At 42.9% G+C, this 57671-nt stretch carries 48 protein-coding genes and 1 tRNA gene (1 of these 49 running past the window's edge); 26 read left to right on the forward strand and 23 right to left on the reverse strand.

The features are described 5' to 3' along the window. The coding region (locus AC6RV6_RS18945) for an HNH endonuclease family protein (protein WP_500242441.1) at window positions 1-1458 on the forward strand (1458 nt) is incomplete at its 5' end. An 85-nt stretch (window positions 1459-1543) separates the two neighbouring features. On the opposite strand, the gene AC6RV6_RS18950 is transcribed toward AC6RV6_RS18945, so the two are convergent. From AC6RV6_RS18950 to AC6RV6_RS18960, 3 genes are all read right to left on the reverse strand, one after another. After that, window positions 1544-3121: an Hsp70 family protein gene (locus AC6RV6_RS18950; RefSeq protein ID WP_500242442.1), complete on the reverse strand. Its 1578-nt coding sequence runs from the start codon at window positions 3119-3121 to the stop codon at window positions 1544-1546. A 19-nt stretch (window positions 3122-3140) separates the two neighbouring features. Next, entirely contained in the window at window positions 3141-4094 is a 954-nt protein-coding gene (locus tag AC6RV6_RS18955) for a helix-turn-helix domain-containing protein (RefSeq protein ID WP_500242443.1), read from the reverse strand. A 72-nt stretch (window positions 4095-4166) separates the two neighbouring features. Continuing rightward, window positions 4167-4385: a DUF2997 domain-containing protein gene (locus tag AC6RV6_RS18960; protein WP_500242444.1), complete on the reverse strand. Its 219-nt coding sequence runs from the start codon at window positions 4383-4385 to the stop codon at window positions 4167-4169. A 142-nt stretch (window positions 4386-4527) separates the two neighbouring features. On the opposite strand from AC6RV6_RS18960, the gene AC6RV6_RS18965 reads away from it, so the two are divergent. The 4 genes from AC6RV6_RS18965 to rpsD all read left to right on the forward strand — a co-directional run bounded on the left by AC6RV6_RS18965 (window position 4528) and on the right by rpsD (window position 9941). Continuing rightward, on the forward strand, window positions 4528-5661 hold the full coding sequence (locus tag AC6RV6_RS18965; RefSeq protein WP_500242445.1) for a pre-peptidase C-terminal domain-containing protein: 1134 nt from the start codon (window positions 4528-4530) through the stop codon (window positions 5659-5661). 576 nt (window positions 5662-6237) lie between these two features. Then, complete coding sequence (locus AC6RV6_RS18970) at window positions 6238-8394, forward strand: protein kinase domain-containing protein (protein ID WP_500242446.1); 2157 nt, start codon at window positions 6238-6240, stop codon at window positions 8392-8394. Window positions 8395-8413: 19 nt separating this feature from the next. Continuing rightward, a complete protein-coding gene (locus AC6RV6_RS18975) occupies window positions 8414-9169 on the forward strand; it encodes an RNA methyltransferase (protein WP_500242447.1) in 756 nt (251 codons plus the stop codon). Window positions 9170-9332: 163 nt separating this feature from the next. After that, complete coding sequence (rpsD, locus tag AC6RV6_RS18980; protein WP_500242448.1) at window positions 9333-9941, forward strand: 30S ribosomal protein S4; 609 nt, start codon at window positions 9333-9335, stop codon at window positions 9939-9941. Between the two features lie 56 nt (window positions 9942-9997). On the opposite strand, the gene AC6RV6_RS18985 is transcribed toward rpsD, so the two are convergent. Then, window positions 9998-10825, reverse strand: coding sequence for a DUF3598 family protein (locus AC6RV6_RS18985; RefSeq protein ID WP_500242449.1), 828 nt, complete (start codon window positions 10823-10825; stop codon window positions 9998-10000). 42 nt (window positions 10826-10867) lie between these two features. Here AC6RV6_RS18985 and AC6RV6_RS18990 point away from each other — a divergent pair, with 42 nt between their 5' ends. Next, entirely contained in the window at window positions 10868-11158 is a 291-nt protein-coding gene (locus tag AC6RV6_RS18990) for an antibiotic biosynthesis monooxygenase family protein (protein ID WP_500242450.1), read from the forward strand. 187 nt (window positions 11159-11345) lie between these two features. Here AC6RV6_RS18990 and ctpC read toward each other — a convergent pair whose 3' ends face one another. The 4 genes from ctpC to AC6RV6_RS19010 all read right to left on the reverse strand — a co-directional run bounded on the left by ctpC (window position 11346) and on the right by AC6RV6_RS19010 (window position 17686). Then, the gene (gene ctpC, locus AC6RV6_RS18995; RefSeq protein WP_500242451.1) at window positions 11346-12638 is read right to left on the reverse strand and encodes a carboxyl-terminal processing protease CtpC; all 1293 of its coding nucleotides are present in this window, start codon (window positions 12636-12638) and stop codon (window positions 11346-11348) included. A gap of 180 nt (window positions 12639-12818) precedes the next feature. Further along, window positions 12819-13676 carry a cyclic nucleotide-binding domain-containing protein gene (locus AC6RV6_RS19000; RefSeq protein ID WP_500242452.1) on the reverse strand — a complete coding sequence of 286 codons (858 nt, stop codon included), beginning with the start codon at window positions 13674-13676 and terminating at the stop codon, window positions 12819-12821. Between the two features lie 380 nt (window positions 13677-14056). Then, on the reverse strand, window positions 14057-16531 hold the full coding sequence (gene recG / locus AC6RV6_RS19005; protein WP_500242453.1) for an ATP-dependent DNA helicase RecG: 2475 nt from the start codon (window positions 16529-16531) through the stop codon (window positions 14057-14059). A gap of 45 nt (window positions 16532-16576) precedes the next feature. After that, the gene (locus tag AC6RV6_RS19010) at window positions 16577-17686 is read right to left on the reverse strand and encodes a tetratricopeptide repeat protein (RefSeq protein WP_500242454.1); all 1110 of its coding nucleotides are present in this window, start codon (window positions 17684-17686) and stop codon (window positions 16577-16579) included. 218 nt (window positions 17687-17904) lie between these two features. Between AC6RV6_RS19010 and AC6RV6_RS19015 the strand changes: the two genes are divergently transcribed. From AC6RV6_RS19015 to AC6RV6_RS19035, 5 genes are all read left to right on the forward strand, one after another. Continuing rightward, window positions 17905-18723, forward strand: a complete 819-nt coding sequence (locus tag AC6RV6_RS19015) for a TrmH family RNA methyltransferase (RefSeq protein ID WP_500242455.1) — start codon at window positions 17905-17907, stop codon at window positions 18721-18723. Between the two features lie 118 nt (window positions 18724-18841). After that, window positions 18842-20053, forward strand: a complete 1212-nt coding sequence (locus tag AC6RV6_RS19020; protein WP_500242456.1) for an AlbA family DNA-binding domain-containing protein — start codon at window positions 18842-18844, stop codon at window positions 20051-20053. Window positions 20054-20091: 38 nt separating this feature from the next. After that, on the forward strand, window positions 20092-20898 hold the full coding sequence (locus AC6RV6_RS19025) for an Rpn family recombination-promoting nuclease/putative transposase (protein WP_500242457.1): 807 nt from the start codon (window positions 20092-20094) through the stop codon (window positions 20896-20898). Window positions 20899-21162: 264 nt separating this feature from the next. Then, on the forward strand, window positions 21163-22371 hold the full coding sequence (locus tag AC6RV6_RS19030) for an HhoA/HhoB/HtrA family serine endopeptidase (RefSeq protein ID WP_500242458.1): 1209 nt from the start codon (window positions 21163-21165) through the stop codon (window positions 22369-22371). Between the two features lie 18 nt (window positions 22372-22389). Beyond that, window positions 22390-23184 (forward strand): creatininase family protein, encoded by a 795-nt coding sequence (locus tag AC6RV6_RS19035; protein ID WP_500242459.1) that lies wholly within the window; start codon window positions 22390-22392, stop codon window positions 23182-23184. 33 nt (window positions 23185-23217) lie between these two features. On the opposite strand, the gene AC6RV6_RS19040 is transcribed toward AC6RV6_RS19035, so the two are convergent. The 9 genes from AC6RV6_RS19040 to AC6RV6_RS19080 all read right to left on the reverse strand — a co-directional run bounded on the left by AC6RV6_RS19040 (window position 23218) and on the right by AC6RV6_RS19080 (window position 33279). Next, window positions 23218-25056 carry a sensor histidine kinase gene (locus tag AC6RV6_RS19040; RefSeq protein ID WP_500242460.1) on the reverse strand — a complete coding sequence of 613 codons (1839 nt, stop codon included), beginning with the start codon at window positions 25054-25056 and terminating at the stop codon, window positions 23218-23220. Window positions 25057-25713: 657 nt separating this feature from the next. Further along, complete coding sequence (locus AC6RV6_RS19045) at window positions 25714-26610, reverse strand: phosphate/phosphite/phosphonate ABC transporter substrate-binding protein (protein WP_500242461.1); 897 nt, start codon at window positions 26608-26610, stop codon at window positions 25714-25716. A 50-nt stretch (window positions 26611-26660) separates the two neighbouring features. Beyond that, window positions 26661-27554, reverse strand: coding sequence for a phosphate/phosphite/phosphonate ABC transporter substrate-binding protein (locus AC6RV6_RS19050; RefSeq protein WP_500242462.1), 894 nt, complete (start codon window positions 27552-27554; stop codon window positions 26661-26663). 84 nt (window positions 27555-27638) lie between these two features. Beyond that, window positions 27639-28901 (reverse strand): glutamate-5-semialdehyde dehydrogenase, encoded by a 1263-nt coding sequence (locus AC6RV6_RS19055; RefSeq protein WP_500242463.1) that lies wholly within the window; start codon window positions 28899-28901, stop codon window positions 27639-27641. An 18-nt stretch (window positions 28902-28919) separates the two neighbouring features. Further along, entirely contained in the window at window positions 28920-29318 is a 399-nt protein-coding gene (locus tag AC6RV6_RS19060; RefSeq protein ID WP_500242464.1) for a hypothetical protein, read from the reverse strand. A 334-nt stretch (window positions 29319-29652) separates the two neighbouring features. Beyond that, window positions 29653-29726, reverse strand: a tRNA-Pro gene (locus AC6RV6_RS19065). 55 nt (window positions 29727-29781) lie between these two features. Next, on the reverse strand, window positions 29782-30150 hold the full coding sequence (locus AC6RV6_RS19070; protein ID WP_500242465.1) for a DUF1818 family protein: 369 nt from the start codon (window positions 30148-30150) through the stop codon (window positions 29782-29784). An 11-nt stretch (window positions 30151-30161) separates the two neighbouring features. After that, entirely contained in the window at window positions 30162-31673 is a 1512-nt protein-coding gene (locus tag AC6RV6_RS19075; RefSeq protein WP_500242466.1) for a serine/threonine protein kinase, read from the reverse strand. Window positions 31674-31695: 22 nt separating this feature from the next. After that, the gene (locus AC6RV6_RS19080) at window positions 31696-33279 is read right to left on the reverse strand and encodes a serine/threonine protein kinase (protein ID WP_500242467.1); all 1584 of its coding nucleotides are present in this window, start codon (window positions 33277-33279) and stop codon (window positions 31696-31698) included. A 213-nt stretch (window positions 33280-33492) separates the two neighbouring features. Between AC6RV6_RS19080 and AC6RV6_RS19085 the strand changes: the two genes are divergently transcribed. Next, window positions 33493-34470 (forward strand): PRC-barrel domain-containing protein, encoded by a 978-nt coding sequence (locus AC6RV6_RS19085; RefSeq protein ID WP_500242468.1) that lies wholly within the window; start codon window positions 33493-33495, stop codon window positions 34468-34470. Window positions 34471-34541: 71 nt separating this feature from the next. On the opposite strand, the gene dcm is transcribed toward AC6RV6_RS19085, so the two are convergent. Next, window positions 34542-35861, reverse strand: a complete 1320-nt coding sequence (dcm, locus tag AC6RV6_RS19090) for a DNA (cytosine-5-)-methyltransferase (protein WP_500242469.1) — start codon at window positions 35859-35861, stop codon at window positions 34542-34544. 101 nt (window positions 35862-35962) lie between these two features. On the opposite strand from dcm, the gene AC6RV6_RS19095 reads away from it, so the two are divergent. Continuing rightward, window positions 35963-36436, forward strand: coding sequence for a globin domain-containing protein (locus tag AC6RV6_RS19095; protein ID WP_500242470.1), 474 nt, complete (start codon window positions 35963-35965; stop codon window positions 36434-36436). Window positions 36437-36523: 87 nt separating this feature from the next. Here the strand turns inward: AC6RV6_RS19095 and hypD are convergent, their stop codons facing one another. Genes hypD through hypF form a run of 3 tightly spaced genes read right to left on the reverse strand, consistent with a single transcriptional unit; the run spans window position 36524 to window position 40333 of the window. Then, window positions 36524-37648: a hydrogenase formation protein HypD gene (hypD, locus tag AC6RV6_RS19100; RefSeq protein WP_500242471.1), complete on the reverse strand. Its 1125-nt coding sequence runs from the start codon at window positions 37646-37648 to the stop codon at window positions 36524-36526. 5 nt (window positions 37649-37653) lie between these two features. Further along, window positions 37654-37902, reverse strand: a complete 249-nt coding sequence (locus AC6RV6_RS19105) for a HypC/HybG/HupF family hydrogenase formation chaperone (RefSeq protein WP_500242502.1) — start codon at window positions 37900-37902, stop codon at window positions 37654-37656. Window positions 37903-37912: 10 nt separating this feature from the next. Beyond that, the gene (gene hypF, locus AC6RV6_RS19110) at window positions 37913-40333 is read right to left on the reverse strand and encodes a carbamoyltransferase HypF (protein WP_500242472.1); all 2421 of its coding nucleotides are present in this window, start codon (window positions 40331-40333) and stop codon (window positions 37913-37915) included. A gap of 123 nt (window positions 40334-40456) precedes the next feature. On the opposite strand from hypF, the gene cobM reads away from it, so the two are divergent. Then, on the forward strand, window positions 40457-41227 hold the full coding sequence (gene cobM / locus AC6RV6_RS19115; RefSeq protein WP_500242473.1) for a precorrin-4 C(11)-methyltransferase: 771 nt from the start codon (window positions 40457-40459) through the stop codon (window positions 41225-41227). Between the two features lie 15 nt (window positions 41228-41242). Here cobM and AC6RV6_RS19120 read toward each other — a convergent pair whose 3' ends face one another. Next, window positions 41243-42397 (reverse strand): hypothetical protein, encoded by a 1155-nt coding sequence (locus AC6RV6_RS19120; RefSeq protein WP_500242474.1) that lies wholly within the window; start codon window positions 42395-42397, stop codon window positions 41243-41245. A 22-nt stretch (window positions 42398-42419) separates the two neighbouring features. Beyond that, a complete protein-coding gene (locus AC6RV6_RS19125) occupies window positions 42420-42710 on the reverse strand; it encodes a hypothetical protein (protein WP_500242475.1) in 291 nt (96 codons plus the stop codon). Between the two features lie 266 nt (window positions 42711-42976). On the opposite strand from AC6RV6_RS19125, the gene AC6RV6_RS19130 reads away from it, so the two are divergent. From AC6RV6_RS19130 to AC6RV6_RS19185, 12 genes are all read left to right on the forward strand, one after another. Then, window positions 42977-44146, forward strand: a complete 1170-nt coding sequence (locus tag AC6RV6_RS19130) for an esterase-like activity of phytase family protein (RefSeq protein ID WP_500242503.1) — start codon at window positions 42977-42979, stop codon at window positions 44144-44146. A 50-nt stretch (window positions 44147-44196) separates the two neighbouring features. Next, on the forward strand, window positions 44197-44802 hold the full coding sequence (locus AC6RV6_RS19135; RefSeq protein ID WP_500242476.1) for a chromophore lyase CpcT/CpeT: 606 nt from the start codon (window positions 44197-44199) through the stop codon (window positions 44800-44802). Between the two features lie 247 nt (window positions 44803-45049). After that, window positions 45050-45265 carry a hypothetical protein gene (locus tag AC6RV6_RS19140; protein WP_500242477.1) on the forward strand — a complete coding sequence of 72 codons (216 nt, stop codon included), beginning with the start codon at window positions 45050-45052 and terminating at the stop codon, window positions 45263-45265. Window positions 45266-45381: 116 nt separating this feature from the next. Further along, window positions 45382-47025, forward strand: coding sequence for an SWIM zinc finger family protein (locus tag AC6RV6_RS19145; protein ID WP_500242478.1), 1644 nt, complete (start codon window positions 45382-45384; stop codon window positions 47023-47025). An 86-nt stretch (window positions 47026-47111) separates the two neighbouring features. Beyond that, window positions 47112-47411: a type II toxin-antitoxin system HigB family toxin gene (locus AC6RV6_RS19150; protein ID WP_500242479.1), complete on the forward strand. Its 300-nt coding sequence runs from the start codon at window positions 47112-47114 to the stop codon at window positions 47409-47411. Beyond that, window positions 47395-47610: a hypothetical protein gene (locus tag AC6RV6_RS19155; protein ID WP_500242480.1), complete on the forward strand. Its 216-nt coding sequence runs from the start codon at window positions 47395-47397 to the stop codon at window positions 47608-47610. Before AC6RV6_RS19150 ends, AC6RV6_RS19155 begins: the two co-directional genes overlap by 17 nt. A gap of 569 nt (window positions 47611-48179) precedes the next feature. Then, the gene (locus tag AC6RV6_RS19160; RefSeq protein ID WP_500242481.1) at window positions 48180-49877 is read left to right on the forward strand and encodes an AIPR family protein; all 1698 of its coding nucleotides are present in this window, start codon (window positions 48180-48182) and stop codon (window positions 49875-49877) included. A 265-nt stretch (window positions 49878-50142) separates the two neighbouring features. Continuing rightward, window positions 50143-54045, forward strand: a complete 3903-nt coding sequence (locus AC6RV6_RS19165) for a trypsin-like serine protease (RefSeq protein WP_500242482.1) — start codon at window positions 50143-50145, stop codon at window positions 54043-54045. 210 nt (window positions 54046-54255) lie between these two features. Next, entirely contained in the window at window positions 54256-55194 is a 939-nt protein-coding gene (locus AC6RV6_RS19170) for a response regulator (RefSeq protein ID WP_500242483.1), read from the forward strand. A 142-nt stretch (window positions 55195-55336) separates the two neighbouring features. Then, window positions 55337-55756 carry a hypothetical protein gene (locus AC6RV6_RS19175; protein WP_500242484.1) on the forward strand — a complete coding sequence of 140 codons (420 nt, stop codon included), beginning with the start codon at window positions 55337-55339 and terminating at the stop codon, window positions 55754-55756. 66 nt (window positions 55757-55822) lie between these two features. Then, window positions 55823-56515: a bifunctional demethylmenaquinone methyltransferase/2-methoxy-6-polyprenyl-1,4-benzoquinol methylase UbiE gene (ubiE, locus tag AC6RV6_RS19180; RefSeq protein ID WP_500242485.1), complete on the forward strand. Its 693-nt coding sequence runs from the start codon at window positions 55823-55825 to the stop codon at window positions 56513-56515. 39 nt (window positions 56516-56554) lie between these two features. Next, a protein-coding gene (locus AC6RV6_RS19185) for a DUF445 domain-containing protein (RefSeq protein ID WP_500242486.1) crosses the window boundary here: on the forward strand, window positions 56555-57671 show its 5' portion. 107 nt of this gene lie beyond the right edge of the window; 1117 of the gene's 1224 nt are visible here — the first part of the coding sequence; the start codon lies at window positions 56555-56557; the stop codon falls past the right edge of the window.

Consider the following 57671-nt stretch of genomic DNA (forward strand, 5'->3'; position numbering starts at 1 on the left):
ACTATTTTTTTCTTCCCTCATATTGTACCTCATATGTTCAAGAAACGCTATATCTTAATGAGACTCGATCGCAAGTCTCAAAATAAAATTTATGAAAACTACTGGGAACAGATCGAACGACTGGCAAAAGATGAAAAAAAGAGTGAAAATAAGGTTTCCGATTATATCAGAGATTATCTAACTTTAGAGAATAAAAAGATTCCCAATAAAAGTAAAGTTTATCAAGAGTTTAAAGCAAAATATCCTACATTAACGGTTGAAAAACTGGAAGATAATCTTAAACCAATTAAAAAGTTAGTGACGTATTATAACAAATTATTAAACCCGGCTAATGAAAGCGATCGCGATATTCAAATCCACTTAGAATATATCAAACGATTAGAAATCAATGTCTCTTACCCTTTTTTGCTAAAAGTTTATGATGATTATTCAAACAATCTGATTTCCAAAGTAACATTTATTGAAGTATTAGAACTCATTCAATCTTTTGCATGGAGACGTTTTATCGTAGGATTACCTACCGGTGGCTTAAATAAAATTTTTATGCGCCTTTACGAAGATGTCGATCCTGAAAATTATTTAAGTTCAATTCAATTTGCATTAGTGAATAAAAAAGGAAATCAAAAATTCCCTCGAGATACAGAAGTTGTCAATGCTCTGAAAGAAAAGGATCTGTATAATATTCAAACTAAAAACAAAACTTACTTTTTGGAAAGACTGGAAAACCACCAAAATAAAGAATTTGTTAAAATAGAGGGAAATAGTAATATTACTATAGAACATATTTTTCCTCAAAATCCAAATGCACAATGGAAAAATGATATTGAACCAGAAGAATATAATTTAATTAAAGAAAGCTACTTAAATACCATCGCTAACCTAACACTTTCGGGAAACAATGGAAAACTGGGGAACAAACCTTTCCTTGCTAAACGAGATATGAATATCGAAGGAAAAGAGCAAGGCTATAAATATAGCCGACTGTGGCTAAATCGTTATTTGGCAGAGATCGATCGATGGGGTAAGGAAGAAATTGAGAAAAGATTTGCAATTATTAAAGAAAGATTCTTGAAAATATGGGTGTTTCCAGAAGTTGAGATTGAAGAAAAGACAGATTTCGACGAAGTTAATATTTTTGAAGCTAGCGATCCCACTCGTAAAAAATTGGAATATGCTATATTTTTTGATCGCAAGTTGAAAATATCTAATATTACTGACTTGTATATAGAAGTTATAAAAAAATTATTTGATTTACAGCCTCAAACATTCTTTTCTCCAGATTTAGAACAAAAACTGCGTATTACTAAAGATCCGAGTCAATGTAGGAGCTCTGCCGCAATCAATGAAACTTATTTTATTAATACAAACTTAAATAGCAAGGCAAAGTTTGATATAATTAAAGCGACTTTAACTCTTTTTGACTATGAAGATGAATTAGTCATTAAATATAAAAAGTAAAATAATTAAATTAAATTATTATGAGAAAGTTGAATTAAACTAAATTTATATTTTTCAGAGAATCGTAAATTAATTGACGGGACAGTTATTTTAATTTTGCGATCGCACTGCGTTCCACCAGTATTTTATCGGTTAACAAATCGATAACCGTTGCTAATAAAACGCGCTGTTCATTCACTTCAAACCAAACTGAAATACGGTCTTGTTTGAGTTGACCCGGTGGCTCTAAATGTGCGATACAAACTTCTTGATGATGAGTTTCTAAAGAACGATAATCTGAATAAGAGGAGAGCTTGCGACTGGAAATCAAACCCGCATCATCGTAAACGATTGTCGATCGCGTTAACTCGGCTAATTCTCCCACATCAAGGCGAATTTCCTTCTGTCCATTTTGAGCGACTTGGAGAGTAATGGGTTCTTCTAACTTGCAAGGATAGGTGCTACCGCGAGCAAATAAAGGATGGTGAAAATGAGTTTTTGTGGAGGATTCCCAGAGACGGATGACATAACTATGATGCAAGTAGTCCTTGACTTCCGATACCTTGTTTAAGGCTAAAGCACCATGACAAACTGCATCAAAAGGTTTACCCAATTTTACCCGCGATCGCCCGAAATAAGAAAAAATTAGATTTTGTACTGCTGGAATCAAACAACTCCCCCCCACAAGTAACACTTGTTCGATTTCGCTTTTTTTGATTCCCTTACTTAACCCGATACTAAGCACTTCATCGAGTGCCTCTCGTAACTGTTCGAGTAATTGATTTCGTTCTAAAATTTCCTCAAAGCGATCGCGATCCAAACTCAGATCGTAAGACATAAAAGTTTCTTCATCCAACCAACTTTCAGAAGCCCGATTTTCTTTCGAGAGTTGAATTTTTAAACGTTCGCCAATTTCTAATAAATTTTGCCAACCCACCTCGCTTACGGAGGCGCGATCGGAACCCATTTGACGCAAATAATCTTCAACAATCCAGATATCAACATCTTCACCCCCTAAATAAGCATCAGATTTAGCTAAAACTCGTGCTTTAAAAATATCTTTATTCCCATCAGTCGCGTCAATACGAACCAAACTCAAATCGAGAGTTCCCCCGCCAAAATCGACCACTAACACCAAAGAACTTGGATTTTCGATCGCATATCCTAACGCGGCTGCAGTCGATTCATCCACAAACCGAACCCGATCTACGCCTATCTTTTGTCCCCAATCGTTAAACCAATCCAGATAGCGTTCAAACGAGCCTACAGGTACGGTAAAAATAAGCTCTGAGGGTTCAATTTCTAATTTTTGCAAATTTTGCCATAAAATTTGCAAAAAGCGCTCTGAAACTGATTGTGCATTATAGTTCGCCCCATCGATCGCTCTGGGAGGACTGGGAAAATCTGCCACTAAATCCCGCTTGAATCCCTTAAAAAAACGCTGGGGTTGCGAGAGTCCCAAACGCTGCGATCGCACTCGTTCCCCAATCAAAATCTCCTCTTTTCCTTTGACAAAAAACAAACTGGGAACAACCGGAATATCAATAATTTCTCCAGCTTCTCCCAGCATTTTAAATAAGCGAGAAATTCGTGCGAATCTCAACGTTTTCGGCGCATTGGTATCGGGTTCGATAATACTAACAACCGTGTTACTCGTACCAAAATCAATCGCAACAGAAACCATTTCAATGAACAATGAACAATTATGTTTTGGGGAGACTGCGGCTAACTTTGGCCGGACAGAGAATGCGATCGCCTTCTCGATAGCCGACAAAACGCACGAAAACCAGATCGCCTTCGACAATATCATCGCTGTCAGCTTGATGAATTTGAGGATCGAAAATCACTTGTTCCCATGCCGTACCAATAGACTCGTACCCCCAAATTTGCAATAAATTTTGTAGGGGGGTAAAGAGGGCGATAAAATTTCTCGCGGGTAAACTGGGCTTTGCCTCTGCCATGATGCAAGCCGTGGGAAAATTCATCATCAAGGTTTGCAATTGCTCGAAGGTTTCTTCCTTGATATCTTCCTTCATGCGATCGAGATTATCTTGTAACTCCGATCGCAAACGCCGACATTGTTTTTCTAATTGTTCGATGCGATCGCTCGCATCTTGCAATTCCGAGGTCAAGCGATCGCTTTGTGCTTGCTTGTCTCGCTGCAAATTCTCGTAACGTTCTTGTAAGAGAGCAATTTGTTGAGATGCCCCCTCTAAAGCCGATTGATGCTCTTGATATCCCTGTTCGACTCGACCCCGTTCTTGTTGCAAATCGCGATATTTTTGGTGCAATCTGGCAATCTCTTGAAAGGCTTCCCCCAAAGAAGGAAAAGAATAACCATAATTTTGCAAGAGTTCCTCGAGAGACCAATTGAGAATGCGAGCGAGTTGACTCAATTCCTGCAACGTTAATCGTTCCAGCTTACCGTGCCGGACTTGTTCCATTTGTTTTGGTGTTAAACCCGCTTTGCGCTGGAGTGCATTCCAACTGGAAATTGCCACCCCTTTAAGGCGATCGCGCAGTAGGGGATCCCAGTCACATTCCCCCAGTAAATCGTCTCGATCGCTCCTCTTCGCCCCCAGCAAGCCGAGCAAATAAACAGTTCCGCCCAACCACAATACCAGACCAAACAAAAAAAGATTGGGTTCTTCTACCATCACCCTCAGCCCGTAAAAAATGAAAAGTTAAACAATGAGCGAACAATTTAAAAGTCGTCCCATTGCAAATTGTTATGATTGGAGCAATTGAGTTTGTCCCTGCACTTCTATGAGAGTTTGGGACGCTTGCTCGTGTTCCGGCAAGAGTTCGCGATGATCGACCTCACCTAAACGATCTTCAATTTCCCGGGTGAGTTCTAGGCATTGTTCTCCAGAAACACCCTCTAGAACTGTTTCTGTAATTTTGCCATCCTTGCCGATACAGTATTCGATCTTTTGATATTCGGCCATTGATGAAAACTTCCTCCCAAAAGTCGCTATAATCCTCAACAGGATTCATATATATTTTTCCGATTGTACCCTAACTCGATTTCCAGCTATCGGCATTCTCAAATTTATTGAAGTCTTTCTCGGTAAGTTTATCAATACGTTTATGAACCTGATTCGATCTGGCGCGATCGCGCTCCTCTCTACCTTAATCCTTCCTCACTCTGTCGCGGCGGTTTCTCCGTTGTCCTCTAAAACGGATGCTGCTTCAGATCCGGTTATCTCCCCGATCGCTCAACAAGAGGCCAATCCTCCAGAAACAGAACAGTTTTCGACATTGGAAGCCGCGATCGTGAGCGAAATGAATCGTGCTAGAACCAATCCTAATTCTTATGCCGATTGGTTGGGACGACAGAGACGATTCTTTAATGGCAATACCCTCAATTTACCCGGTGAAGACCCTTTTGAGACGCAAGAAGGTGTTGCTGCTCTCGATGAAGCCATTCTGTATTTGCGATCGCAGCGCCCTCTGTTCCCCTTCCTCCGGTCTGAAGGAATGTATCGCGGGGTCAGAGATCTCGTTTTGGATCAAGGGCAATCGGGAGAAGAAGGGCATACCGGTAGCGATGGACTCGGATTCGCGGAACGACTCGGCAAATATGGAACATTTGGCGGTGGGGCAGCAGAAAATCTCAGCTATGGCGCAGAAAATGCCAGTACGATTGTTATGATGCTCATCCTCAATGATGGCGATCCCAATCGCAACAGCCGCAATAAGATTTTTAATCTCGATTTTCGCGTCAGTGGTGTTGCTTGCAATAATCATCCCAATCGTAAAATTGCTTGTGCAATTAGTTACGCCGGGACCTACGATGATAGCAATCCCAATCCCCTTCCTCTCCCGCCCATCACACCTCCTCCCGATTTTGGCAATCCCCAACCCCCAGAATCGGAAATTCTCGTTTTTGAAAACGGACAATTGGCAGATGGCGATCTGGTCTATCCCGAAGATGGTAGCTTATACGACGAATATAAGTTTTCGGGCAGAGCCGGACAAAAAATTATCATTAGTTTGGAAAGTACGGATTTCGATCCCTTTTTAGCCTTCCTCAATGAAAAACGAGATGTTCTCGGCCAAAATGACGATGTTAGCGAGGGCAATCAAAACTCGAGTTTGTCGATTACCCTGCCTTATGATGGGATTTATTACATCTTTGTCAACGGATACGACAGTCAAGATCGGGGCAGTTACCGCTTACAAGTTCGTCCTCAAGCTGCGATCGAGGAGGCCGAAAGATAAAAAAATCTTCGCTTGATGTATCTAGCCCCCTATAATTTATTCTGCGAGTCAATCAATTAAGTCGTTCCCTAATTCTCAATCCCTACCTTAAAAATGCAAAAAGAGGATTCCCGCGACACTAAATTAAGTTAGCGACGAGATGAATTTTTGCCAATAAGTCAACTCAGTCAAAGGAAGACACCACAAACCAAGGTTTGTGGTAGAATCAAAGAGCCAAAGCACCTCAGTGTGCCAAGAGAGGCAAGATTGGTGGTTCTCGCCAGTTAGAATGTCCGACCAAAAAGAAGTACCTGATAAGCAGGGGCGGCATAGTCTAAGAATGTAGAAGCCACAACAAAAAACTGGTTTGGTCAAACTGATTTTGTTGTCTGCTGCCGGGCAGTCAGTAGACGTTAAACAAATGCTTGTGGAGGGGAATCTGGACGGGGTTTCAAGACAGAATTGCGTCTCACACGTCGAGAGAGCTTTTGATGACTTGGGACTAGACAAACCCAATGAAACAAGAATCTTCCGTCAGAATTTTCGATTTGACGGCGAGAGTGTCAAAGTAGGAATAATACTTTTTTGTAGCTATCCATGAGCTACTGCATCAATCCTCATTGTCTGTATCCCGAAGACCCAACCAACGCCGATAGTCCTTTATGTCGCCAGTGTGGTTCACAATTACTACTGCTCGATCGCTATCGAGTGGTCAGTTTGCTGAGCGATAGTAGCGGTTTTGCCAATATTTATGAAGTTCGAGACGGCCAAGTTATCAAAATTCTCAAAACCCTCAAACAACGGCACAACAGTAATGCCAAAGCGGTCGAACTTTTTGTGCAAGAAGCAACGGTTTTGAGTCAACTGGATCACCCCGGAATTCCCAAAATTGATGCCCAAGGCTATTTCCAATATTTTCCCCGCGATCGCTCCGAACCCGTCCACTGTTTCATTATGGAAAAAATAGACGGGCCAAATTTAAAAGAGTGGATGTTACAACAGGGCAACCTATTAATTAACGAAAAACAGGCTCTAGATTGGCTGCAACAGATTACCGGAATTCTCCATCTCGTTCACCGAAAAAATTATTTTCATCGCGATATTAAACTGCAAAATATTATGCTTCGTTCTACGGGGCAACTGGTTCTCATTGATTTTGGCACGGCGCGGGAAATGACCTATACCTATTTAGCCAGAATGGGGCATTCGGGAAATGTGACTAAGGTCAGTTCTGCGGGTTATACTCCTCCAGAACAGCAACAGGGTCGCGCGGTTCCTCAATCGGATTTTTATGCCCTGGGACGAACTTTTATTTACTTACTCACGGGCAAACAACTCGAGGATAAAGACATCTACGACCCCTATACCAATGAATTTTATTGGCGTAGATTTGCGTCGGATATTTCCTCTGAATTTGTCGATTTTATCGATCGCCTTATGGCCTATCGCGCTATCGATCGCCCTCGAGATACCGCAGAAATTTTAGAGACGATCGCTCGCTTACAACAGGGTTCTTCCCGCAATCGAACCTCGACTCAAATCGAGCGCATTCCCGCCACTAAAATTCAATTGACCCCAGACAGCCCCACGATTCCTCAAGAAGTGGAGACGAGGCAATCTCAACCTTCTAAATGGCTATTGAGCTTGATTATTACTGGCTTATTCGTTGTGGGAGGATATGGCAGTTGGTACGCTTATCAATATGTTGAACCTTCACAGACAGAAGAAGAGAAAATACTACAGGAAAATCGTATCGCCATCTCAAGAACCCTCACGGGACATACGAGTTTTGTTAATGATTTAAAAATCAGCCCCGATAGTCGGTTATTAATTAGTGCCAGTGCCGATAAAACAATTAAAGTCTGGGAGTTAGAAACTGGAAAATTATTGCAAACTCTCACAGGATCGACCAGTTTTGTTAATGCGCTGACGATAACTTTTGATGGCAATTTTTTAATCGGAGCGAGTGCAGATAAAACGATTAGAATTTGGAATTTAGAGACTGGAAAACTGGCGAAGACTTTACGCGGACATAAAAGTTTTGTTGATACCGTGGTCATGAGTCCAGACGGACAAATTTTGGTGAGTACGGGAGCCGATAAAACGATTAGAATTTGGAATTTAGAAACTGGAAAAATGCTGCATGTCTTGCAAGGTCATTCGGGTTTTGTGAATGCTTTGGCCATTAGTTCTGATGGTGAAACTTTAGTGAGTGGCAGTGCCGATGAGAGCTTGAAAGTGTGGAATCTAAAAACAGGAGAAAATTTGTATTCCCTCATCGGTCATTCGAGTTTTATTAATGCGATCGCGATTAGTCCCAATGGGAAAACGTTAGCGAGTGGCGGTGCGGATAAAACGATTAAAATTTGGGATTTGAATACCGGGGAAGAACTTGAGACTCTAAAGGGACATACGGGTTTTATTAACGATCTGGCGATCAGTCCCGATGGGGAAATTTTAGTGAGTGCGAGTGCCGATAATTCGATTCGAGTCTGGCAGTTGAAAACGGGAGATGAGAAGTATATTTTAAATCATACTAATTATGTCAATAGTGTGGAAATCAGCCAAGATGGGACGACGTTAACCAGTAGCAGTGCCGATCGCACGATTAAGTTTTGGAATCTTGTGACAGGGACGGAAATTTATACCTTAACTGGATATCAACATCATATTAATTATTTTGCGATCAGTCCGGATGGTCGTTTTGTGGCCACGGGAAGTGGCGATAAAGCGATCGCGATTTGGAAAATCTGATGCTTATTATCTACGATCTATGACCTTAGAAAAAATTAGAATTATTTTAGTTGAACCTGCTGGGGCGCTTAATGTCGGCTCGGTGGCACGAATTATGAAAAATATGGGATTATCTCAGTTAATCTTGGTGAACCCTCGCTGCGATCGCCAGAGTCGAGAAGCGAAGTTAATGGCGGTACGAGGGGATGATATCTTGGCAAAGGCACAAATTGTTCACAGTCTTCCCGAAGCCCTCAAAGGCTGTCACCGCGCGATCGCGACCACTGGAGTCGATCGCAGTTTACCCATTCCTCTCGAACCCCCCGATCGGGTTTTACCTTGGTTATTAGCAGAAAATACCGATGCGGCTTTAATTTTTGGACGCGAAGATCGCGGACTGAGTAATGAAGAAATGAATTATGCTCAGCGCTTTTTAGGCATTCCCGCAAACTCTGAATATTCCTCCTTAAATTTAGCGCAAGCTGTAACGGTTTGTACTTACGAACTTTACAAAGCCTCGCAAAATAAAGGACATTTAAAACCCGTCCATTCTGTTTCAATGGCTTCTCTGGAAGAATTAGAAGGATATTATCAAAATCTAGAAGAAATCTTATTGAAAATTGGCTATATTTATCCCCATACGGCCAAAGCGCGGATGGAAAAATTCCGCATGCTCTACAACCGTGCCATGCTTGGGTCTGAAGAAGTGGCACTTCTACGCGGAATTCTCAGACAAATCAATTATCAGTTAACTGTGAACAGCGAACAGTTAACGGTGAAAAATGAGCAAAAATAGCGATCTCATTCCCTTGATGGTGTACAATCGTTAGTTCGGGTAAAAATTTAGGCTCAATACAGTCAACACCCGATCGCGATTAACAGATAATGGTCTTCACTGATAACTGTTAAGCGCGAACTTCAATCCTGAACTTTAAATCCAAACAGGAGTAAGAAAATAAATGTCTCGTTATAGAGGACCGCGCTTGCGGATCGTCCGTCGCTTGGGAGAGTTACCCGGTTTAACTCGTAAAAGCGCCCGTCGCGCCTATCCCCCCGGACAACACGGCCAAAACCGACGCAAGCGATCGGAATATGCCATTCGTCTTGAAGAAAAACAAAAACTGCGCTTTAACTATGGCGTATCGGAAAAGCAGTTAATGCGCTATATGTTAAAAGCCCGTCGGACAACAGGATCCACGGGAGAAAAGTTACTGCAATTATTAGAGATGCGTCTCGATAATACTGTATTTCGTCTGGGAATGGCGGGAACGATTCCGGGGGCGCGGCAGTTGGTCAACCACGGTCATCTCACTGTTAACGATCGCGTGGTCAATATTGCTAGTTACCAATGTCGTCCGGGAGATGTTATTAAGGTGAGAAATCGCCCGAGTTCTCGCGGTTTAGTACAAACCAATATGGAATTCCCCGGACTGGCAAACATTCCCAGTCATTTAGAATATGACAAGGAAAACATGACAGGAAAAGTTAACGGGATTATCGATCGCGAATGGATCGCCCTCCAAATTAACGAACTCCTTGTGGTTGAGTATTATTCTCGGAAAATCTAAGATTATCGAGTTTTTCAATCTCAATATTTTGGGTAGGGACATAGCATTTTATGTCCCTACAATTTTTTCTCGCGGACTAAGGTTGAATTTATCCATTCTCCGCGATCGCTATAACTGCGAATGAGGCGCAATCTCAATTCTGGGTTCACCAACCAGCCTAATTCTAAAACAAATCCTTGGCGAGGAGTAATAGATTTAGGACAATTAGAAGATGCACCATTGGGTAAAAGGAGAATTTGATAAGGTTGTTCGCTGTCTTCAAAATGAAGCATCGATCCGTCTATTCTGGCTGTCGATCGCAATGTTTTTGCCGTCGATCCCGTGCCAAAACTGAGAGTTTGTGAAAGGCGATCGCTGCTTATTTTGGCAATTTTGAGATGAGTCGTCATCCGCTCTTCTCGCCAATCTGGGTATAATGCGATCGCTTCTCCTTGCCATTCTCCGATTAATTGTTCTGGGGTTAATAAAGGTCGTTCCTTTGGACTTGTTCTGGCTAATTTTTCACGAATTAAAGTAATACTTCGCAACTGACTATCATGGGTATATAATTGCACCAGACGCAAGCGCTCATTCTCTGTTTTCAAGCCAAATTCTCCTCCAAATTCACTGACGGGACTCCATTGCATTGAGCCTTTAGAAAATGCCCCATCTTCAAAAACGAGCATACTGCGACTAAGCGAAGAGAATTCGCTTTTAAATTCGTAAGGAGGTTTATCTTTTGGGAAGCGATTTAGAGTTAAGCGCATGGCTTTATTGTCTTGCAATCCTTCCAGAATTAGAGTGCTGGGAATATTATTTAATTGTTCTCCTTCCGGAGAGAACTTGCTAAACGATCCTTGCCATTCGCCAATATTTTTGAGTAAATTGTTCCATTGAGGAGTCATTTTTTCAGTTATCAGTTATCAGTTATCAGTTATCAGTTAACCATGATTTTAGAAGTTGCTATACTTGATATTATTCCGGGTCAAGAGCGTAATTTTCAAAATGATTTTAGCAAGGCTAGTGCGATTATCTCATCAATGAAAGGTTATATCAATCATGAGTTAAAACGCTGTCTTGAAAAGCGATCGCGTTATATTTTGATGGTCAATTGGGAAACTCTTGAAGATCATACCGAAGGGTTTCGCAATTCTCCTGAATATCAAGAATGGAAACAACTTTTGCATCATTATTACGATCCGTTTCCAGAGGTAGAACATTACGAAACGATTTCTTGAGAAAAGTGAATTTTTAAGAACAAGTAATGTTAGAGAATAAGCAATGTTAGAGAAATTCAGCACGATACTACTTGATATGAATGATACATATTAAAGTAAATGCGAGAACATGAAAAAGGACGGACATAAAGGCCGTCCGATCGCTAATTGAAAAAATCGCTTATCTGAGAAATCCGACCGCCTATTTTTATTGAGCGATCGCTTCAACCGGAAATGTTCCTCCTCCCGCAAGAGTCTCTCCTAAAACATCGATCGCCTTACTAAATTGCGGATCTTGTAATGTCCCCAAATTGGTAATATTCGCTTGCAATTGCTTGCGCTCCTCTTCTGACATTTCGTGAATCACATCAGGGGTAATTCCAGCCTTATTGATATCGCGACCACTTGGGGTTAAATATTTAGCGATCGTTACCGCCAACCCAGAACCATCGCTCAGAGGTCGTACCGATTGGACTAAACCCTTACCAAAAGTTTGAGTTCCTACTAACAATCCTCGTTGGTTATCTTGTAATGCACCCGACAGAATTTCGCTAGCACTGGCCGAACCGCCATCCACCAAAACCACTAACGGCTTATCCGTCAAAGCCTTATTCTGAGCCTGTTTCCGGTCTTGCTCTCCTTGGCGATCGACTGTAGACACGATCGTCCCTTCCTTGAGCCACATTCTCGCAATTTCAATACTGGCATTCAATAACCCACCCGGATTGGAACGTAAATCCAAAACATAACCGACGATCCCCTCTCCTTCCAACTTTTGGATTGCTTTCCGCATATCCCGCGAGGCATTGGCATTAAACTGATTAAGGCGAATATAACCCACCGGCCCTAAATTGGTCTCTTCCACCCGCGATCGCACTGGATGAATTTCAATTTTGTCCCGGGTAATGGGATAATCGATCTGATCCACTCCACGTTGAATCGTTAGGGTCACTTCGGTACCGCGTTCGCCGCGAATGAGTTGAACGGCTTCATTGACCTCCATTCCCAAAGTATCGCGGCCGTCAATTTTTGTAATAATATCTTTAGCCAAAATTCCTGCTTCAAAAGCCGGACTTTCTTCAATCGGAGAAACGACGATTAGGCGATCGCTTTCTTCATCCTTTGCGATTTGAATTCCAACCCCCGTCAACTCTCCAGAGGTGTCGATCTGCATATTCTGAAACTCTTTGGGATCCATGAAGCGGGTGTAGGGGTCTTCAAGTTTCCCCAACATTTCCCGAATGGCTTCATAAGCCTGTTCTGGGTCGGTGTAACTGCGCTCGAGATATTCAGTGCGGAGCGATCGCCAATCAACCTGATTGAAGGTCGCATCGACATATTGGCGATTAATAATTTGCCAAACTTCATCGACCAGTTCCTTCGGACTTTCGCTAAAAAAGGCTTGACTCTTGGACAGGTGGATTCCCGCTCCTGTTACCGCTACTGTGGTTAAAACGACTGCCGTTGCGCCAAGGACTAGCCCGCGTTTTGTAAATACCATAGGTTTTATATCGTGCTGACGGGGAGGGTGCATTATGCCCACTCTAACACAGGAATTCTCTTCACTGTCGTGGGATTCCCTTCTTTATACGCCAAATCAGCAGGGATTTCCGCAAAATTAACGATCGCTTAGAGAGTAAATTTTCTCTTCTTCAATAGGTAAAGGGTAACGGGTAACTGTTTAAAATTCTCGACTGTGTTCGTAATCCCAGCATTGATCTTCAATCCAATAACTTCCCCTTTTGTCGCAAGTTTCAGGATCGTTAATATAGGGAATAATCGTGGGATAAGATTGATTTTGGGATAATTCGGGGGTCGTTCGATAATATGCTCCCAATAGATAAGCACCAATTAACGCCATAAACCCACCAACGGCCATTAATACCATAAATTGCGCTCCCTTGCGGGCAATTTTAGCTTGTTTGATTTCTGAATTGAGATTGAAGAGTTGTTTTTTAACTTTTAGATTATTATGTCTTAAATGTTCTGCTCGTTCGAGTAAGGTCGATCGCAACTGTTCGAGTTCTTGTTGAGAAGAAGAACTGCGTAATTTCTCAATGGAGTCTAATAAAGAATCATTTTGCTGCAAGAGATTGAAAACTTCATCGGTGAGTAATTGCATCCGGTTGCCAATGACGCGAGCGATATGCAGGGATAATTTATTGCCGATACTACTCCCGTCGGACATCAATTTTTCAAACGCCGATCGCGCGATCGCAAATGCCATCATTGCTGTTTTGGCACGAATGGTACAACTGCGAGGTGTTTTCATAATCACACCTAATTCGCCTAAAACATCACCGCGTCCGACATCGCGAATGTGTTTGGGAGAATTGTTCTCGGATTCCTTGAGAATTTCTGCTTCTCCGTGTAACAGTACCAAAATAGAATCGCTCTTGTCTCCTTGACGCATCAAAATATCATTGGCTTTAAAGTTGGCTAAATTGCCTGCTTCTCGGAGTTGGCCAACTTCTTCTAAAGAGAGATTTTTCCCGATATTGGTTTGTTTGAGAACTTCGTATAATTCTTCAACGTACATAGTTTGGGACCTGGGTGCTGTAGCTTTACGTTCTAGCTTGACAAATCTGGGAACATTCCACAATAGAGAAAAGTTGATAAAATTTGACGGATTGGGAAAATAGGCAGTTTGATTATTTTCCTCTTTTCTTCCCTAATAACCAATATGTAATCATTCAATAACTCCAGCAACTACGGAACCAAAGACCCGATCGCGAGTAAGAGAAATAAAAGAACAATTGTTTGCTGGTAAAGCAAATTCGTTAATTTTTTCAGCAATCTTAAGTACAAAAATTTCATTTGTTTATAGATTTAAGAGCTATTGTTCCCAAATACGTTATTTTTATTATATCTTTCCTTAAAGTTTACGTTAAAATCGTCCCTCCCATCATTCCTTAAAGTTTACGTTAAAATCGTCCCTCCCATCATTTTTTGATAGCGTGCCTCTAACTCTCGTTTTAACGAAGACGTTTCACCTAAACTCTCATCTGCAATAATGATTTTTTCGGCGGCATCTCTCGCCAAGACTAAAACCTCTTGATCTTCCACCAAACTCGCCAGTGCAAAGTCAGCTAATCCCGATTGTTTTGTCCCTAAAACTTCCCCCGGTCCCCGAAAGCGCAAATCCATTTCTGAGATAAAGAATCCATCTTGAGACTGTTCCAAAACACTTAAACGCTGACGAGAATCTGAACTTTTAGAACTACTCATTAGCAAGCAATAAGACTGATGCACACCTCGTCCGACTCGCCCTCTTAATTGGTGTAATTGAGAGAGTCCAAATCGCTCGGCATTTTCAATCAACATCACTGTTGCATTAGGAACATCGACCCCAACTTCAATCACTGTTGTTGAAACAATAATCTGTACTTCATTCTCGCGAAATTGATTTAAAATTTCATCTTTTTCAGCCGAACTTAGGCGACCGTGTAGGAGTCCCACATTAAACTCTGGAAAAACTTTTTCTTGTAAATGTTCGCTTTCTTGAACTGCTGCCCGAGCGTCTAATTTTTCCGATTCTTCCACTAAAGGAAAAATAATATAAGCCTGTCTTCCTTGAACGACTTCTCGACGAATTAAATCGTAAGCCTGTTGTCGTTGTTTGCCAACTAATGCCGTTGTTTGAATGGGTTGTCTTCCGGGAGGTAATTCATCGATTTGAGAAACATCTAAATCCCCATGTAAGGTTAATGATAAGGTGCGAGGGATGGGGGTTGCTGTCATGGTTAAAACATGAGGAGATTCACCTTTTGCCAGCAATTTGGCGCGTTGATGAACGCCAAAGCGATGCTGTTCGTCAATGACCACTAAACCCAAATGGCGAAACTTTACGGGGTCTTCAATTAAGGCATGAGTCCCTACTAATAAAGGCAGTTCTCCAGTAAATAAATGACCGTGAATTTCTCTGCGTTTGCGAACTTTGGTAGAACCGGTAAGCAAATCGACAGGTAAATGTAGTAAATTAAACCAGTTGACTAATTTACGATAATGCTGCTCTGCTAAAACTTCTGTTGGTGCCATTAATGCCGCTTGATAACCAGATTGAATGGCGGCTAAAATGGAAAATACAGCAACAATTGTTTTTCCCGATCCCACATCGCCTTGTACTAAGCGATTCATCGGAGTTGCTGAGTTTAAGTCTTGTAAAATATCGCTCACAACTCGTTTTTGAGCATTGGTTAATTCAAACGGTAAGATTGTTTGAAAGCGATCGAAAAGTTCTCCGGCGGTAGCAAAAACTGCACTGTTTTGCGTTTGTTTTTGTTGTTGACGACGCTGAAGAAAACCCAATTGTAAATAAAAGAATTCATCAAAAACTAAACGGCGACGAGAATGAGCTAAGGCTTCAGCGTCACTGGGAAAATGAATATTAGCAATGGCTTTTTTTAAATCGAACAATCCGTATTGTTGTTTGATATAATTGGGGAGCGGATCTTCAAGACGATCGCAAGCAGGAAGTGCCGCTAAAACTGCTCGTCTGATGACATCCGCAGAAACTCCTTCTGTCAGAGGATAGACTGGTAAAACACGACCGATATTAGGAGATTCGATTTGCGATCCGGGACTATCGAGAATTTCAATTTCGGGATTGTCTAAAGTGACTCCATATTTATTCTTTTTAACCAGTCCTGATGCTGCCGCGATCGCTCCCGAGGGATAGGTTCTTTTTTGCTTTTCTTGCCATCCTCGATTGCTAAAGCGAGGACCAAAAAAGAAACGATTGAGTTTAATTTGTCCCGTGCGATCGCGTAATTTAATATCTAAAATCGTCAGTTTCTTATTTTTCGGACTGGTGAAACAAGTACAGCTTTTAATTGTCCCCACGATCGTTACGGTTTCCCCAGCTACTAATTCGGCAATATTGGATTGGTGGGCATAATCGATATGATCTCTCGGATAATAAAAGAGAATATCTCGCACGGTATTTAAGTTTAGGCGCATTAAAGCGGAAGCACTGCCGCGCTGTTGAATCTCCGGTAAGGTTTTGAGGAGTGTATCGAGCGTTAAAACTTGGCTGCTAAGGCTATCTTGCGGCTCTTTAACCCGCAAGGATTGAGGTTGACTTGATTTTGAGCTTGAGGGAGATGGAGTTGCTTTAGCGCTCTTCTGGAGGTCTTGGATAAAGTGTAGGGCGAGGGCGATCAGAGTTTCTCTTTGGTTGCGATCGCATTGGGGATAAATGACAAATTCCTCGGACATTTTCTTCCACCGACGGCGCTGCACGGGGGTTCCGACAGTAATGGGTAAGGGTTTGCGAAAACTGAGCGCCATAAATTCGCTGAAGCGGTATTGTTTGCCCTGTAGGTCGCCAAAACCCCGCTCTGCTTCGATGGTTAACGATTTTTTCAGCCTTTCCCAGTCTGGTAATTCTGTCACTTGATCTCGTCCCTCGAATAGTAGCAATGCACTGCTCTAACTATTTTAGTATTGCGATCGCAGTCTGCCAAACGGATAATTATAAATAACTTGAGAGAGTTCGTTTTGCAATTGTCCTAAAGATTGTTCGTCATTAAGTCTTTGCGCGATGGCGATCGCATTTTCATAAAAAGCGATCGCTTTATCCCAACGCCCAACAGCATCATTGTAACGAGCATACATTGATAAGCCTGCTAATTCTTGTTCTAAATCCTTTTCGTTTCGTGCCAGATAAACCCACCAATCTAACGATTGAAATGCCGCACTATACTCATTAATTTTACCATAAGAAGTTGCTAAACCTCGCAAAGAACGGAACAGATTTTTCATATCTCGTCCTTCTCGCGATAACCAACGCGCCAAGCGATATTCCGCTACTGCGAGATCGTCTTGTCCGAGGGCAGCATAAGCATCTCCTAAATTATTTAGGGTATTGGCTTGACCGGCATAATTACCAAAACGACGGCGCAATAAATGGGCGCGTTTGTAATATTTAACAGCGGCTTCGTACTGACCCTGATAAGCCGATGCTAAACCCAAGCCACTCAAACTTAACCCTTCTCCTTCTTGAGAACTGACGCGGCGAGAAAGTTCGAGGGCTTCGGTAAAACTAGCCATCGCACCGACAGGATTGCCATTGGTTAAAAGAATATTTCCTTGATTATTTAAGCCGCGAATTTGTCCGCGAAAATCTTGTAAATTGCGGGCAATGGCCAAACGACGGCGCAAAACATTTTCAGCTTCGGCATAGCGTCCGACTTCAGCAAATGTTACCCCTAAATAATCGTAAGTCGTACCGATCGCCTTCATATCCCCCACGCTTTCATAATAATTTAAGGCTTGCAACCATTGAGCGATCGCTTTTTCGCGATCGCCTTTTGTGTAGGACTGTCCCCCCAACCGCAAGAGCAAATCTCCTTCATTGCGATCGCTTCCTTGCTGGGTATTGCCGGGACGTAAGTGAATCGACGGCATTTGCAATTGTTCGTCGAGATTGTCAATAGCTTGAGCGAGGATGAAGCGATCGATATCTTCAGAGAATACAGGTACTGCTTTAACAGGTAAAGCAACAAATACTGTAGTCAATAAACCGAGCAAATGCCAAGGAAATTTCACGGGGCGCACTCCCAATTTGCGATCGTACCAATTTGGTTATAACAAACCATTTTAATGCGAGAGGGGTCGGCTCCGCTCGCGCGATCGCCAGCCCCTTTGCTCGACAAGAAAATTATGCCAAAATGAAAAACAGTAAACCTTCACCCTTAGATTCAACCTTTTAAATATGAAACTGCAACAATTCGCTGTTGGAAGCAAAATGGCTTCCCAGAAGGAGGATGATCGGTGTTAAGAACGCCGATCGCCGGCTAGATGTTGAGACTGCATTAGCCGAGGCGCAAAAACTGCAACACAATCGCCAATATCGCGATCGCCGGGGTTTATTTTTCATTGAAGGAGTTCGGAATTTCATTCAAGCGATGGATTGTGGCTGCGAGATAGCAATAATTCTCTTTAGCGAGAAGTTGTGTATCGCACCGATCGCGCGAAAATTATTTCGCCGCGCCCGTCGTCAAGGCATTCCCTGTATTAAGATTACCCCCGAGGCATTTCGGCAAGTCTCTCGTGCCGATCGCGCTTCAGGAATCGCCGCGATCGTGCGCCAGCATTGGTCGCAACTCCACGAAATTTCCCCTCAAGCGGGACTGTGTTGGCTCGCTTTGGAAACCGTGCGATCTCCCGGAAATTTAGGCACCCTCATTCGTACCTCAGAAGCCGTAGGAGGGGCAGGATTCATCCTCATCGGACATCGTATCGATCCCTTTGATGCGAATGTCATTCGGGCGACAATGGGCGGGATTTTTCATCAGAAATTCGTCCGCACGAATTATCGCGATCTGGATCGATGGATGCGTTGCCATGCTTGCGAAGCGATCGGTGCCTCTCCTGACGGCGAGATCGACCTGCATCGCTTCCATTCTCCCACCTCAACTCTCCTATTTCTTGGAGAAGAGCGCCAAGGACTCAACGCCAAACAGCGAGAATTATGCCAACATCTCGTCCGCATTCCCATGCAAGGCGAAACCGATTCTCTCAATCTTGCTGTTGCAGGCAGCTTATTGCTGTATGAAGTGTGGCGATCGCGCCGTTTGCACTAGAAACAGTTGAGGTTTCTCCCGTGTCTCGGAGAAGCCTCTAAACCACCAAACTTAACCCATACGCAAAAATTTTGCGCTATCTTGGGACAAGAAAGTCAGATTTGATGCTAATTTTGTTATGACTTTGAGCAATATTCCTTTAGATAAAATCGCCGAAAGTGATTTACAATCTTTAATCGATCATGAAGTCCCTGAAGGAAAAGCGATCGACTACAAACAAGAACTATCAGGAAACAGCGATACCGAGAAAAAAGAGTTTCTCTATGATGTTGCTTCTTTTGCCAATGCTGGAGGAGGTGACTTGTTTTATGGAATCAAAGAAAATAAGGGAATTCCTAGCGAAATTTGCGGAATTGATATCAGCGATCGCGATGCAGTGAGCTTGCAGTTAGAAAATAAAATTCGTGATGGCATACAGCCGCGCATACCGGGATTAAAACTTTACTTTGTTCCTCTTTCTAACGGGAAATTTGTGCTTATTCTTCGCGTTCCTCGAAGTTTCACACAACCTCACATGGTAACGTTTAAAAATGCCTCGCGATTTTATTCGCGCAACTCGGCAGGAAAATATCAATTGGATGTTGGCGAAATTAGAACGGCTTTTACTTTATCGCAAAATACACTCGATCGCATTCGAGATTTTCGTCGCGATCGCCTCAGTGCGATCGTCTCTGGAGAAACACCAGTTCTAATGGAAGAAGGTGCTAAATTAGTTTTACATCTTATCCCGATTAATGCTTTCGAGCCATCATTTATTTTAGATGTTATTGAGATTGAGTCTCTATATAGTTGTTCTCGTAATTTGTTGAAGCCTTTGAGCCATCATTGGACTTCTGAGGATTTTAAATACAATTTTGATGGTTTTTGTGTTTTCCATCTATGTTCTCGTGGCAGAAACAGTTATCCATCTCCAATTTCTTATCTACAATTTTTTAAGCGTGGCATCATTGAAGCAGTTAGTAATGACTTTTTTGATACTCAAAATGATGTCAATTTTATTGGTTTAAGAGAATATGAAAAAATATCTTGCAAAGGTCTAAGAGGATTTCTCGAAATCCAAAAAATCTTAGGTATTAGCTGTCCATTATTTATCATATTAAGCATTTTAAAAGTCGAAAATTATCACATTTGGAAACAATGGCAACTTGGCGGTCGTAATGGAAACCCAATCGATCGCGATAATCTCATCCTTCCTGAAATTGCCATCGAAAACTTTAACGTTAATATCGAACAAGCAATGAAACCGATTTTTGATACAGTTTGGAATGCTGCTGGATTCGAGCGATCGCCTAACTACGACGAACAAGGAAACTGGATCGGAAACAGATAGAAAGATACAATCGATTAGGCTGCATCTACTCCATCAACGTGAAAACCGACAGCATATTTTATCAAATATTTCAAGCCTTTCCCAGCTTTTTCTTTGAACTCATCGATCGTCCTCCTGAAGATGCGATCGCATATCAATTTGCCTCCGTTGAAATCAAACAACTGGCATTTCGCATTGATGGAGTTTTTCTCCCCAACGAAAACGCACCCGATGAACCGATTTATTTCGTCGAAGTCCAATTTCAAAGCGATTTCCAATTTTATTCCCGCTTCTTTGCCGAAATTTTTCTCTACCTCCATAAAACCGAACTCGACAATGATTGGCGAGGAATCGTTGTTTATCCCAGACGCAGTATTGACACAGGGAATACGCGACGCTATCGAGAACTACTCAATTCTCGTAGAGTACGACGCATTTATCTCAACGAGTTAGCGGATACTTCTCCAGAGTCCCTCGGTTTAGCAACCCTCAAATTGATTATTACCAATGAAAATTCGGCAATTGAACAAGGACGCGAATTAATCGCCCGAATTCGAGGCGAACTCGAAAACAAACAACAACAGCAAAATCTTCTACAATTAATAGAAACGATTCTTGTGTATAAACTACCTCAAATGAATCGGGAGGAAATAGAAGCGATGTTTACATTGAGCGATCTCAGACAAACTCAAGTTTATCAAGAAGCCCTCGAAGAAGGTCGCGAAGAAGGTCGCCTTCTGGCTAAAATAGAATCTATCCCTCGACTGGTGGTATTGGGATTGAGCGTAGAACAAATTGCTCGTGTTTTGGAATTAGAGATCGAACGAGTCAGACAAGTCACGCAAGAAAACCAGCAGCAAGAATAGAGGGTAATCGGATCGAAGTTTCCCTACTGGCGATCGCATATTGCAGATTCTCTCAATCTTGCCATTGCAGGCAGCTTATTGCTATATGAAGTTTTGCGATCGCGCCGTTTGCATTAGAAACCATTGGGGTTTCTCCATGACACCGGAGAAATCCTCAACCCATCAAATTGTAGAGTTTGTTGACAAATATTTTCTGAAGCGTTTTTTTTGATTAAAGTAGAAGTGTACCTCGATCTGTCAGATTCTCGCGGCAAGAGTAAACGCATGACTATCTCTCTCAAACAACTGGGCTTATACATTAGCTTGTTAGCGATCGGCACGGGTGCTGGATTCTGGGGACATCGCCAACTGCTGGAAGGACGACTTCCAGAAGGACAAGCCCCCTTGCAACCGTCGCAAATTATTCCCGCGACTCTCCCCACTTCATCTTTACCTCAAGAAGCCAATCACTCCCCCGCAGGTATTAATTTTATTGCCGAAGCCGTTCGCAAAGTTGGTCCCTCTGTCGTGCGAATCGACGCTTCTCGCTCGATCGCCGCGAGACCTTCACCCGACTCCTTCGAGCAACCTTTCTTCCGTCGCTTTTTCGGACAGGAAGGAACAAGACCCGCTCCGAAAATTCATCGAGGGACGGGTTCTGGCTTTATTCTCAGTGCTGACGGACGAGTGGTCACGAATGCTCACGTAGTCGAGGGTGCAGATATAGTTAAAGTAACTCTTAAAGATGGTCGTGCTGTGGAGGGAACCGTCATCGGGCGAGATTCTGTGACCGATGTTGCGGTCATTAAAATTGAGGAAAAGAATTTACCTGCCGTTACTTTAGGGGATTCAGAAACCCTGATTCCGGGAGAATGGGCGATCGCGATCGGCAATCCCCTCGGCCTCGATAATACAGTCACCGTCGGCATTATCAGCGCCACTGGGCGATCGAGTTCCCAAGTTGGGGTTCCCGATAAGCGAGTTCGTTTCATTCAAACCGATGCAGCGATTAATCCGGGGAATTCTGGAGGACCTCTCTTAAATGCAAAAGGTGAAGTGATTGGCATTAATACCGCCATTCGCGCCGATGCTCAAGGATTGGGATTTGCCATTCCCATTGAAACCGCCAAACGAATTGCTCGTCAATTGTTTGCCGATGGAAAAGCCGATCATCCCTATTTAGGGATTCAAATGATTACCCTCAATGCCGATCGCCGGGATGAAATTAACCGAGATCCGAATCAAACTTTTGTGGTTAGCAGCGATCGTGGCATCATTGTTATGGGAGTCATTCCCAATTCTCCAGCCGATCGCGCGGGGTTTCGCGCCGGAGATATTATTCTCAAAGTTGGTGGAAATACCGTGAGTACAGCTACCGACGTTCAACAACAAGTCGAATTCAGTCAAATTGGTAAATCCTTAGAAGTTGAAGTCGATCGCCAAGGAAAAGCAACAATTCTCAAGGTTCTTCCCGAAGCATTTCCCAGCAACTAATCATCAATAACCAAATTAATGCACGGATTTATCCCGCCAGAACGATTTTTTGCTTATTTGACTTGGACAGAAATTCAAGCCATGCCAGATAAGGAAAATACAGTTATCCTGCAACCCATCGGCGCGATCGAACAACACGGACCCCATTTACCTCTTGCTGTTGATTCTGCAATTAGTGTTGGAGTTTTGGGCAAGGCATTGAGGCAATTAGATACAGCGATTCCCGCCTATGCTTTACCGCCATTATACTATGGAAAATCCAACGAACATTGGCATTTTCCGGGGACAATTTCCCTTTCAGCCCCGACACTTTTAGCGACCATTAAAGAAGTTGCTGAGAGCATTTATCGGGCAGGATTTCGCAAATTAGTGTTAATGAACTCTCACGGCGGCCAACCGCAAATTATGGATATTGCCGCACGGGATTTACATCAAGAGTATAGCGATTTTCTTGTTTTTCCTTTTTTTACGTGGCGCGTTCCTCATATTGCCCAAGAAGTCTTAACTCAGAAAGAATTAGAAATGGGTATTCATGCGGGAGATGCCGAAACGAGTATCATGTTGGCGTTATTACCCGAACAAGTTAAAATGGAGAGAGCCGTTTGCGAATATCCCCCAGAATTATCCTCAGAAAGTTTGTTGAGTATTGAAGGGAAATTACCTTTTGCTTGGGTAACTAAAGATTTAAGTAAAAGTGGCGTGATTGGGGATGCGACAACAGCAACTCGAGAAAAAGGCGATCGTATTCTCGCTTCGGTTTCAGCAGGATGGGTGAGAGCGATCGAAGATGTTTATCAATTTAAAATGCCTTAAAATTCTGGAAATATAAATTTGTTAATAAATTTGTTATTGATGGGGTTTAATGGGCAAGGCGATCGCAAATTCCGTGCCGTCTCCGGGTTGAGACTCGACTTGAATTGTACCCTCGTGTTTTTCAATAATTTGATAACATATTGTTAAACCCAAGCCCGTTCCTTTCCCGATGGGTTTGGTGGTAAAAAATGGATCGAAAAGTTTCTCTTTGAGCGCTTCTGGAATACCGGAACCATTATCGCGGATTCTAACGCAGACGCGATCGCGATCTAGTTTCTCAGTAGTAATAACAAGCTGTTTGCATTCGATTCCCGCTTCAAACATGGCATCTAAAGCATTGGCAATTAAGTTCATAAACACTTGATTGAGTTGAGCGGGATAACAGAAAACGAAAGGAAGATTGCCGTAATTTTTCACGACTTCTACCCCTTGTTTGAGGCGATTGCTGAGAATCGTTAACGTATTATCAATGCCCGCATGGAGATCCACATCTTTCATCTCCGCTTCATCTAAACGAGAAAAGTTTCGCAAAGATAAAACAATTTCCTTAATGCGATCGCTGCCCATTCGCATCGATTTAAGCATATCAGGCATATCCGAGCGCACGAACTCCAGATCGATCTCTTCGCTCAGTTCTTCGACTTCAGGGGGACTTTCAGGGAATTGTTGTTGATAGAGGTCGAGTAACGCAAATAAATCTTCCACAGAACGTGTGAGATGAGCGAGATTTCCGTGAATAAAACTGACAGGATTGTTAATTTCGTGGGCAACCCCCGCCACCATTTGCCCCAAACTCGACATCTTTTCCGTTTGAATGAGTTGTGCTTGGGTTTGTTTGAGATTGTGGAGAGTTTGCTTCAGTTCTCGGGTGCGTTCTTCCACCCGTTGTTCTAAGGTTTCTTGAGACAGTTCTAACTCGTGGGTGTATTCTCCCGTCCATGCAATCAACTGATTGAGAGAATCAGCCAAGATTCCCACCTCATCTTTGGTCGTAATGGGGGCGCGGAGGTCGAAATTAGAGTCTTTGGTGACATCCCGGGCGACTTCCGTGACCACCTCCAAGGGACGGGCGATCGCGCGACTGGTACGCCAAGCGAGTAAAGCGGCGATCGCCACAGCAAAGCCCAAGCTACTGAGGATTATTCCCAAGCGCAAGCGATCGGCATTGATTTGTCTGATGAGAGCAGCTTCTTCTTGTTTTTCGGCAGCTTGTTCGATACGCAGCAAATCCTCACTCAAGCGCTCGAATTGCAGGCGCAGATCGAGGGCTTCAGAGCCAGCGATCGTCTCGATAACCTGCTGTCGGGCGAGAGGAATGTCTTCCGGTTTTAAATTCAAAGGATCGACGCTCTGCCACAAAGCCTGCATTTTCACTTCGTAGTCATCAATCGCGATAATATAGCCTTGTTGCATCTCTAAAAATTCGTCCCTCGGGACGGCAATATTATCGGGATGAGCTTCAACAAATTCTGCCAGCTCCGAGAGAGTTTCCCGCAAGCGAGTGTTATTGTTGAGAAATTCGCTGGTTTCGTACTCGAACCAGATCGCATCCTCTAAAACCATCACCAATTGTTGCGGGTGAAAGCGAACTTGGAGAATCGCATTTTCAAGGGTATTGAGAAAATCTTGCTGGTGTTCTGCCCGGTGCAATTGTTCTTCGGCCTGTTTTTGGTAATAGTCCCCGGCTACTAAACCGATCGCCCCTCCAAACACGGCAATCCCGATGGCGAGGGCGTAACCATAACCAATTTTTTTAGCAATGCTTAAATTTTTGCCCAAACGAGTCAGGGACTGAATGGATTTTTGGTTGATATACCATGCAGGGCTTCGAGTGCGATCTTCCTTTGCAGCTTTAGAAGGAGTCGAATTCATTACTCAAATAAGTTTCTCAAAGAAATATTGTTAAAAGCAATCAACAAAGTAGATGAATGTAATTTTTGATAATTAACGTCAGTTCGGGTTAAGGAATACTCCTTTGATTAGTGAGAGATAATCTATTGCGATTGCTAACTTTGATTTGGGAGAAGTTCTTCTGGGGATTAGCCTCCCGCGCATGTTCCGCTCTCTTGGTTGATTGGATAAGCTGTATAGCCTCCAGCATGGCTTCGCTAACGCGAAGCGTTCCCGAAGGGAGTAGGCAACCTCAGCATCTCTCAACTGCTTGCCCAGCAAGTTCAGTCAATTTTTACGGAGGTTGATACGTTCTAAAGACTAGTTTCTCAAAAATTTAGGGTTTTAGCTTAACCTAAACTCAGGTTAATTAATAACATCATTTTAAAAAAAAAGTTGTGAAAAACCTGTGAAGATATCCTGAGAAATCAGAGAAATACATCTAAAAGAGAGGAAAAATTTGTTGGCAAGAAAACTACAATTGTCTGTCCACCCCATCATGTTTGCGGCCGAGAGAACTTTAACAAAAAGGTTAATTTTTTTAACAAGGCATGAGGAAGCCTCAAACTTCCGTCAGAGGAATTTGTGCTGTTTTATTATCGAGAGAACCTTACGTATAATTACGGAGTATTATTTTGACTACTGAATTAAGTTTTCTTGACCGATCGCTCGATATACTGACCGAATTGCCTCGTAGTCGTCGGTATTAACCGGAATTAGAGAAGAATCCTTGAATTTTTTAGCGAGGGCGGGGGAAGCGAGAATACCCTGTACAAGACGTTCTTGGTTTTCTAGCATCCGCGATCGGATTTCTTCGATGACGGCTGGCGCGAGTTGGCTGCTAGCAACAAAAATATCCCCCGGTAAAAGTGGTGTAGTGGCAATGATAGGATAGTCGCTTTCGGAGAGATTTTCCGCTTGAGTCACACTTTTATAACGATGAGAAGTCCTAATCGCTGCATCCACCCGGCCATTTTTTAAGGCTTGTAAGGAATGTTCGCCTAACATCACCGTTTTAAAATCAGATTGGGGATTTAATCCCTCGGCCATCAGCATTTGCGTAGCCCCCAAATGAGTACTCGTCGAGCCAATTTTATACATATCGATGGTTTTCCCTTTTAAATCAGCAAGGGATTGCAGTCCGCTCTCGGCGCGAACAATGATAACCGCACGAAAATCGGGACGTTTGAGAGAGACGACAGGAATAGCTTTGGCTCTCGCTTGTAAGATGAGATATTCCGATGGACCTGCCCAAGCCAAATCGATTTGGCCGGTCAGCATGGCTGGGGTTGCGGCAGTAAAACCATCAACGGGGAAAAATTCAATTTTGTTTCCTAAAACCTCTGCGAGTGCCTGTCGAAACGGTTCGTAGTCTTGTTCGAGTTCTTCGATTCCTTCTGCATCGGTGACTGTAAAATGCAGAGTTTCGGGTAGGTTGGCGATCGCCTCACGGTTGGTTTCAGTAGAATTACGGACAGTTGCAGAACAACTGGCGAGAAACAGGCAAGAATACCCGATAAAAGAACGTCGTTTCATGGTTTTTCATCCTTTAATTTTGTGTGTCTAAAAAAATGCACCCGCGATCGCTACTCCAGATACTCTCCTTGTCCGATCGCCTTATAGACCTCGCGAATCATGTCATAATCGGCATCGTTGGCGGGGGTGAAGGTCGCATCTTTAAACTTGCCCGCGAGAGCTTCTGACTCCTGTATGGCTTGCAAAAGTTTATCGCTATTGGCCAGCATTCGCGATCGCAGTTCTTCGACCACTTCGGGAGTAAATTGACTGCTGACGACAAAAATATCCCCCGGAAAATTTTCTCCGCGAGCGAGAATGGGATAATCGGCTTCGGATGCCCCTTCTTTGGCCAATTCTTTTTGATACACATGGGCGGCTCTCGACCACGCATCGACTCGACCTTGTTTTAAGCCTTCAAGACTATTCGTATCAGGCATAACAATTTGAAAATCCGTTTTCGGAGTTAAACCCGCATCCATTAACACCTTAATGCCGCCAATATGGGAAGTATTAGCGCCAATCTTTTGCATATCAATCTTTTTATCTTTTAAATCTGCAAGAGATTGAATGCCACTATCCCCGCGCACGGAAATCGTGGTGTAATAATTGGGACGATTGAGGGTTACTAACGGGATCGCTTGACTTCTGGCTTGAATGGCCACATATTCCGACGGTCCCGCCCAAGCGAGATCGAGTTGTCCCGATCGCAAGGCAGAAGCGGCAGCCAGTTGGCTGTTCACGGGAACGAATTTGATGTTCGTCTCGAAGATTTCTGCGATCGCCAAGCGAAAAGGTTCGTAATCTCGCTCTAATTCTACTAATCCCCTCACATCCGTCACGCCAAAACGCAGAGTTTCCGGTAAGGAAACATTGGCGTTTTGAGAATTTCCCTCGGTGGCAGCAGTGCAGCCTGCTGCAAATAAAAGGGAATAAATTAAAAAATTACGTCGTTGTATGAGCATATTCCTCCAGTGTTGGCAGACTATTGAATGAGATTTTCCTGTCCGATCTCCCGCAAAATTTCGCCGATCTCTTCATCTTTAGGTTTAAAATCCTCGACCTTGTACGACTTGTTTTAGGGTTGTCAGGCTTTCCAAACCAATTAATCCGCGTCGTTGACCTTTTTGATTAGAAATCCCTAAAAATACCGCATCGCTGCGTTGGGGATAGCGAAAAAAACGCGAAGATGAATTGATATACACCAACGCACTGTTGACTCCTCGTGCAAATTGTTGACTTTCCGTATAAGATTCCGTCACTAAACAATCAGCATGACCGCTACTATAACGATCGATCCATGCGATCGCATCATCAATATCATCGATCGCTTTAAATGCAACTATCTTTTTCAGATAAGCATTACCCCATTCTCGTTCTTCTGCCAACTTGAGTTCTTCGGGAAACGCATCGTACAACTCGCGATCGCCTCTTATTTCAAAGCCTTGCTCTTGCAAATTAGCAAACAAGCGCATCAAAGAGGAAAAATTCCCCCCGCGACAAATGAGAACTTTTTCGATCGCATTCACCGGATCCGGTTCGCTGGCATGACTATCGAGAATCATCTCCCGTACCACATCGAGATCGCCACTAGGAGAACAATATAAATAGCAATTGCCAATCGCTGCGGGTAAAACCGGGACAGTGGACCATTGCGAAACTTTCTGCACGAGACTGGCACGGCCATAAGGAATGGCAAGATTAATATATTGGTTTTGAGAGACGAGTTCTTGAATGGAAGACCCTTGCTCGGGGGGGATAAATTCAATGCAGTGGAGGGGTAACTTGCTCTCGGCGATCGCGTTTTGCAAAACTTTTGCGATCGCCGTATTGGTATGACTGGCTTCGCTACTCCCCCGTAAAATGAGCGCATTGCCAGTTTTTAGACAAAATCCAGCCGCGATCGCCCCCAATTCGGGAAAGGCTTCGTAAATGAGGGCGATCGTTCCTAAAGGCACTAACTGACAGTAAGTTTGGGAAGATTCGCTGGGGTGGGATGCGTGCCTGACTTGTAAAATCGGATCTGCCAAGTCTGCCAGTCGTTGCAAAATATGAATCGCTTTCTGTAGGCGTTCGGGGGTTAATTTTAACCATTCTCGCAGACTTTCGGGAATGGCCATATCTCGCGAAGTTTCTAAATCTAGGGTATTCGCCTCGAGAATCTCCTCTGTTGCCGCTTCGAGATGTTGAGCAAGGGCTGCGATCGCCAAACTCCGTTCGACACCCAGAACGTTTGCCAATTGCCGCGCAGCGCGAGAGGCTTGTTGAAGGCTGTGGGAGATGAGGGTTTGGGAGTCGTTATCTCGGTTCATCTAGCATTAGAGAGAGGGTTAACGTCGATAGGAGAGCCAGATTGCAAAAGCGGGAACGATCGTCAACAATACCACTAAGATTGGTAAAAAAATATGAGGAAATCCCGATTGCAATACTAATAATCCTCCCATTAAGATTAACAAGATCGAAATCCCCAACACGGGAATATAATTTTCTCGTAAGGGTGTTCGCGTGACAATCCAACGATGTCCCGTCCATCGCCACGATCGCTTATAAGGATAGGTCGTCGATAATTGTTCGATAACGCGGCCGCTTTCTTCTAAGACAAAAATTTGCTGACAGCGATCGCAGCCAAAGGCTTCTGTGAGTAAGATCGGTTTTAGGGTACCTCGCCGCCGACAGGGACAGGGATACTTGTTGTTTAAGTCAATTTTTGGCGGTTTTTTGATCTGCACGACTTGACAACGATAACAGGCAATGCTAAAGAGCGTTCGTGGATTCGCCGCTTTCGGTGAGAATCGCGATCGCCATTTATCCTTATCTTATTGAAATCTTCCCTGAATTTCGACTCTGGACTAACTTTTTTAGAGTCAAACGAAATAACCCATCAATAAAAAATTGACAAGCTGAGAGTGAGTAGTTGACCCTCCCCGCTCTAAAGAGACGGGGATTCGGAAGCAGTCCAATCAACCGCTTTTTTTTAATGTTCGCCGCACCGTTGCAGTCGGTATTAAAAGCCTGATTTTGTTAAACTTTATAACCCAGACTTTGAACTTTTTTTAACTTTAATCGGAGCGGCGGGATTTGAACCCACGACCCCCACTACCCCAAAGTGGTGCGCTACCAAGCTGCGCTACGCCCCGAATTGCTTTCGCAGTTACTTATCATAGCACAGTTTTAGGGAAATAGGGCAACCCATCAAAAAATAGTAATCGTTTGTGCCGCCAAGACTAATTCCCGCACCGCATCTGCTGACCAATTCCCCTCGCATCGCCGCCTAGAATTGAGAATTAGGCGCAACTCATAAGCATGAGGAAACCCTTCTGCTTCCATCCAGAGGCGATCGCTTTCCACTTCGCAGGCGATTCGTTCCTCCTCCATTAATTCTGCTGCCATTTGGCTCATAGTTTCTGCCAATTGCCCCAACAAGCGGCAAAAGTCCTGCCATTCTTCCACTGTCAACTCAAATGCCCAATCTTCTCCCCCGACTAATGCTTGATACGCTTCTGCCTCAGGATGCCAGCCCAAACGCCAGCCAGAACCGCTTTTGAGGATACGTTCTTTCATAATTCTTCATCTTATTTCCCAGTTTTTAAAAACCGATCCATGAGTTCTGGTTGCAGATCGCGATCGTCATATTCTCTCCTACTCTGATAAGGTTTGAGAAAATCCTCTATCTCTTGCTTTAACCAAGTTTGCTCGCTTTTTGTTCTCCCAATCGCAAATTTATATTTCTGCACTGCATTGCCTGCATTAATTGTTCCTCCGGCAAATTTATAAGTATGAATGCAGTGATGCAAACTCAGGTTTTTCGGCTGAAAGTAACGAGAAAGAAAATGAGACTCTTTTGTCACTTCTAGTAAATCTTTGGTTTTGCCTCGTTCTGTTTGTCGATGGATAAAAAACTGACGAGTTATGCTGAAAGTATTGCGATCGATTTTCAATGAAGTTTTCAGAAAAATGGAATACAAAATAGATTCAAAAAATACCAATACTATCCACCAAAGAGGAAGTAAACAGAGGACAGCTAATAATACTTGACTCATTCTATTCCACGGAATAAAACCTGTCAATAAAACAGGTACATCTTGTAGTAAATTGGTCAGACGAGGAAACAGGAAAATTCCCGTTAAACTACCAATTCCAACAATCGCGATCGAAGCAATTGCTAAATAGCCGATTTTTCTGGCATTTAATCCACCTGCAGGAATCTTAATTTCAAGGGTTGTACGAGTGCGTTTAAATTCGATTTTACTGCCGATTGGTAAAGGAGAGACAGAATTTTGTAAAGGAGAAGTTAGCGATCGCAATGCTTCAGTGGCAGAAGTAAAACGATCTTCGATTGCAGGTTCTAACATCCGATCCAACCAATCAGCAAAAGGAAAAGAAAGATCGAGACGAGAACGAAAATCAATTTTTAACTGCGTGTTAGGAAAATCTGCGGGAGTTATGCCACTGAGAATATAAAGCAAGGTTGCCCCTAAACTATATAAATCTGTAGCTGGATAAGCCTTGCCTTGATATTGTTCGAGAGGCATATATCCATAAGTTCCAACAATGGTACTCCTCCCTATTTGAGATTGGCGATAGGTGTCTTGAACTGCACCAAAATCAACGAGAGAAATTTTCCCATTAGGCTGTTGAATTAAGTTTTGCGGTTTGATATCGCGGTGAAAAACAGGTGGCTTTAATTCATGTAAATAATTGAGAATATTTAAGACTTGTTCTGTGATTGCCTTTGCTTCTGCTTCTCGACTGTGCCATCCTTCAGTCACTAACTCAGCTAGGGATTTTCCTTGCACGAAATCTTGGACGAGATAGAAACCGCGATCGCTTTCTGTATCGGTTTGAAAATAATCAATATACTGTGGAATTTGTGGATGATCTAATTGTTTTAAAATTTTTGCTTCTCTTGCAAATAGATCGAGAGATTTCCAATTTTGTAAATGACTAAAAGACAAGACTTTCAGAGCAACTGTTATCTGCGTTTGTCGATCTATTGCGATGTAGGTGATGCCAACCCCTCCTCTGCCTAAAACACCTTCAATGCAAAAGCGATCGCGAACAATGTCTCCTTTTTGATGTTGCATGATAAAACAATCTTAAATTTACTCAAAATAGCGATCGCGAAACTTGAACCAAAAAGTGGTTAATTTCTCGAGCGATCCATTCCTGTTCGCTGCGTTTGAGACGAGCACCAAATCGATAAGATTTATCAGTATAATGTAACTGGATAGCACGAGTCATCCATTTGAATGTCTCGAAGTCTTTGAGAACTGATTCATCTGCACTTGCACGGGCTAAAGTATTCGTTTTATCTCGTCCTTTTTGTTGATAAAAAAGTAGTCGGTACGTTAATTCAACTTTTTGGCGATCGATGTTTAAAATGGTTCGTTCGCAAAGATATTTTAAACCGATCGCTAAAACGACCAAGGTTATCCAAAACAAGAAGATAGTCAGAGATTTTATTGCCCCGGTATGAATCGCAACTCGCGTGTAATGGAAAGTCCATACCAGCCATAAACTGGCAAAAAGAGTCAGACCCATTTGTGCTAGTTTCAACTTGAGTCCTTGATACCAATATTTAAGCTGCGGTATGAGAATACAGCACGAAATTTCAAGAATCCAAAATAAAAATAAATGAAGTCCAGAATAAAAATCGTAAACTAAGCCGTTTTCCATGGCCTGTCCTGTAAAATTAAACGTAACAATAAACCAAAAGAAGGTAAACGCACTCAAGCCAATTTTTGCGAGGGTTAATTGCAGCATCTGAAAAAGATTATTTGCCGCCGGAAATTCAATTCTCAGACGTTCGGGCGAGCGCTGCAATTTAATCCAACTCGATTTAATAGTTGGCTTATTAGGATCGAAGGGAGGCAGTTGACTAAGAGGATCTTTGAGGGCTTTTAAAGCCTCTTCTGCGGACAAAAAACGCCCTTCTAGAGTGGGATCTAATATTCTTTCCAACCAGTCAGCAAAAGCCGGCGAAAGCTCGAGGCGATCGCGAAAATCAATCTTTAAACGCTTATGGGGAAAATCTGAGGGCAAACATCCTGAAAGCAGGTAAAGAAGAGTCGCCCCCAAACTATATAAATCTGTAGCTGGATAGGCTTTTCCTTGATATTGTTCTGGGGGCATATACCCATAAGTTCCTACGATGGTACTGCCCCCGATTTCAGTTTGTGAATAAATGTTCTGCACTGCCCCAAAATCAACCAGAGAAATAGTACCATTCGGTTGTTGAATTAAATTCTGAGGCTTAATGTCTCGATGAATCACTGCGGGCTTGAAATCATGGAGATAAATGAGAATGTTCAGAACTTGTTCGGCGATCGCTTTAATTTCTCCTTCACTACCTCGCCATCCTGTCTCAATGAGTTGGGCGAGAGATTGTCCTTCTACTAACGCTTGAGCAATGTAAAATTCGCGATCGCCGTCGCGATCGACCTGTAAATAATCAATATATTGAGGAATTTGCGGATGATTGAGTTGTTGTAAAATTTGCGCTTCTCTCTCAAAGAGATCGAGAGCTTTCCAATTTTTTAAATGAGTAAAATGTAAGACTTTCAGAGCAACGGGAGTGTGGGTATTTTCGTCTGTGGCTTGGTAAGTCGCCCCGACACCACCTTGCCCGAGAATCCCTTCGATGCGAAAGCGATCGCCGACAATATCCCCTGTTTGATGCGGTAATTTCATAAACTGCAATGGCGCGTTGAAGGTAAATGCCTTGATGCTGCACCCATTAGCTTAACCTATGACTTCGATTCTGGTTTGCGAAAATTCTACTGGTGTAGCGAGAATAAAAGTTTAAAATTTACGCTATTATCGGAGAATTAGAACACAGCGATCGCATTCGCGACACAAAATTTTATATTCTTCTTATCCAAAATGCTCCAAATGCAGGACACGATGACCACTGACATTATTCGCCTTCGCTCTGATTTTATCAATACTAAGGTAATCGCCAACAACAACGCCAGACAAGTAGGTGTTGTTAAGGACATTTTAGTGGATATCGATCGCCGGGAAGTGGTGGCACTGGGACTGCGAGACAACATTCTCTCAGTGACGGGAATGCCCAAATATATGTATTTAACGACGGTGGAAAGAACTGGAGATGTGATTCTCGTTCCCGATGAAGACGTAATTGAAGATGTTGATGTCGATGCCTACAGTAGCTTAGTAAATTGTGAGGTGATTACCGAATCTGGAGAACTCCTCGGTCGAGTCCGAGATTTTCAATTTAATACCGAAGATGGTCAAGTCGTTTCTATTATCATCGCTTCGATCGGTTTGCCGCAAATTCCCGAACAGGTTCTCAGCACCTACGAACTCCCCGTAGACGATATTGCCAGTGTCGGACCCAATCGTATTATCGTTTTTGAAGGCTCGGAAGATCACCTCGTCCAGATTTCTGTCGGGATTTTAGAACGCTTGGGTATTGGTAGTCCTCCTTGGGAACGAGATGAAGAGGATATTTACTCGACTCCAGTGGTTAAATCAGATAATCAGCTTCCCACGGGTATTCCTGTTAATCCTCCTCCAAAGCGTCAAAAACGGGCAGAACCGGAATGGGATGAGGATGAATGGGAAGAAGCACAGCCGAAAACTTTACCGCGTCGTCAAGCTCAAGCGATGCCCTATCCAGAATACGAGGAAGAACGCCGCGATCGCGTTTACGATCGCGAGGAAGAGTCAAACTGGAATGATGCCCCTCGGGAAACTTACGAACAAAAAGCCTATGTAGAACCCGAACAAGAATACAACTACGATGAAGATGTCAAGCGGGATGTTTGGGATGATGATGTCAACCCCAAGGATTATAAGCCCCAAAAGCTCAATATTCCCGAAAAAACGAAGATGCCAGAGTACGAAGATAATTATTAATTGATTCATTAAGAGTCCCACAGTTGTGCTTCCACGCTCAAACTGTGGGGCTTTTCTCTTGATTTGATGAGTCAATTTTTTTCAAACTGGCGTATTAAAGCATATAAACGACGCACAATGCTTTCAATTACGGGAACAACAACAGTATTTCCTAATAGATCGAAAGCTTTTTTTTCTGGCAAATTAATCCGATAGGAATCAGGAAAACCAAATAATCTCAATCCTTCGCGAATTGTTAGTTTTCTTAATCCATTGCCATCTACAATGGCTAATCTTTCCATATCCGTTGCAACAAGTGTTGGAGCAAAACCATTCGGATCTAAAATTTTATTAATCTCAAAACTCAGTTTACCCGTAACAATATTATACCCTTTAGATAAATCTTTTCTGGGTTGTCTTTTTTTTACTTTTTTACCATTTTGATTAAACAGTTCTACCTCATCTTTAGGGTGTTCAAAAGCAAGATATTTTTTTTCCACAAGATCGTCTAGTAGTATTTGTAAATCTTGGAATTCAAAAAGAGTATCTGAATTAAAAAAACTGGCAATTTCATCGAGAGTTAAAGGCATCCCATCCATCCATTTAATTCCTTTCAACGCCGCCCATTTTTTCTTACGTCTTTCTTTGAGAAAAAGATTTAAAAAATTTCTTTGTGTCTCGCTAACCTGCCCTTTCAGATTGATATCCCAACTATGAATATTATTATTTCCACCTCGTTTGTCTTTGATAGATTTTCCGACTAATTCATGTAGGGAATATCTCGCGAGTAAACAATCGATAAATCTGCTTTTCAAAGTCGGTTTTTCCGTCTCTAAAATATCGGACAGAGAGACAGATTTTGATTTGGGTAGAGTATCGAGAAAAATAGCGTGCGATCGCGTACCCACAATATAAACCCGCTTGCGATCTTGGGGTACGCCAAAATCGAGAGCATTTAAAATTTCCCAAGTTACTTTATAGCCTAAATCTTTTAATATGCGAAGAATTGTATCTAAAGTTTTGCCTTTATCATTCGTAACTAAACCTTCTACATTTTCTAGGATAAACTCACTCGGTTGTTTGTCTCGCAAAATCCGTTCGACCTCAAAAAATAAAGTTCCCCGAGTATCGGCAAATCCTTGTCTCGTTCCTGCACTACTAAAGGCTTGACAAGGGAAACCGGCTAAGAGAATATCACAATCGGGAATCTCCTCACTGGGAATGGTTCTAATATCACTCCTAACTTCACTATTGGGAAAATTTTCTTGATAGATACGGACGGCATCTGCTTTAATTTCTGATGTAAAAACACACTGAGCCTTAAGATTAAGTTGCTGACAACCTCGTTCTAATCCTAGGCGAACCCCTCCTAATCCTGCAAAAAGATCGATAAAGCGAATTGTTTTTTTCATTAATCTATCAGATTATTTGGAGAAAATCGGCATAAAATATTGTAATTGAAATATTGACGATATTCAAGTACAATCAGTTTGTTCAATTCTTATCTATTCAAATGAAACCAGAAACGATCGAAATTGTTAAGTCTACCGCTCCTGTAGTTAAAGAACATGGTAAGGCAATCACTAAAAGAATGTATGAGATTGCTTTTAATGAGCGTCCCGAGTACAGAAGATTTTTTGAAAATACTCATATGAAAAGTGAAGAGGAAGGTCACAAACAGGCTGCTAAATTAGCCGCATCGGTCTATGCCTATGCAAGTCATATCGATGAGTTAGAGAAATTGAAAGACGCAGTAGAACATATTGCTAAAGCTCATGTCAATACTCGTGTAATTGCCGAACAGTATCCTGTTATTGGGGAATGTTTATTAGCAGCAATGAAAGATGTATTAGGAGATGCGGCTACTCCAGAAGTCATGGAAGCATGGACCGAAGCTTACAATAGTTTGGCTGATATTTTCATCAGCCGAGAAAAAGAAATCTATCACGAGCAAGAAACAGAAATCAAAGCTAATTTTGTCAATTAAAAGTTATTATTGAAGTGACCCACGACTTAATAACTGATTGGGGACGTTAAAATTAACGTCTCTGACTACTATCGCACTCAAAAACTGTTAAGAGCGAGCGATCGCTAACCGACCGTATTTATAATAAGCCGCACAAGCCCCCTCAGAAGAGACCATACAAGTTCCAATGGGGTTTTCTGGGGTGCAGGCAGTGCCAAATACTTTACATTGCCAAGGCTTTAAGACCCCTTTCAGAATCTCTCCGCATTGACAGGCTGCCGCATCAGCTACATTTTGGTTAGGCAATTTAAACTTAACTTCTGCATCAAATTTTGCATAAGCAGAATTTAATTTTAAACCCGAATTGGCAATATTACCTAAACCTCGCCATTCAAAATCCGGACGCACTGCAAATACGCGCTTAATGGCAGCTAACGCCTGTTGATTGCCGTCAGGTTGTACGAGGCGAGTATATTGATTTTCTACCTCGCAACGCCCTTCTAAAAGCTGTTTGAGGAGCATCCAAATGGCTTGGAGAATATCGAGGGGTTCAAAGCCGGCAATCACGACAGGTTTATGATATTTTTGGCTAATTAACTGATAAGGTTTAGTGCCAATAATCGTACTAACGTGACCGGGGCCGACGAAACCATCTAACTGTAAATCGGGATTATCGAGTAAGGCTTGTAAGGCGGGAATAACGAGAACGTGATTGCAGTAAAGACTAAAATTTTCAATTCCTTCTGTTTCTGCTTGTAGGACGGTAAAAGCCGTACTCGGGGCAGTGGTTTCAAAACCCAAACCAAAGAAAATAATCTCTTTGCTGGGATTATCTTTAGCAATTTGCAAGGAATCTAAAGGAGAGTAAACCATGCGAATATCTGCCCCTGTTGCTTTGGCTTGTAATAAGCTATATTTCGATCCCGGTACTCGCATGGTATCGCCAAAGGTGACAAAAATAACATTCTTATTTTCTGCAAGGGCGATCGCATCATCTAATCGTCCTCGGGGCATTATACACACGGGACAGCCGGGACCGTGAATGAGTTCGATATTATTGGGAAGAGTTTCTTCAATGCCGTATTTAAAAATAGTATGAGTATGACCGCCGCAAACTTCCATGAGTTTTAGAGGGTGATTTTGAGGGCGAGGGATGCGATCGCTCAATTTTGCAATTTCTTGAATGAGGGCTTTTGCTTTTTCGGGATCGCGGAATTCATTAATGTATTTCATATTAGTTATTGGTTATTTACTGTTAATTGTTCGAGGATAGAGAGAGTTTCGGCGGCCTCTTCTTCATCGAGACGGTTGAGAGCAAAACCGACATGAACTAAAACCCAATCACCTACGCAAGACTCGGGAGGATGCTCTTCATCAACAATGCAAGCAATATTAATTTGCCGTTTTACCCCACTAATATTAACCGTAGCGAGTTGATGTTCAATATTAGTAATTTCTGTAATTTGACCCGGAATTCCTAAACACATAATTTTGTTCTTAATAACTGGTGACTGGTGACTGGTGACTGGTGACTGAATAACTGGTGACTGAATAGGCGATCGCAGCTTGTCCGAGAGAGAGTCCACCGTCGTTGGGAGGAATTTGCGAATGAGTTAAGACTATAAATCCTTGTGCCTCAAGTTTCTGCTTTACGCCTTGATGTAAGATCGAGTTTTGGAAGACTCCTCCAGTTAACACAATTTTTGGTTTTTGCGTTTCCATCTGTTGGCATAAGTGTAGAGTTATGGCTGCGATCGCTTGAATTAACCCACGATGAAATTTAGCTGCAATTTGCGATCGCGGCACGCCATTTTTCAAGTCTGCTAGTAATGCGATCCACAAAGGACGAGGTTCGAGAATAGTTAAAATTTCATCATCCTTTGTTTTTAGTTTCTCTAATGCAAAGGGATAACCCTCAGTTTCTTCAGGGTGACTTAACATCTGCGACTCTGCGATCGCTTCCAACATCATCGCCCCTTGTCCTTCGTAACTGCAAGATTCCCGACAGATGCCGATCGCAGCCGCTACTGCATCAAATAAGCGCCCGCAGGAAGAAGCGAGGGGCGAATTAAGTTTTTCTGACATCATGCGATCGAGCAAATTTAATGGTTTTGTCGCCAAAAATGCAAATAACTCCCCTTTTCCCTTCCGATCCCTCTCTTGCAAAGGGAAGTTAGGGGGGATTTTTCCGATCTCCCAAAGATGGCCGTAAGTATTGCGCCAAGGTTGATAAATCGCTTGTTGTCCTCCTAACATCGGTACGGGTTTAAATGTCCCCAAACGCGTAAAACTGCGATAATCTGCGAGGATAAATTCTCCCCCCCAAAATGTCCCATCCTCTCCATATCCCAAACCATCCAAAGCTATTCCTAAAACAGGATTTGCATCAAGAGGTAAACCATTATCAATCATACAGGCGGCAATATGAGCGTGATGGTGTTGAATACTGATGATGGGGAGATTATTAGCCTCAGCGAGAGCTTTGCCTAATTTACTCGAAAGATATTCAGGATGTTTATCGATCGCAATAACTCTCGGTTGATGTTCTAATAAGTTTAAATAAAGATTGAGGGATTGTTCGTAAGCCGCAGAAGCCGCCGCATTTTCTAAATCGCCAATATGTTGAGAAACAATTCCTCGACCTTCTCGTAACAAACAAAAAGTGTTTTTTAATTCGCTTCCCATTGCCAGAATAGGGAAAGTATTAGCAAAGCCTGAAGGGAGGGAAATAGGGGCGGGTGCATAGCCTCGGGCGCGACGCAAAATTTGCATTTTATCACCCATAACTCTGACGACTGAATCATCGACGCGATTGATAATATCGCGGTTATGAAATAAGAAATAATCGGCAACTCCAGTTAGTTTTTCTTGAGCAGTTTGATTATTAATACATTGAGGTTCATGGGAAAAATTGCCACTGGTGAGGACGATCGGGCGATCGCAATGCTGCCAAATGAGATGATGTAAGGGAGTATAAGGCAACATAAATCCCAAGCGATTTTGACCCGGTGCAACCGAAGGGGCGACCTGTTTTTGACCCTTTGCAACCATGAGAACGATCGGCGCAGCAGAAGATTGTAAGAGGGCGCGATCGCGATCGCCAATCCGACAATATTGAGCCATAATTTCTACATCTCGTGCCATCAACGCAAAGGGTTTGTGAGGTCTGCTTTTACGTTGACGTAACTTTTGTACGACTTCCTCGTTGGTGGCATCGCAGGCGAGATGAAAGCCCCCTAACCCTTTAATGGCGATAATTTTGCCCTGTTGTAGGAAAGTGCTTGCTTGGGCGATCGCATTGTCTAATTTTTCCCCGTTTACCCCTTCTAACCACACTTTCGGACCGCACCTCGGACAAGCCGTCGGTTGAGCGTGAAAGCGTCGATTTGCGGGGTCTGAGTAATCATTTTGACAGTCCGGACAGAGGGAAAAAGCAGCCATGCTAGTTTGAGCGCGATCGTAAGGCAAGGCTTGAATGAGACTCAAGCGAGGACCGCAGTGAGTACAATTCGTGAAAGGATAACGATACCAGCGACTCGAGGGATCGAAGGTTTCCCGTTGACAAGCCGGACAAGTCGCAGCATCAGGGGGAATTTCCGTGCGAACGGGACTGGCGGTACTGGGGGCAATGGTAAAATTGGTATAGACGCGATCGCTCTCATCATTTTGACGTTGAATCGCTGTAATTTTAGAGAGAGGGGGGGCTTCAACTTGCAAGCGATGGAGAAAAGTATCGAGGGAAAGGCGATCGCCAACAACGCGAATAAACACCCCCGAGCCATCGTTTCCCACCTCTCCCCGCAACCCACAGTCTGTAGCGAGACGATAGACGGTAGGGCGAAACCCTACCCCTTGGACGATGCCAAAAACGCGAATTTCTTCAGCGATTTCTGAGGAAGAAGAAAGATTTAATGGCATAGATATCCTCTTACTCTATCGTTTATTTTAACACTCATTGACAAAGCGATCGCTTGTCCGTAACACTAAGGATTCATAATTCTTGTGCCTTCGATCGCGTCAATCTAGTCGCGAATTAATACCATGCCTCAACCTCTTAAAAATGCTGTTTATATCATTGGCGCAGGACCCGGCGATCCGGAACTGCTCACCATAAAAGCTTATAATATCCTCACTCGTGCTGATGTTATTCTCTACGCCGATTCTCTTGTCCCCAAACAGATGTTACGAGATGTTCGTCCTGATGCCGAATTAATAGCTACAGGGAATAAAACCCTCGAGGAAATTTTACCCGTGATGTGCGATCGCGTTCGTGCTAATTGTTCTGTCGTGCGACTGCATTCGGGAGACTTATCCCTTTACAGTGCCATCAGCGAACAAATTCAAGGATTAATTACCGAAAATATTCCTTTTGAACTCATACCGGGAATTAGTACTTATCAAGCGGCTGCGGCTAAATTGGGGACAGAATTAACAATTCCGGGATTAGTCCAAACGATTATTTTAACTCGCATTAGTGGCAGTGCGTCGGCAGTTCCAGAAGCAGAAGAATTGGCTTCTCTCGCAGCACATCAAGGAAGTTTGTGTTTGTATTTAGCCGCACGTCATGTTGAAAATGCAGAAAATCAATTATTAAAATATTATCCCCCAGAAACTCCTGTAGCAATTTGTTTTCGCATTGGTTGGCCCGATGAAAAAATCTGGCTCGTTCCTTTAGAAAAGATGGCAAAAACCTCTCGAAATAACGATCTTATTCGGACAACAATGTATTTAATTAGCCCAGCTTTAAAAGCCCATAAAGATGCGCGATCGCGTCTCTATCACCCCGAACACTCTCATTTATTTAGAAAATAGTGATTGAATGTTTGTTTACTGTTCACTGTTCACTGATAAGTTGAGTTCTTGTAAGGCTTTTTCGAGGGCGGCTGTTTTAAAATCAAGTTTAATGGCACTATGAAAATTCGGCGTTACGGTAATATCGTCAATGGTGTAAACATTCACGACCCCAAATTGAATGGCCTTAACTTCAGCCTTGCGAGGCACAACTTCTACATATTTTCTTAAATATCCCGTGCTTAAATTCAAATCCACATCAATGCGATGGTAATTGCCGACATTGACTAAACCAAACATTTTAATATCAACATTCGATTGTTCTTGATGAATTGTATCTTGTACGGTTAACGCCGCAACATCGATAATTTCTTCAATTTGTTGAGGATCGGTTAGATTTTGTTGAAATTGTTTTAAGAGTTTTAACAGGCTATTATCATCTTGACTTTCGAGAGCAAATTCTAAATTAAAGCCTAATTTTTTCTCATCGATCGCACTTTTCAAATAAGCGATCGCACCTTGTTTAAAACTTTGTGGAACAGAAACTGAAAGTTGTCCGGACTGTTCTGGGTTTTCCTCTGCTTCCAATAACCCAAAGCGAATCAGGAGTTTATCAATCCCTAAAATTTGCTTTTGAACGGCTAAAATCAGAGTAGATTTAAGATTAGAACGGAATTCTCCGAGAGGGTCAAATAGCCACCAAACGCGACGAATGGGAGACTTGCGAGGCAAATGTTCGCCTTTTGCCCAAAGTTGTCTCAGTTCGATATATTGTAAATATTCCGAGAACCATTGCGCTTTCCAGTAAGGAAGTTTGATGAAGAGTTTTCCCGCAGAAAAATTAAAAGTAAATTTAGAGTTGCGATCGAAAGCAAATTCAATTTCATAGAGTTGAAATAAAGTCGTTCGCTGACCTAAAATTCCAATTTGAAAATCGCGTAAAAAATCGGCGGCGGCATTAATTTGGCGCAAGATTGTTTTTCTAATAGGTTTAAAGCCAAGATTATCGCCTAACTTAATCGTAATGTTGTAGCTAGTCTCTAAACGACGTACTTTTTGAGGAGGAATTTGACGGCGAACTAATGCTTCGCGAACTTCACGATCTTGTGTTTTAAGTGCGTTTTGGGCATACTCGCTGCAAAAGATGAGGAAATCTTCGACAGTTTCTTTAGTTTGAGGCGTATTAGACATTCTTAATCGTCAATGTTGCAACTTAAATTTTAACGGTATTGGGTGGGTTTGCTACATTTTCTCTGATTATTTGTGCATTGACTCCAGTTTTTATAGACGAATTCTCTGGTAATCGATCGCATTGTGGTGTAATTTTGGTTTTGAGTCTTTTCGATGCAAAGCAATCTCTCGAATTTTGCTCGCGAAAACTGGAAATGTTAGAATTTTGTATCGTCAGCCATTCTCCTGTTATCGGATGGCGATAGGCAATGAAAGGATTTTGTCGTAAGGGAGAATCTGAGGGTTTAGGCATAATAAGATCGAGAACTTGCATAGTATTTTCTGTAAAAATCCTTGTTTAAGTCTATTTTCGCGCGATCGTCTCCGTGAAATTATCCGTAGAATTGCCGATCCTAACTACATATCTGCTGAATTTACCGAAGGAAGAGAAAAATCTACACCCTCAAATTCAGTAAATTGTCAAGATTCTCCGAATTTATGCGGAGAGATGACATAATGAGAGAAAATCCATGAACCAAGAAAGCACACTTTTTGGTCTTGTCGAACTTCAAGGGGTTCGTTAACGGTAAACTGCTCTTGTTGTCCGATCGCATTATTACGATCGAAATGTCTTACAAATCTCTATTTTCTCTCATCATTGCTGCTATAGTCGCGATCGCCCTTTCTGGTTGTACTGTCCCGCAAATCAGCGCCCGAGAGCGTTTATTTTTGGATTTGTCCCTCGAATATGTTGGAAAAGCCCAACTCCCTAAAATGGAGTATGAAGGGACGAGAGTGGGGGGATTATCGGGGATTACTTACGATCGCGATCGCAATGTTTTCTATGTCCTCTCTGACGATCGCGCGAATGCTCGCTTCTATACCCTTAATGTAACATTGACTAACCCAGAAGCGCCTCAGATTACCATCCAAAATGTTACATTTCTGAAAGATAACACAGACAATCTTTATGCAAGCGGTGCGATCGATCCCGAAGGAATTGCACTAACTTCTAAAGGAACACTCTTCATCTCGAGTGAAGGAATTCCGAGTCGCAATATCGATCCCTTTGTCGCAGAATTCGATCGTCAAACCGGACAATATCTCAGCGAGATTCGCCTTCCAGCTTACTTTCTCCCTAACCAACCCATCCGTCAAGAAGATCCCCCTCACGGTGTCCAAGAAAATATGGGATTTGAAGCACTGGCGATCGGTATTTCCAGTTTAATTCCCGAAGATCCTTATCGGGTTTTTACGGCTCCAGAATTTGCCCTCGTCCAAGATAATATCGATCCCACTCCGGAAGTTTCTCCTCGCATTCGTTTGTTACATTATATTATTAATCCCATTGGTTCGCCCCTATTAATTTCCGAAAATCTTTATCTCCTCGATCCGGCTCCAGAAGGCGTTATTGCTAACGGATTAACAGAATTACTTGCTCTCGATCGCGAAGGATTTCTTTTGAGTTTAGAACGAACCTTTGACGGACGAGAAGCCGGCGCAAAACTGTTTCAAATTGCTACTGGAGGGGCAACCGATACCTCTCGCATTGCTACTTTAAAAGGCGATTTAAGCACCGTAACTCCCCTTCGCAAACAATTATTACTCGATTTAAAAGATTTAGGCATTGTCCTCGATAATTTAGAAGGAATGACTTTTGGAGCGCATTTTCCCGATGGATCGTCAAGTTTAATTCTTGTCAGCGATGATAACTTCAATCAACAACAAGTGACGCAATTTTTAGTGTTTCGCTTTCACGAAAAACCATGATAAACTAAATTTCTCCTTTTTGAATTCTGAATTTTTAATTTTGCATTGTTATGTCTCATTCTACCGATATTCTTACGCTTGCTCGCTGGATGGCTGCGGATTTTAGTAATCAGGAACAGGCGATCGAAAATCCACCTTTTTTCGCTCATATTCGCGTCTGTATGAGACCGTTACCCAACGAATTATTATCGGGAACGAGTTTACTGCTCGAACAGGCTTACGATTTTATGTTAGGACAACCCTATCGTTTGCGAGTCTTAAAATTAAAAATAGTAGACGATCGCCTCGGAATTGAAAATTATAAAATTAAAGAGCAAGAAAAATTTTATGGGGCTGTGCGCGATCGCGATCGCCTTTCAGACTTAACCCCAGAACATTTAGAAAAATTGCCCGGTTGCGATTTTATCGTGCGTTGGACGGGACAGAGTTTTCAAGGGGAAGTCGAACCCGGAAAGGGGTGTAAGGTGGTGCGAAACGACAAGGAAACCTATTTAGATAGTACCTTTGAAGTCAATCCCGAAACCCTCACCAGTTGGGAAAAAGGACTCGATCCACAAACTGGCGAACAAATTTGGGGTGCGATCGCAGGGGCTTTTCAGTTTACGAAACAGGAAAGTTTTGCCCATGAAGTTATTTCAGTGAACCGCGAACATTAAAAGTGAATGTCCTCGAAACCATCAATAGTTTCGAGGACATTCAGATTCTGTTATAAGCTGGCCTTATTATAAAAGGGGTGGCTAGCGGTTTTTTTATTTGATTGATTTCATTGTAAACTTTTGTATCGCTTTCTCATAATTCCTTAATCTTTTCTTTAGATTTGTTACCGATTGTTCCATAACTCTCAAAATGCCTTAAGATTCTCTTTAGGTTTCAATCGAACTCTATTTTAAGAGGGATATAACGATGAATGCTTCAATCTTGCGTCAATTCTGGATTTCAGTCGAACAGATTCAAGCGACGACACTTCTCAATCTTAATGATGCAGAATTAGTCAAGAGACTTTTGCAACAACTGGGGAACGCACACCAGTTTAGTCGGGAAGAAGAAACATTTTGGAATCGGTACATTTGTTCAAAAACCTTGTTGATTCGGGATTTGGCTGAGGCGCGTTTGGCTTAAATACACAACCGACAACAGAAGAGGAAAAATGAATGGCCTCCTCCTTCATTTTTTTGTTTAACCAGTACAAATGTAGGATATAATAAAATCGTCGCTTTGAACTTCAACCGATCGCGATGGAATTCAATTATGCTTACAACGGCAGTACCGCAGTTAGTGAGAATAGGAATAGTACGCAAATGTCCTTTTCTCCGGACTTGAAGCGCCAACCCACTTATTTTGTAGGGGAATTGCGAAAAAACATTGCTTTTCGCGAGGCAATTAGTGCTTTACACGATGTCGTCGTCTCGGATCTGCGCTTCAAACCTAAAGATCGGACTGAATATAAAGTCTGGCGATCGCAACAAGACGATCTAGATTGGCAGTTAATCGCCGCACAGCGATCGCAAGTACGCGAACAAATGGAAACCTTGCAAAGCGAACTCAAAGACCTTTATCAGCGTAAAAGGGGTCGCTGGTCGGGATTTTATCAGGCGCAACGAGAATACTATAATTATCTCTATCAACGCGATCGCGATATGTGGTTCGTTCTCGATCCGGTGATTACGGTTCATCCCGATGAAGTATTTTTTGAGTGTTTTTCTCAGGATGAGTCCAGTTACGGTCGTTTGGGGGCGAGTTACGAGGTTTTTAAAAACATTAACGAGTTTGCGTGCGGAACCACCAATATTGATTATTCTGCGGCGCTCTACAACGAATTTCAAAAAATCCGCAGTTATAAAAATACTTTATTTCAAGTCGATCCCTCGGGGTTTGAAGTCCAAACCACTCACGAAGAGACCTACAAAGAAGTGAAAATCGATTTGCCCGATAGTTGGGTGAGAGGGTTCTTGCAAGTGAGTTCCGCAATGTCTCTGCCGGCGACGTGGTTTGAGTTACAACCGATGGATGTCTACAATATTTGCTTAATTCTGCGTCGCTACAAAGAAAAGCAGAGTCCCCGAGGGATGCGCTACCATTTGACCCCCGGACAACCCGTAAAAATTGTTTTTGAACCGTGGGAGAAAGAGGTTGTTTGTGCGCGATCGCTTTACACAGGAGAAAAAGAGCAAACGATTCGAGTTTGGGGTCGTCGTCGTCTTCTCATTCTCGAACGTCTTCTTCCTATTGCCAAGAAGTTTACCGTACATCTACTGGGGACGGGAATGCCTTCTTTTTACGTAGCGGATCTGGGGGATATGTCCTTTACCTTGGGGTTATCGGGGTGGAGTGCGAATGATTGGTCTGGGTCGGGGAATTTTGACTTGATGACCTCTCGGACAGAAATAGATGCGTTTACCCAACGACAAGTTTTTGCGGGGTTGCAGGAAAATTGGGCGGAACCCGTGGGGGATCTGGCCAAACGTCTCCATTTAGATCGTAATGTCGTTTTAGGGGCATTAAGTGCTTATACACAAGCAGGACGAGCAATTTACGATCTCAACAAACAAGTTTATCGCGTGCGTGAGTTGAGTCGCGAACCTTTACCGATGGAACGCTTGCGCTTTGCCAATGAACGAGAAGAAAAAGCAACTCGTTTTTTAGAGAATAATTCAGTGAGAATTACGAATATTATAGGAGATTTAGAAAGCGACCATACTTTACAAGGTACCGTGCGCGATCGCGATCGCACTTACGAACCCTATCTTGTTATCGATAGCGATCGCCGTCTCATTCAAGCCGATTGTACTTGCAATTGGTTTCAACAGAATAAATTATATAAGGGGCCTTGCGAGCATATGTTGGCGTTGCGGATGCAATGCGATCGTCAGAGAAGGTAGTGTATTATATATATGGATTCCTTATTTTGTTTTTAGTTGAGATGGATTGAATAGATGCTCATTGAGAAACTCCCAGCTAATCCCGTATGCACTTAATTTCCATCCGAAACCTTCGAGATGATGCGTCTCATTATCCCGATCTCAAAAAACAAATCCAAAATTGGTATGCGACAGTTAAAAAAGCTCAATGGCAACATTTAGAAGATGTTCGACAAGATTATCGAGATGCTGAAGCCGTGGGTAATTTCACGATTTTTAACATCAAAGGTAATGAATATCGTTTAATTGTTGGAATTGATTATGAACTACAAATTATTTACTACAAATATTTGTTAACTCATCCTGAATACGATAAAGGAAGATGGAAAAATGACCGTTACTTTTGACAGAAAAGAATATTGTGATTTGCTCATTGAAGTTGCTCCAACAGCAATTGAAACCGAGGAAGAATACGATCGTCTTTTGGCTATAGCAGAACGACTTATTTTCACTCGAAATCGAACTCTAGTACAGAAAGAATTGCTTAAATTGCTCACAATTATTATCGAGCAATACGAATCGGAAAATTATTCATTAGAGGAATGATCGGAGGATAGTGTGAGCTATTTGGGATAACATTGCGATCGCTTTTCAAAAAGGGAAAGTTTCCAACACAAATTCAAGCAATATAGCAAGTCCATTTGATTTGTAAACAAGCAATCTGGCAATGGTAAGAGTTTCAGCTTGCGCTACCTTCACATCTCAATTAGGATTGCTATATAATAGCAAAAATATTGATAGTAATTTCATTCAGATTTACTTGGAAGAACAAGTCAATCCCCTTCGATTAATGCTACAATACAAAAGAACCAAAAAACAAATTGAGTTAAACAAGCTATGGAACAGCGAATCCGAGGACTAGCGGTTTAGATGGAATAGGAATTATAATACACGATCGTCTACTTAATGCTGAAACCACAAATGAATTAGACAATGAACTACATAACAATCAAACACTAAAAGTAGAATTTATTTTTACACAAGTCAAAAGCAGTAATGATTTTTTACGAAAAGAAATTTTAGATATTTGTGAAGCAGTCAAGGATTTTTTTAGAAAAAAACCAGTTCGACAAAGAAATATTAAAGTTGAAAATAAAGCTCAATTATCTCGATATTTGTTAGAGAAATGGAATACACAAATTAGGGAGAAACCAAAATGCTCAATTTATTATATCACTAATGCAAGAAAAGAACCTAGTGATGCAATAAAAAGAGAAATTGAATTACAAAAAAATAACTTACAAGAAACTTGCGAAATAAATTTTGAGAATGTTGAAATATTTACATGGGGGTGCGATCGCCTTGAAAAAGTTTACAGGAGTCTGAGTCTACAAGTTGAGACCACAGTGGAAATTTTAGATTTTGTAGATCTTGTCAAAGCTCATCCAATTGAAAATATAAAGAAAGCGATGAGTATTACTCTTGAATTTTCAGAGTTTAGAAAAATATTGGTTGATGAAGAAGATAAAATGAGTCCGTTTATTTTTTATGATAATGTAAGAGGATTTTTGGGAGAAAATAATGAAACTAATTTTGCAATAAAAGAAACAATGATATCTAAATATAGCACTCAATTTCCTATTCTTAATAATGGAATTACAATTATTGCAAAAGAAGTACAACAACCAACACCAAGTTCAATCAGAATTACAGATTATCAAATTGTAAATGGTTGTCAAACAAGTTATATTCTTTTTTCTTGCAGGCATGAAAAAATTGATAAAGTTGTAATTCCTATAAAAATAATAGAAACTGATAATGAAAAAATCAGAAATTTTATTATTAAAGCAACAAATTCTCAAACAGCAGTTCCGAAAGAACTTTTAGTTGCCTTATCAGAATTTCCACAACGATTGGAAGAGTTTTATAAGTATCAAACTACCTATATTGAAAATAAACAAAAACTATATTATGAAAGGAGACCCGGACAGTATAATGATTTATCAAATATAAAAAGAAAATATATTGTCTCTGTTTGGGATCAAATTAAAAGTTTTACATCAATGTTTCTTGATTTACCTCATCTTGTTGTTGTTCATCAGAGAAAACAATTAATCGAGAAAATTCCTCATGAAATATTTAATGAGTTTCATCATCCAATTGTTTATTATACAAGCTCTTTAGTTGATTTTTATTTAGAAAAAATTAAAGTGACAAAGCAAGAGAAATACCATATTTTAATGCTTTTTAAATATATTGTCAACCCAAATTGCCCTTCATGTAATGAAAATAGTAACAATAATGAAAAAATAGAAAAATACTGTCTTGAAATAATCAAAAGAGTTCAATCCATTAATTGTCAAGAAGTCATTGAAAGATGCAAAAAACATATATTAAAATGTTCTGAAATTAAGATGTCCGATAGAGATGAAATCACCGATCATATTAGACTTTTGCAATCAAAAACATTTACAGATCTCTTATTGAAAGAACTTAAGGCTAACAATGCAAACACCAAAAAGCAGAAAAAACAATTAAAAGTACAACATAAAAATCAAGAGATAAAACAAATAACAATTTTAAGAGAAAGGAAAGAGAAAAAACAAGAAGATTTGCCGTTATTAGCATTACTTCCAGATCGACAAATTCCAATACGGAGTATCTTATCAAATCTTTCTGATTTTGAAGAAGTAAAAGTACCAGAATCACTTAATCAAAAAACATTAGCAAAACGATTTGGTGTCGATCGCTCAACTATTAGTAGAAGACAAACACGAACAGATTTTCCAGAATGGAGTCAACGTCTCGATCCAGATGGTATTGCATGGAAATATCATGAAAAAACAAAGCTATACTTACCAATTGAAAATTAAATTCATCCAAACTCTATAGGATCTCACTCTTCTAATAAAACAAGAGAATCTCTTAAAAAAACATAAAGACCTTAAACTGAGATACGATCGCAATTTCTTAACCTCTCGACAGCAAACAGCGATCGCAACTGTCCGATGCGCCGTAATATCCTAACACCTCAGCGATCGCGCAGGTTTTTCACTCCAATTACCAGTTTTCGCCAACCCAAAAAGCACCTTATAATTCAAGTCAAGCAGGATACCTTGACTCGACTTCCTTCAAACCATGCCAGACCTCTCAGCCGCATCCACCGTTTCCCCCTTCTTCCGCGCCCTTGAAGCCAAAAACGATCGCGCAGACAATCGCCGACGAGAACCACGTATTATTGGTGGCGTATTGGCCAACGATGGGGAATATCCGTGGATGGCGGCACTCGTCCGGGGGAATGAACCTAATAACGCCACCGCTCAATTTTCTGGGGGAACCCTCATCCACCCCGAATGGATTTTAACCGCCGCCCACAGTGTTGAAGGACTGAACCCCGATACATTTGACGTTCTTCTCGGCACAAATTCTCTCAACGGCGGTGGCACTCGCTACAATGTCTCGGAAATTGTTATTCATCCCAGTTATAACCCCGCCACCTTTGACTCTGACATCGCCCTCCTCAAACTCTCCACCCCCGTCACCAATATTACCCCCGTGGAACTGGTGGCAGACAAAGATCCCTTCAAGCAAACCTCGGCAGGTATTCTCTCCACAGCAATCGGCTGGGGGGCTTTAAGCGATGGCGGACCCAGTGCCACTCGCCTCTATGAAGTGGATATCCCCATCGTAACCAATGAAGTCGCCAACCATCCTCAATCCTACAACGGCGATATTACGGCAAATATGCTAGCGGCGGGATTTCCCGAAGGTGGCAAGGATTCCTCTCAAGGCGATAGCGGCGGTCCGTTGATTATTAGGGAAGGAAATCGCGATATTCAAGCGGGGATCGTCAGTTTTGGTCGAGGGTCCGCCCAACCCAATTTTTACGGCATTTATACGCGGATTTCTGCCTTTACCGATTGGATTGAAACTTTTGTTCCCCTTGCTGCAAACCCCACCGGGTTTAGCGTAGCCAATCTTTCCATCCGGGAAACCGATACCGACCAAGATGTTCAATTTACCGTTAATCTCACGGGAGTTCAATCGGGAATCGTTACCGTTGATTACGCGATCGCCAGTGGCACGGCGGTGACACCAGAAGATTATGAAGCCGGGGCGAATAGCACTTTAACAGGAACCCTCACTTTTGATGTCGATGCCGGGGAAACCAGCCAAACCATCGATGTGACGATTAAGGGCGATACAGACATCGAAGCGAGTGAAAATTTCTCTATTACCCTCAGCAATGCCAATGGAGCCGATATCGCCCGTCCCGTCGCCGAAGCCTTTATTCTCGATAATGATAGCCCCCCCGTCGCCCGAGATGATGCCGCCGCTACCATTCCCAATACTGCCGTTTTCATTCCCGTTTTATTGAACGATAGCGATGGTAATGGACAAGCGATCAAAATTGAGAGTTTTGATAGTTCCTCCGTGAATGGCGGCACAGTCATTCAACAAGATAATGTTTTAATTTATATTCCCCCCTCGGGTTTTCTCGGTAGCGATCGCTTTACCTACACCATCGCTAACGACGACGGCACCACCAGCACCGCCACAGTGAAAACGGTGGTCTTAGCCCCCACCCGCTTTATCGAACGCCGAGGCGATCGCAATCCCCTCAATGCCTTTCAAGTCCAAGAGTTCAGCCATCCGACGATTGTTGATATTAATGGGGATGGCAAACTTGACGTATTTGTGGGCAAAGGCAACGGCAATCTCGAATTTTTAGAAAATATCGGTACCGCCACCAAACCTGAATTTGCTCCTGCACAAATCAATCCCTTTAACCTCGCAGGAGTCGGTAGCGATAGCGCCCCCACTTTCGCCGATATCGACGGCGATGGGGACTTTGATGCCTTTGTGGGTAACAGCGTCGGCGATGTCCTTTTCTTCCGCAATAACGGCGATGTCAATAGCCCCGACTTTGCTGCCCCAGAAACCAACCCCTTTGGTTGGAGTAATATCGGCACTTATGCCGCCCCAACTTTCGGGGATATTGACGGCGATCGCGATCTCGATGCCTTTGTGGGAACCTCCCTCGGGGATATCCGCTTTGTGGAAAATATCGGCACCCCCGACAATCCCACCTTTGCCCAACCCGTTTCCAATGCCTTTGGCCTGCAAAGTATCGGCGGTTTCAGCAGCCCCAGTATTGCCGATATTGATGGTGATGGGGATTTAGATATCTTGGCAGGACGCAATGACGAAGGGTTAATCTATTTCGTCAATATCGGCACCGCTACGACCCCAGATTTCATTCCCGTTGTCGGCTTACCCAGTCCCTTTAACCGGAATGTGACGGGGGCTTTTGCAACCCCAACCTTGGGAGATCTTGATGGGGATAGCGATATCGATGTCTTGGTGGGGAATGCCCAAGGCACCGTTAAGTTTTTAGAAAATTTTGGTACCGATGGGGATGGGGATGGCGTACCGGATCAAATGGAAAGAGTCGTCGGCGATCGCAACCTAGATGGCATCCTCGACAGCCAGCAAGCTAGCGTCGTTTCCTTTTCGACCTTTAACGGCGATCCGGGCAACCCCGATACCTTTGTTACCCTCGCAGCCACCAATCGCGAGACTCGCTTTATCCTCGCCGAAGCCGTCAATAATCCCGCTTTGGGCGCACCGGGCGATCCCCTCGGACTAGGGGCAGAATTCTCCTTCGACTTTCTCGATTTTCGCCTGCGTCCGGCGGCGGGATCGTCCTCTGTCACCCTCAATCTGCTGCTGCCCGAGGAACCAGAAAACCTCGGCTATAATACCCTCTGGGTTTACGGTCCCGAACCGAATAATCGCAATCCTCACTGGTTTGAGTTCATTTATGATGGCAATACCGGGGCGCAATTCTTCGATCTCGATGGTAATGGTAAAAGCGATCGCATTCTTCTCCACTATGCAGACAACCAACGGGGAGACCTCGATTTTCAAGGGGGAACGATCGCCTCGGTTAACGCCCCCGGATTCATCGAAGCCCCTCTCAGCTTGCAAGTGCAAAGCAACGATACCTTTACTGTCACCGGCAACGGCGGTTTTTCCAGCTTGGAATTTACCCTGCAACCTAGCGATAGCGATCGCGTCAGCGAAGTGGGCATCTTTAAAGTCGATGCCCGCGATCGCGTCAATGGAGTCTCTCCCACCCAAGATAATTTTAAAGACACGGCACTGCGATCGGGAACCACTATCTTTAACGTCCTCTCCAATAAATCCGATAACCTTATCGGCGGTTTGGACTTAACCCGCAATTTACCCATCGCGGCGGGCGATCGCTTTATGTTCTATTTCATCACTAAAGGAACGCGAGATACGATCCTGCGCGGGGATGCGGGAGAAACAGAAGTGTATTTTTCCTCCACGGCTGCCAATGATGACAATTTCGACCACCTGCGGGTCACAGGGGGCAATAATACCTTTACTCTGGGATGGGAAGAATCTCAAGGGGGTGGCGATGAAGACTATGCCGATCTGGTAATGAGTGTCAAATTAAATCGCAACCCCCTCTCCCTACAAGATCTCGCCGCCAACGCCCAAGGGGGACGCGAATCAGAATTAATTGACTTGAGAAACCTCGACGGGCAAAACATTCGCGCTGTTTTTCCTACGGTTAGAAGTGAGGCAGAATTTGAAAACACCGTCGGACTATACAAAATTGAAAACGAAGCCGGAAACGTTCGCCATCCTATTACCGGACAGTTAGTGAGTCCGGGAAGTAATGGATATATTGAAGCCGCATTACTCGCGAGTCAGCAACAAGGCGGGGGCATTTCCTTCGATCGCGGCGGTGGTGGTGCCGCAACAACATTGGCAGGTGGCAGTCTTTTTGCACCGTTTATCCTTGCCAATGGAACCATTGACGAACTCCTCGATAACGATGCCAGTAACGATCCTGAGATTTATTTTGCCTTTGCCAATGGGAATGCCGACACCCGAGATCACATCCAGTTATTAGGGGATAATCTCTACGGTTTTGAGGATCTGCCAGAATTGGGAGATGCCGATTTTAACGACATTATCTTTCAAGTGGAAATCGCAATCGGATAAGTCAACCTCATCACCTCACTCGTGCTAAGAACAGCGACCCAACCCCAAACCCAATTTTCCATGAGTTAAGATGAAAATCCCGATTGAGATAAGGGTGTAAGCGGATTAACTCCTGATAGGATTGGGAAATGGGAGAAGATAGATGGGGGTGAGCTTTTTCTCCTCGCGAATTCGACAATCCAGATTTTTATAGATACAGCTTGTATTGTCATGAGTTATTCTTTGTCCGATCTTGATGATGTAACGCGCCAAATAACAAGCATGGAAAGACCGAAAAAACCAAAAATGCTCGTCGTCGATGACGAACCAGACAATCTCGATTTGCTCTATCGTACTTTTCGACGAGATTTTAGAGTCTACAAGGCAGATAGTGGGGTCAATGCCTTGGATGTTTTGCAAAATGAAGGCGAAGTCGCCGTCATTATCTCCGATCAGCGCATGCCGGAGATGAAGGGGACGGAGTTTTTAAGCAAAACCGTCCCCGAATTTCCCGATACGGTACGCATCATTTTGACGGGCTTTACCGATGTTGAAGATTTAGTCGAAGCTATTAACTCGGGACAAGTTTACAAGTACATTACAAAGCCGTGGGATCCTAACGAATTAAAAGAGGTCGTCGATCGCGCTGCCGATACTTATAAAATTCTCAAAGAACGCACGGAAGAATTACACCGGGCGCAAGAACAAGCCACGCTACTCTCGGCGATCGCGGAAGTTGCGAGCTCCCAGCCATCGTGGGAAGGTTGTCTCGAACCTCTTGCTAAGGCATTTGGTGAAAGCTTTATGGCGGATGGCTGTATTTTTCAAGCCGTTGCGGGGGAAAGCCTCGCCAAAATAGGCAACTATGGCAAAACCGGAGCGACTCCTCTCACTTTAGAAGACGATCCTTTAGTGCGAGAAATACTTGTTTCTGGAAAAACCGAGGTTTGGGTTAATGATAATAGAAGCGAGCCGCCACATGAAGCTTACAGTAGTGCAGGGATCAAAGTTCACTTAATACTTCCCTTGGCTTTCCGCGATCGCACCCTTGCCGTACTATCTTTGCAATGGACGCAATCCCCCAAACCCAACGAAGAAGAGATCAAACTCATTCATCTCGCTGCCCAACAAGCAGTTTTAGCCCTCGTCGCAACCAGCAGTGATGGATAGCCATACCAGCAATCGGCGATCGCTTTCGGCTGGCGTTTTTGTATGACCCAAACAGGACGTTTATAAACTTTTGTTGTCTGAGCTTGAGTCTCCATCCGATGGAGACTTTAAACTAGAGATAGAGCGCTAGGAGGACAAAAGAATGAGGATAAACTCTACGAGTCAAATCGTTCAAAGTGCCGCTGTCGCGAGTGTTATTCTATTGGCTCTGAATGCTAGTCCCTTGTGGGGACAGGATACTTTAACTGAATCAACCACAGAATCTAAGTTCGCTCCTTGTTGGCTGAGATCGAATCTCGAATATCAACACCATCCCCACTGGATGACGCAAGGACAGGCGAGGGGCCGGCATCGGCAAGGAAACAGGGGTTGGGGACACCATCAACAGGGCGGAATGTATAATCCCAATACCGTAGAAACCATCAACGGAAAAGTTATCGGAAACGGCCAATCTACTCTGATTGCTGCCCAAATCAAGAAAGGAGAAGCAACCCTAACCCTGAGAAATGAAAGCGGTTTTCCAATTTGGCAGGGTGGGAGAGGTCATCAGTTTAATCGCTGATTTGTAAGCTAGATAAACCATTTAAGCTAAAAGTGAGGTATTGTTCATTGTTCATTGTTCATTGAAATGACCGATTCTGACGTTCAAGGACTCTTCGATCGCATTGCCCCCGTGTACGATCGCCTCAATCAAGATCTAAGTTGGGGATTGCATCGGGTTTGGAAGCAAATGACCGTAAAATGGGCAGAGCCGCAACCCGGCGATCGCGCTTTAGATGTTTGTTGCGGTAGTGGCGATCTCGCGTTTTTACTGGCCGAGCAGGTAGGAGCAGCAGGACAAGTCGTGGGGTTAGACTTTTCTCCTCAACAACTGGCGATCGCTTGGGAAAAAGCCCAGATAATGACTCCCTCCCCTCCTATTGAGTGGGTGGAAGGCAATGCGATCGCTCTGCCTTTTCCCGACCATTATTTTGACTGTGGGACAATGGGTTACGGGTTGCGAAACGTTCCCGATATTCCCCTCACCCTCAAAGAACTGCACCGCGTCCTCAAACCGGGAGCAAAAGTCGCCATTTTAGACTTTCATCGCCCCACTATTCCCTTAATGCAAGCTTTTCAACAATGGTATCTCGATAATATTGTCGTTCCCACTGCCGAACGATTTGCCGTTAAAGCCGAATATGAGTATATTTTCCCCAGCCTAGAACGTTTTCCCCTCGGCACGGAACAAGTTAAACTAGGAAAAGCAGCCGGATTTAAAACAGCCATCCACTATCCCATTAGCGGAGGCATAATGGGAGTCTTGGTTCTCGAAAAATGATTGATTAATAACTGTTAACTGATAACTGTTAACTGATAAATGTCCGATCTCTGGATTCTCATTATCCCTCCTGTAGCTGGAGGAATTATTGGCTATTTCACCAACGATTTAGCCATTCAAATGCTATTTCGTCCTTATAAACCCATTTATCTCGGCCAGCGTCGCCTTCCCTTCACTCCTGGTTTGATTCCTCGCAATCAAGAACGTCTCGCTCAACGCATTTCCGATACGATTATGGGGTCATTGCTGACTCCGAAAGAGCTACAAAACCTAACCCAGAGACTATTAACCCCCGAGCGCGTACAAAGCTCCCTTTTATGGCTTCTACGCTTGGCGATCGAGCAAATTCAAGCGGATAAAGAACAAAAAACCGCCAAAATTCTCGCAGAAGTTTTACGAGATCTCTTTAGTAACTCCCTGCCGCGCCTCATTCAAGTTTTTGCCAGACGAGAAGATTTTCTCGAAGATCAAATTAATCATATCTTCGATCGCGTCCTCTTAGATTTTCGCCTCAGCGACCCTCAAGCGCGTCAATTTGCCGATTGGCTCTTGCAAGTTGTCCTCCCGCCCGATCTCCTGCGACAGGCGATCGTAGACTTTCTCACCGATCGCAATATTGCCATTATCGATGAAGGATTCCGCGAAAAAACAAGCGGGACGACTTGGGTAGTTGCGAATTTATTTGGGGTGAAAAACTCTCTCGCTCGTTTGAGAACTTTCTGTTTAGATGAGAAAGAGATTGCCAATGCGAGACTAAAAGAATTAATTTTATCCTTAGAAATTCGCGATCGCCTGCGTCGCTGGTTGCAAAATCTTTCCTTAGAAAGTCTTCCCCTCTCCACCGTCCGCCAACTCCGCAAAACCACTCGAGAGACCGTGCGCGTTTATATTCAAGATAAAGGTAGCGGCCTCATTCAAGGCTTAGGATCTTCAATCGATTGGGATAAACTCTCGATTATTTTAATTAAACGACTTCGTAATTCTGAAGTTCTCAATACTTCCCTTGAAACCATCAGTTGGGAACTTGCCCTGATTCTCGAACGTTATTTAGAGCGAGACTTAGAGAAATTAGTCGCTCGGGTCATTCCCATTTTAGCGATCGATCGCGTCATTGTCGATCGCGTGAAGGCAACTTCCCCCGCTCAACTCGAAAGTA

The organism is Spirulina sp. LEGE 11439 (assembly GCF_059821285.1).

What these genes read in the sequence shown, in the direction of transcription:
- AC6RV6_RS19055 (WP_500242463.1), bottom strand. Translation starts at nt 28,901, where the DNA reads ATGAACCGAGATAACGACTCCCAAACCCTCATCTCCCACAGCCTTCAA.
- AC6RV6_RS19075 (WP_500242466.1), bottom strand. Translation starts at nt 31,673, where the DNA reads ATGCAACATCAAAAAGGAGACATTGTTCGCGATCGCTTTTGCATTGAA.
- AC6RV6_RS18955 (WP_500242443.1), bottom strand. Translation starts at nt 4,094, where the DNA reads ATGGTAGAAGAACCCAATCTTTTTTTGTTTGGTCTGGTATTGTGGTTG.
- AC6RV6_RS19135 (WP_500242476.1), top strand. Translation starts at nt 44,197, where the DNA reads ATGTCTCATTCTACCGATATTCTTACGCTTGCTCGCTGGATGGCTGCG.
- AC6RV6_RS19170 (WP_500242483.1), top strand. Translation starts at nt 54,256, where the DNA reads ATGAGTTATTCTTTGTCCGATCTTGATGATGTAACGCGCCAAATAACA.
- AC6RV6_RS19070 (WP_500242465.1), bottom strand. Translation starts at nt 30,150, where the DNA reads ATGAAAGAACGTATCCTCAAAAGCGGTTCTGGCTGGCGTTTGGGCTGG.
- dcm (WP_500242469.1), bottom strand. Translation starts at nt 35,861, where the DNA reads ATGAAAAAAACAATTCGCTTTATCGATCTTTTTGCAGGATTAGGAGGG.
- AC6RV6_RS19140 (WP_500242477.1), top strand. Translation starts at nt 45,050, where the DNA reads ATGAATGCTTCAATCTTGCGTCAATTCTGGATTTCAGTCGAACAGATT.
- AC6RV6_RS19015 (WP_500242455.1), top strand. Translation starts at nt 17,905, where the DNA reads ATGATCGGTGTTAAGAACGCCGATCGCCGGCTAGATGTTGAGACTGCA.
- rpsD (WP_500242448.1), top strand. Translation starts at nt 9,333, where the DNA reads ATGTCTCGTTATAGAGGACCGCGCTTGCGGATCGTCCGTCGCTTGGGA.
- AC6RV6_RS19145 (WP_500242478.1), top strand. Translation starts at nt 45,382, where the DNA reads ATGGAATTCAATTATGCTTACAACGGCAGTACCGCAGTTAGTGAGAAT.
- AC6RV6_RS19095 (WP_500242470.1), top strand. Translation starts at nt 35,963, where the DNA reads ATGAAACCAGAAACGATCGAAATTGTTAAGTCTACCGCTCCTGTAGTT.
- AC6RV6_RS19080 (WP_500242467.1), bottom strand. Translation starts at nt 33,279, where the DNA reads ATGAAATTACCGCATCAAACAGGGGATATTGTCGGCGATCGCTTTCGC.
- AC6RV6_RS19030 (WP_500242458.1), top strand. Translation starts at nt 21,163, where the DNA reads ATGACTATCTCTCTCAAACAACTGGGCTTATACATTAGCTTGTTAGCG.
- AC6RV6_RS19120 (WP_500242474.1), bottom strand. Translation starts at nt 42,397, where the DNA reads ATGTCTAATACGCCTCAAACTAAAGAAACTGTCGAAGATTTCCTCATC.
- AC6RV6_RS19000 (WP_500242452.1), bottom strand. Translation starts at nt 13,676, where the DNA reads ATGTACGTTGAAGAATTATACGAAGTTCTCAAACAAACCAATATCGGG.
- AC6RV6_RS18965 (WP_500242445.1), top strand. Translation starts at nt 4,528, where the DNA reads ATGAACCTGATTCGATCTGGCGCGATCGCGCTCCTCTCTACCTTAATC.
- cobM (WP_500242473.1), top strand. Translation starts at nt 40,457, where the DNA reads ATGCCTCAACCTCTTAAAAATGCTGTTTATATCATTGGCGCAGGACCC.
- AC6RV6_RS19165 (WP_500242482.1), top strand. Translation starts at nt 50,143, where the DNA reads ATGCCAGACCTCTCAGCCGCATCCACCGTTTCCCCCTTCTTCCGCGCC.
- AC6RV6_RS19050 (WP_500242462.1), bottom strand. Translation starts at nt 27,554, where the DNA reads ATGCTCATACAACGACGTAATTTTTTAATTTATTCCCTTTTATTTGCA.
- hypF (WP_500242472.1), bottom strand. Translation starts at nt 40,333, where the DNA reads ATGCCATTAAATCTTTCTTCTTCCTCAGAAATCGCTGAAGAAATTCGC.
- AC6RV6_RS19125 (WP_500242475.1), bottom strand. Translation starts at nt 42,710, where the DNA reads ATGCAAGTTCTCGATCTTATTATGCCTAAACCCTCAGATTCTCCCTTA.
- AC6RV6_RS19045 (WP_500242461.1), bottom strand. Translation starts at nt 26,610, where the DNA reads ATGAAACGACGTTCTTTTATCGGGTATTCTTGCCTGTTTCTCGCCAGT.
- AC6RV6_RS19020 (WP_500242456.1), top strand. Translation starts at nt 18,842, where the DNA reads ATGACTTTGAGCAATATTCCTTTAGATAAAATCGCCGAAAGTGATTTA.
- ctpC (WP_500242451.1), bottom strand. Translation starts at nt 12,638, where the DNA reads ATGGTATTTACAAAACGCGGGCTAGTCCTTGGCGCAACGGCAGTCGTT.
- AC6RV6_RS19035 (WP_500242459.1), top strand. Translation starts at nt 22,390, where the DNA reads ATGCACGGATTTATCCCGCCAGAACGATTTTTTGCTTATTTGACTTGG.
- AC6RV6_RS19105 (WP_500242502.1), bottom strand. Translation starts at nt 37,902, where the DNA reads ATGTGTTTAGGAATTCCGGGTCAAATTACAGAAATTACTAATATTGAA.
- AC6RV6_RS18970 (WP_500242446.1), top strand. Translation starts at nt 6,238, where the DNA reads ATGAGCTACTGCATCAATCCTCATTGTCTGTATCCCGAAGACCCAACC.
- AC6RV6_RS19175 (WP_500242484.1), top strand. Translation starts at nt 55,337, where the DNA reads ATGAGGATAAACTCTACGAGTCAAATCGTTCAAAGTGCCGCTGTCGCG.
- AC6RV6_RS18950 (WP_500242442.1), bottom strand. Translation starts at nt 3,121, where the DNA reads ATGGTTTCTGTTGCGATTGATTTTGGTACGAGTAACACGGTTGTTAGT.
- AC6RV6_RS18975 (WP_500242447.1), top strand. Translation starts at nt 8,414, where the DNA reads ATGACCTTAGAAAAAATTAGAATTATTTTAGTTGAACCTGCTGGGGCG.
- AC6RV6_RS19040 (WP_500242460.1), bottom strand. Translation starts at nt 25,056, where the DNA reads ATGAATTCGACTCCTTCTAAAGCTGCAAAGGAAGATCGCACTCGAAGC.
- AC6RV6_RS19085 (WP_500242468.1), top strand. Translation starts at nt 33,493, where the DNA reads ATGACCACTGACATTATTCGCCTTCGCTCTGATTTTATCAATACTAAG.
- AC6RV6_RS18960 (WP_500242444.1), bottom strand. Translation starts at nt 4,385, where the DNA reads ATGGCCGAATATCAAAAGATCGAATACTGTATCGGCAAGGATGGCAAA.
- AC6RV6_RS19150 (WP_500242479.1), top strand. Translation starts at nt 47,112, where the DNA reads ATGCACTTAATTTCCATCCGAAACCTTCGAGATGATGCGTCTCATTAT.
- AC6RV6_RS18990 (WP_500242450.1), top strand. Translation starts at nt 10,868, where the DNA reads ATGATTTTAGAAGTTGCTATACTTGATATTATTCCGGGTCAAGAGCGT.
- AC6RV6_RS19155 (WP_500242480.1), top strand. Translation starts at nt 47,395, where the DNA reads ATGACCGTTACTTTTGACAGAAAAGAATATTGTGATTTGCTCATTGAA.
- AC6RV6_RS18985 (WP_500242449.1), bottom strand. Translation starts at nt 10,825, where the DNA reads ATGACTCCTCAATGGAACAATTTACTCAAAAATATTGGCGAATGGCAA.
- hypD (WP_500242471.1), bottom strand. Translation starts at nt 37,648, where the DNA reads ATGAAATACATTAATGAATTCCGCGATCCCGAAAAAGCAAAAGCCCTC.
- ubiE (WP_500242485.1), top strand. Translation starts at nt 55,823, where the DNA reads ATGACCGATTCTGACGTTCAAGGACTCTTCGATCGCATTGCCCCCGTG.